This window comes from Goodfellowiella coeruleoviolacea, from assembly GCF_024171785.1.
Lineage (GTDB): Bacteria > Actinomycetota > Actinomycetes > Mycobacteriales > Pseudonocardiaceae > Goodfellowiella > Goodfellowiella coeruleoviolacea.
In genome coordinates, this window is record NZ_JAMTCK010000019.1 from 114,633 (window position 1) to 172,303 (window position 57,671).

A 57,671-nucleotide genomic window follows, 5' to 3' on the forward strand; every position below is an offset into this window, starting at 1 on the left:
GGCCGGCCCGGGTGTCGGCACCGATCAGGGTCACGCCGTGGTCGTGCCCGCTGGCCAGGGCGACCGGGTGGTCGAGCCGCTGCAGTTCCGGCGCGGGCACCAGCCACCCGACGTCCCCGCCGTCGCCCAGCGCGCCGAAGGGCACGAACTCCGGGGTGGCGTACATCGGCGGCACGGGCTGCCGGCTCCGCTCGGTGAACTCCGGGTAGCAGTCGCAGCCCTCGGGTGGGCGGGGAACCGCGGCCAGGTCGAACATGACGTCGTAGTGGCTCTCCACCAGGGTGTGGTCGAAGGACCCGTCCTCCCGGTAGCGGTCGTAGGCGTGCTGCCAGGCGATGTCCACCAGCACGCGCAGCGCGGGCGGGGTGGGAAACGGGAAGAGGTCGTCAACCCACGCGGGCGCCGAGTCGGTCACGCGGCCTCAGTCCCGCACCAGCGCCCGCAGCGCGCCGGCCAGATCGCCGCGCTCGCCCACGGCCACCCCGGCCACGCCCAGCCACTCGGCCATGTGCCGCAGCTCCTCGACCAACTCCACGGCCACCCTCGCCTGGTCGACGCCGGGCTCGGCGAAGGCGCCCTGCACGCGCAGCACCCTGGCCCTGCGGTCGGTCTTCAGGTCCACCCTGGCGACCAGTTCGCCGTCCAGCAGGAACGGGAACACGTAGTAGCCGTGCACCCGCTTGGGCTCCGGAACGTAGATCTCGATGCGGTAGTGGAAGCCGAACAGCCGCTCGGTCCGGTCGCGCTCCCAGATCAGCGGGTCGAACGGGCACAGCAGCGCGCGCCCGGTGACCCGCCGGGGTGTTCGCGCGGACACGTGCCGGTAGGCCTGGTGCCGCCAGCCCCGCACCTGGACCGGTTCGAGCACCCCGGACTCGACCAGCTCGGCGACGGCCTGCCGGCTGAGTTCCGGGCGCAGCCGGTAGTAGTCGCGCAGGTCCGGCTCGGTGGCCACGCCGTGCGCGAGCGCCGCCCTGGCCACCAGCTCCCTGGCCGCGGTCTGCTCGCTGACCTCCATGGCCACCATCTCCGGCGGCAGCACCCGCTCGGTCAGGTCGTAGCGGCGCTCGAAGTTGTGGCGGGTGCCGGTGCTCAGCTGGCCGAGGGCGAACAGCCCCTCGCACACCCGTTTCACGTCCGACCGGTTCCACCACGATCCGCGCGGCCGGGGTGTGCCGCCGCCCAGTTCCCGCTCCAGCGTGCCCGCGCCGACCGGCCCCAGCTCCTTGACCGCCGCCAGCACGTCCTCGACCAGGGCGGGCGAGCTGTCGATCAACTCGCCGTAGTGGTACCACATGCGCTTGCGCTTGACCGCGCGCAGCAGCGGCCAGTCGGCCACCGGCACCAGGCTCGCCTCGTGCGCCCAGCACTCCACCAGCAGCCTGGGCCGCTGCCTGCTGTGGCTCCAGGCCGCGTCGTCGACCAGGTCGGTGGGGTAGGCACCCAGCCGGGCGAACAGCGGGGCGTAGTGCGCGCGCACGGCCACGTTGACCGAGTCCAGTTGCAGCAGCTGCACCCGGGACAGCACCCGTCCCAGGTGCCGCCGGGTCGGCTCACCAGCGGGGCGCGGGTCGGCGAAGCCCTGGGCGGCCAGGGCGGTCCGGCGGGCAACGGCGGGGCTCAGCGTCTGCACGTCGGCCATCGTGCCACCCCCCACCGACACTCCCGCGCCGCTCGCCCGCTGATCGGCTCCCCTGCTGCCCCGGCCGGGCCGCCAGCCACTAGGTTCTGCCCCCATGGCCACCGCCTCGGTCCGCCCCGCGACCCTCGCCGACGTGCCCGACATCGCCCGCATCCAGCGGGAGACCTGGCAGCTCGCCTACGCCGACCTGCTGGCCGACCAGGCGTGGCACGCGGTCGACCAGGACTCGGCCGAGCAGGCCTGGCAGCAGGCCGTGGTCGGGCCGGCGCACGTGCTGGTGGCCCTTGAGGGCGCGTGGACCGTGGGCTTCTGCGTGGCCGGCAGTCCGGCCCCGGACAGCGAGATCGCCTCGGCCGACGGCAGCCTGCCCGCCGACGCCGCCCAGGTCGGCCTGATCGCCTCCCTGCTGGTCGAGCCGCGCTGGGGGCGGCGGGGCCACGGCGGCCGGCTGTTCGCCGCGGCGGCCGAGGCGCTGCGCGCCGACGGCGCCACCCGGGGCGTGGTCTGGGTGCCCGAGGCGGACCAGGCCAGCAGGGCGTTCTTCGGCGTGGTCGACTGGCACCCGGACGGCGTGGTGCGCACCCTGGACGCGGCCGGGCGGCCACTGCGCGAGGTGCGGCTCACCGGCGGACTGATCCCGGAAATGACCGGCTGAGGCACTCCGCCCGCACTGTTAGCCTCGACTGTGGGAGTTCGCGACACATGGGGGTTGTGCCGGTGCTGGTGTGGTTGGGTGTCACCCTCGGCGTTGCCCTGGGCTCGGCACTTCTTCCGCTGGTCAGCATCGAGTTGTTCCTGATCGGCCTGGTGTCCCAGCAGCCGGGCCTGTCCGCGTGGATGCTCGGCGCGGTGGTGGCCGTCGGGCAGGTCGGCGGCAAACTGCTGTACTTCCTCGCCGCCCGCGGCTCGCTGCGGCTGCCGGAATTCCTGCACAGCAGGCCGAGAACAGCGCGTGAACCCAGACCGGAGACCCGGTGGACCAGGATGCTCGCGCGCTGGCGCCGCCTGCTGGAGGCGGTCCGGCGCCGCTGCCACCGGCACCCGCACTGGATGACCAGCACGCACGCGGTCAGCTCGGTGGTCGGCCTGCCGCCGTTCATGGCCACCACGGTGCTGGCCGGTCTGGCGGGCATGTCGATCGCGTTGTTCATCGGCGTCGGCCTGACCGGGCGGTTCCTCCGGTTCACCGCGTTAGCCGCGTCGCCGGCGCTGTTCGCCCAGTGGCTGCACTGAGCTGGCCGCCCTGCGCTGGCCGCCCTGATGAGGCCGCACCGGGCTGGCCGCGCCGAGTCCCGCGGTCACTTCGCGAAAACCACCTGATCGTTCCCGCGAACTGGCTAGCCTGCTGCGCCATGAGCTACCCCGGCGGCCAGCAACCACAGTTCGGACAACCCACGCCGTGGCACCAGGGACCGCCACCCCACCACGGACAGCCCGCACCGCTGGGCGGCCACCCGGCGCCGCCCGCCTACCCGCAGCAGGGTTACCCCCAGCAGGGCTACCCCCAGACCGGATACCCGCAGCATCCGGGTCCGGTGCCGCCCGCCCACGGCGCGACCCCGCCGGGGGTTCCCAGCGGGCCGCTGACCCTGCCCGGCCCGGGCGCGCTGCCCACCCTCCTCGGCATCGCGCTGATGGTGGTCGCGATGTTCGCGCTGCCCTGGGCCGACGACGTCCACTTCCTGGACATCTACCGGGCGACGACGACGGACGCGCTGAAGCAGGCCCCGCTGTCGGTGCAACTGGCCGGCGCGTACGTGACCCTGCTGGGGTTCGTGGCCTACGTGGTGCCACTGCTCAGCACGCTGCCGTGGACGCTGGGCGCGATCAGGACCCAGCGCGCCGCCCGCTGGCTGGCCGGGGTGCGGCGCAAGCCGCTGAGCCACAGCTCGTTCACCTGGTTCCGGCTGGTCTACACGGGCCGCGCGCTGATCCCGGTGGTCATCCACGTCACCGGCGTCGTCCTGCTGTTCCAGGACAGCACGTCGGCCATGGGCCCCGGCCCCTGGGTGATGATCATCGGCGCGCTGCTGGCGCTCGCCGGCGCGTGGACCGGCCCGCGCAAGGGACCCGCCATGCCCTACTGAGCCGGCCGCGCCCCCACCTGTTCGGTGACGAACCGAACCCGATCCTCCACACTGGACAGTGGCAGCGGGACCAGCTCGTAGCCGAACTCGCTGTAGGTCTCGACCATCGACTCATGGGTGCGCACCGCCTCGGCAAAGGACTGCCCGCGCTCGGTGTCCCGCGCGTAGATCTCCGGCCAGGGCGGTGCCACGAACACCCGCCGGTGATAGCGGAACCGTTGCGCGGCAACGCGGATGTGCTCGGGCACCGGCCGGCCCGCCACCCGCAGGTACCCCACGACGTCGGGCAGGCCGCGATCGAAGAACACCGTGCCGGCCCGTGCTTCGGCCAGCCGGTACGAGCGCAGCTCCCAGCACAGCATCAGCTCGGCGAACAGCCCGTGATCACGCCACGGCAGGGCCGGCCCGTCGATGGCGACCTGGTCCCGGATGATCGCCCGCCCCGCCTCCGCCGAACACGCGAAACCGGCTTGGCGCAACCGGTCGATCACCGTACTCTTGCCTGATCCCGGCCCGCCCGTGAGCACCACCAGCCGCGTCGGTTCCGTCGGCATTCGCTCCATCTCCTTGTCCCACAACAGTTCTGAGGAAACCTGATGCACGGATTCACGTCGTACCACTGGGCTGTCGACGACCTGGGCGAGAACGACCAGCGCGCCTGGGCCAAGGTCGACGACCCCGACGACGTGACCGACCTGCTCACGGGATTTCAGGCGCTGCTGCGCAGTGACGACATCGCGGCGTGGGGCATCGCGCTGGACCAGTTCTTCTACGCCCAGGCACAGGGCAGGTGGGGACTGGACAACCCACTGAGCGCCGTCAAGGACGAGATCGCCGCCCGCGCCCGCGAGATGCTCACCACCGTACCCGACGCCGATCACGACTGGTCGGTGGTCCGATCCGCCTGGGCCAGCGCGTCGGCCGTGCTGATGCACCTCGGCGCGCCGACCGACCTGCCCCGGCTCCTCGACCTGCTGGACGCGGCAGCGGCCAGTGACGACCCCGACGAGTTCGTCGACGTCGTCGAGGGCGTCTTCCTGGCCATGCACGGCTGCCTGGACCACGCCGACGACGCCACGCTCCAGCGGACCGGCGCGCGGCTGGCCGAGCTGTTCACCAACGAGAGCCTGCCGGTCGACCTGCGCGAGTCAGCGCTCCGGCCGTTCAGCTACGACAGGCAGACCGCCGAAGCGATGGGTCAGGAACCCGCCCTGGTCGCCATGCTCCACCACCCCGAGTTGGCGCTGGCCGCTCAGGCGGCCGCGGCGCTGGTCAACCGCGATCCCCACGACGCACTGGTTCGCGCGGCCGTCGCCGGGTGGCCGGAGGACACCTCGGGCACCAGTGCCTACCTGGTTCGAGACGCCATCAGGGAAGCTGATAGCCTGGTGCGGGCACGGGAGGTGGTCGCCGCGGCGAACAGCAGCCGCACCGAGTTGATCAGGGCCGCGTACGAACTGCGCGACCAGGGCGACACCACGGACATCGACCCGCTGTTGGCCGCCTGGAACACCGACACCACCGACAGCGGCCTCGCCGAAGCCGTGTCGCAGGCGCTTCGTCGGTGCCTTGAGGACGCCGACACCGACACCCGCCACCGGATCGGCGCCCGGCTGGCCGAGCTGTTCGCTGACGAGAGCCTGCCCACCGACGTGCGCGTGGCCGCGATCGCCCCGTTCCACGCCGGGGAGCTGGGCCAGGCGGACACCCTGGCGAAGCTGTTGCGCCACAACGACCTCAGGCTGGCCACCGAAGCGGCCTGGGTGCTGGTCGACACCGAGCGGCACCGGCCGCTCGTGCGGGAGGTCGCCGCCAGTTGGCCGGCCGACGCGCCAGGCCCGGCCGCGTACGTCCGCGAGGAACTCGAAGCCCACTGAGCACCGGGAAGCGTTGATGCACGGATTCACGTCCTACTACTGGGATGTCGACGACCTGAGCCAGGAAGCCGACCAACGCGCCTGGACCGTCGTGAACAAAGCCGACGACGTGGGCGAACTGCTGACCGCGTACCAGGCGATGCTGCACAGCGATGACGTCGTGGCCCGGGGCATCGCCCTGGACCAGTACCACTACGCCCAGGCCCAGTGGCGGTGGGGCGTGCACAATCCCCTGGCGGCGCTGGAGGACGACATCGCCGCGTGCGCCCGCGAGGTGCTGGCCACCGCACCCGACCCCGGCGCTCCCGACCACGACTGGCCGGTGGTCCTCGCGGCCTGGGCCAGCGCCCTGGGTGCGTTGTGGCACCTGGGCGAGGACACCGACCTGCCCCGGATCCTCGACGTGCTGGACGCCACCGTGGCCCGCGGTGACGAGGACGGCGCCACCGACGTTCTGGCGGGCGCTTTCCAGGCCGTCCGCGGCTGTCTGGAAAGCGCGGACGAGGTCACCGGCCGGCAGGCCGGGCAACGGCTGGCCGCCCTGTTCACCAACGAGAACCTGCCGGTATCCCTGCGCACGTCAGCGCTCGGACCGTTCACCGCCGGCCAGCGGACGGCCGCGAAACTGGGCCAGGAGAACGCTTTGGTGGCTCTGCTCCACCACCCCGATCTCCAGCTGGCCGGCCGCGCGGCAACGGCGCTGGCCGGCCGCGACCCCCACGACGCCCTGGTGCGCGAGGTCGTCCAGACCTGGCCGGCGGACGCCGATGCGGCCAGCACCGTGCGACGCATGATCAGGGCGGCCGACAACCTGGCCCAGGCCCGGAAAACCCTTGCCGCCGTGAACAGCGAACCGCCACCCGGCCCGGCCGAGTTGATCAGCGCCGCCCGCGAGCTGCGGAACCAGGGCGATCCCGCGGACCTCGAACCGCTCATGGCCGCCTGGAACACCGACACCACCGACACCGACCTGGCGAACGCCGTGTCCCAGGCCCTGCGCCGGCACCTCGACGACGCCGACGACCCGACGTGCCACCGCATCGGCGCCCGCCTGGCCGAACTGGCCAGCGACGAGACCCTGCCGATCGAGGTGCGCCTGGCCGCGATCGCCCCGTTCTTCACCGGAAAACTGGGCCACGAGGACGCGCTGGTGGCGCTGCTCCGCCACCCCGACCTCCGCCTGTCCACCCAGGCCGCCTGGGTGCTGGTCGACGTCGAGCAGCACGTGCCCCTCGTCCGCGAGATCGCCGCGACCTGGCCGGCGGACGCCCCGGATCCGGCCGACCGGGTGCGTGCGGAACTGGAGAACGACTGATCGCGGGTGCCTGTCGTGGTTGCACCCGTGTGAATCGGGCCGCTGGCTTACTTCTTTGTGGTGGTTTCCGTCCGAGCTGGTATTTCCGCGCGCTGTCCGGGAATAGCGTCGGGTGGTCTTGTCAGCGGGGACGGGAGGGTGTCGTGGACAAGCAGCGGTCCACCGTGCGGAGCCGGGAACTGGGCAACGAACTGCGCGAGGTGCGGTTGGCGGCGGGAGTTCGGGGCAAGGACATGGCCCAACTGCTGAACTGGTCGCCCGCCAAGCTCGTCGCCGTGGAAAAGGGCACGCGTGGTGCCAGGCCGGAGGACATCGCCACCATGCTGGCCGCCTGCGGCTTCAAGCTGCCGGAAGTCAGGGAACTGCTGCGGCGTGTCCGCAACCAGGACAACGGCTTTCTGGTCCGCCCCAACAACTCCGGCCTGTCCGACAACCTGCGCGCCCTGATCATCCACGAAAACCTGGCAACCAAGCTCTGCGAGTACCGGCCGATGATTGTTCCTGGCCTGTTGCAGACCGAGGACTACGCGCGGGCAATCATCCGCAGCGCGGATGGCGAGGCATCCACCACGATCGAGCAGTGTGTGCGGACTCGGTTGGCCCGGCAGAATGTCCTCATCGGACCGAACGCGCCACGCAGCACGTTCTACATCCATGAGGCCACGTTGCAGGGTCAGGTGGGCAGCGCCCAGATCATGCACGAGCAGCTGCTGCAACTGGTGCTGCGCAGCAACATCCGGTCGGTGACGATCCGGATCGTGCCCTTCTCCGCCGGTGGCGCGACCGAACTGTCCTCGTCCTTCCTGCTGATGGACTTCGACCGGATCAACCCGGTCGTGCACGTGGACATCAGCACGGTGAGCGTGTTCCTGGAACGCCCGCAGGAGATCGAGCAGTACCGGAGCCGGCAGCACCTTCTCGCTCGACTCGCCCTCAGTGCGGAAGAATCGCGTGAAGTACTGACCGATTGGGCAGATCGGTACGACCGAGCGCGGGAGGGCCAGCGGGATGTCCAGCACGGAGGCGCTGACGTGGCGCAAGAGCAGCTACAGCGAAGGCGGCCAGACCAACTGCGTTGAGGTCGCCTGGCGCAAGAGCAGCTACAGCCAGGGCGGCCAAACCGACTGCGTTGAAATCGCCTTCACGCCGGAGTCGGTGGCGGTGCGGGATTCCAAGAACGCCACCGGCCCGGTGCTGGACTTCCCGCCGGCCAGCTGGCGCGCGTTCCTGGCCAAGGCCGGTGGCGGGCGTCAGCCCGCCTGAGGCGGACAGCCTTGTTCGCCAACATCGTCACCTACTACTGGCAGCTGGACGAACTCAGCGCGGCGAGCCAACGCCTGGTCGCCGTGCTCGACTCCGCCAAGGGCCCCGAGGCGTGGCGGGCCGCCTATCGAGCGCTGCTGCACAGCGATGACATCGCGGCCACGGGCGTGGCGCTGGGCGTGTTCCTGTACGAGCAGTCGCAGAGCCGGTGGGGCTTCGGCAACCCGCTGGACGAGCTGGCCGAGGAGATCCTGGCGCAGGCGCGGGTGCTGCTCGCGGTGGAGCACGATCCGGCCGTGCCGGTGCGGCGGCAGCCGGTGGTCCAGGCCGCGTGGTCGAGTGCGGTGGGCGTGGTGGATCACCTGGGCGACGCCACTGATCTGCCCAGGCTGGTCGAGGTGCTGACCGCCGCCGTGGCGGGTGTGGACGACGACCCGGACCTCGGCGAACTCGTCGAGTTCGGGTTCGCGGCGGTCGGCCGGTGCCTGGGGGACGCGGACGAGTCCACGCGGCACCGGGTGGCCGCTTGGCTGGCCGGCCTGTTCACCGACGAGCGCCGACCGGAGCGGTTGCGGGTGCTGGCGATCCGGCCGCTGCACGACAGCGAGTCCGACATTCCGCACGGCCAGGAGGAGGTGCTGGCCGGTCTGCTCCGGCACGACAGCATCCAGTTGGCCGGTGCGGCGGCGTGGGCGCTGGTCGGTCGCACCGGGTATGACGCGCGGGTGCGCGAGGTCGTGGCGGCCTGGCCGGTGCGCGGTGTTCCGGCCGTGGTTGACGAGGTGCGCTGGGCGATCGCGGACGCGGATGAGGTGGCCGAGGCCGGCCGCTAGCCGGGCGGCGCCGTCACACGGAGCTGAGCGCCGTTCCGAGCGACCGCAGCCGCGCGCGGATCTCCTCGCCGGCTTCGAGTTCGAACTCGCCGGCCAGCGCGCCGACAGCGACGACGTACTGGGTGACGACCGCGGCGCTCTCCGCGCTGAGCCGGATGACACAGCTCTCCGGGCCGGTGCTGGTGATCTCGCCGGGCACCGGGGCGAAGAGGGCGGCGCGGACCGATTCCGCTGACAGCGGCACGGTGAGCCGCGCGGTGTAGCGGTATGGCGCGCTCAGCAGCGACCGGGTCAGGTACTCCGCCGGGTCGTCCGCGGGCAGATCGCGTGCGGTGAACCGGTGGCCGGTGGGGTCGAGCTGGGTGATCCGGTCGACGCGGAAGACCCGCCAGTCCTCCCGGTGCACGTCGAAACCGAGCAGGTACCACAGTCCTTCCAGGGCGATCACGCTGTGCGGCTCGACGCGGCGGGTGCTGGGCGCACCGGATCGGCTGTGGTAGGCGAAGGTGACGAGTTCCCGTTCACTGCAGCAGAGCGCGAGCCTGGCGATGACGGCGGGGTCAACGCGGGTCGTCGCGCGGCCGGAGTCGGCGGCGGTCGCGTTGGTGAGGGCGGCCAGCCGTGGCCGCAACCTCGTGGGAAGCAGCCGCTCCAGCTTCACCAGGGCCCGCGTCGAGGCGTCCTCGGCAAGGGAGTCGCCCGCGGCGGTCACCAGTCCGGCGGCCACCGCGATGGCCTCCTCGTCGTCGAGTTGCAGCGGCGGCAGCCTCTGCCCGGCACCCAACCGGTAGCCGCCGTGGCGACCCGTGGTCCCCGCCACGACGTAGTCGAGCCCGCGCAGCCGTTCCACGTCGCGACGCACGGTTCGAGTGGTGACGCCGAGTTTCGCCGCCAGTTCGGCACCGGACCACTCGGGTCTGCTCTGCAGCAGCGACAGCAGCCGCAGCAGTCGGGTTGGCATGTCATGCCCTGTCATGTCCCACCACTCGTCCGGGTCCGCCACCGCATTGTGCGTTGAGGACTGACATTGAGGACCTGCACTGAGGACCTGAGGTGTCCGCAACCAATCCTACGATCCGCGCCATGACCGAGAACAGGGATGATCTGATTTCTGCCGGAGCTACCTGGGACGACGTGGTCGGCGGTGCCGTGCGCCGACCCGACTCAGCCGGCTACGACGACGAGCGCGTCGGGTTCCAGCTGGTGGCGGCGCATCGGCCCGCGGTGGTCGTCGCGGCCAGGAACAGCGACGACATCCGCGCCGCCGTCCGGTTCGCCGCCGCCGAAGGCGTCCCCGTCGCGGTGCAGGCCACCGGCCACGGGCTGGCCACCCCGCTCGACGGCACCGGCGTGCTGATCAGCACGCGGCGGATGACGGCGGTGACGGTCAACGCGGCGGAACGCACCGCGTGGGTCGAGGCCGGCGCGCGCTGGCGGGACGTGATCGACGCGGCCGGCCCGCACGGGCTCGCACCGCTGTCGGGAAGCCTGCCCGGTGTCGGCGCGGTCTCCTACACCCTCGGCGGCGGTGTCGGCCTGATGGCACGGCGGTACGGCTTCGCCGCCGACCACGTCCGGCGTATCGACCTCGTCACGGCCGACGGCCGCCTCCGCCGGGTGACCGCCACCGGTGACCCGGACCTGTTCTGGGCCCTGCGGGGTGGTGGCGGCAACTTCGGCGTGGTGACGGGGATGGAGATCGACCTCGTGCCGGTCGACCGGATCCACGGCGGCGGGCTCTTCTTCGACCTCGCACGCACGCCTGAGCTGGCGGCGGAGTGGTACCGGTGGACGGCCAGCCTGCCGGAGGAGATGACCTCGGCGGTGTCCATGCTGCCGTTCCCGGACCTGCCCGGGATACCTGAACCGCTGCGCGGCCGGCACGTCGGCCAGATCCAGATCGCCTTCCTCGGCTCGGCGAAGGACGGCGACGAGCTGGTGGCGCCGCTGCGCGCACTCGGACCGGTGTTCGACGGGCTCCAGGAGATCCCCTACGCCGAGTCCGCGGTGGTGTTCAACGAACCCGACCAGCCGCACGCCTACCAGGGGGAGAACCTGCTGCTGCGCGATGTCGAGCCGACCGGGCTTCCCGCGCTGACCACGCTGTCCGCTCCCACCAACCCGACGATGTGCGTGGTCGGCCTGCGCCACCTCGGCGGCGCGCTCTCCCGTCCCCCGGCGGTCCCCAACTCGGTCGGCCACCGTGCTGCCGGCTACCTGCTGGGGGTGCTCTCACCGACGACGCCGAACCAGGTGGACGCGGTGCGCGCGATGCACGCCACGGCGCTGGAGCCCTGGTCGGCCCACGCGGTCGGGCGTTCGCTCAACTTCACGTTCGGCGCGGTGGACCAGGACACGGTCCGCGCCGCGTTCGCGCCGCAGGACTACCGCAGGATCACCGAGATCAAGGCCGCTCTCGACCCCCAGCTGCTCTTCCGGCCCAACTTCCTGATTCCGCCGAGCGCGGACAGCTGAAGCCCCGGTCGGCTCGCGCCCGCCCTCGCCCCGGCCGTGCACACCGAGGCCGACGCGACAACCGGCCGCCGTGCTGGTGCGCTTCCCGCCCGTCGCGCTCGCCCGGGCCCCGATTCACCCGAACGGGCCTGCGCGAAATGTCGACTCGCGGGGTTTGCACAGTCAACTCGCGGTGTTCGCGGTCGCTTCCAGGTCGATGGCGCGGCGCATGGCCTCGCGGGCGCGGCGGCGGTCGCCGGCGATGTCGTAGCCGTGGGCCAGCCGGTACCAGTTGCGCCAGTCGTCCGGGGCGGCCTCGGTCTCGGCCTGCCGCTGCGCGAACCAGGCGTCGGCGGCGTCGCGCTCCACCCGGCCGGAGGGCCGGCGGGGCAGGTCGGAGGTGTCCGGCAGGCCGCCCTCCTCGGCGAGCCGGCGGGCCAGCCGCTCGGTGCGGGCACCGAAGCGCAGGTTCACCGCCACGATCCACAGCCCCACCAGCGGCAGGATCAGCACACCCGCGCCGAGGGCGATGCCGACCGGGTCGCCGGACTCGAACAGCGCCCACGCCCGGCCGGCCAGCAGCACCAGGTACACCACCACCACGGCGGTGACCAGGATCGCGGCTGCACGTGTCCTCATCGCGACACCCTCGCTGTCACAGGTCCAGGAACTGGTCCAGGCCGACGGTCAGCCCGGGGTGACCGGCGATCTCCCGGATCCCGAGCAGCACGCCCGGCATGAACGAGGTGCGGGACAGCGAGTCGTGCCGGATGCTCAGCGTCTCGCCCTCGGTGCCGAACAGCACCTCCTGGTGGGCGACCAGCCCGGCCAGCCGCACCGAGTGCACCCGGACGTCCTGCACGCTGGCGCCGCGCGCGCCGGCCAGTTCCGCGGTGGTGGCGTCCGGGCTGGCCGCGGGCAGGCCGGCACGGGCCCGGGCCGCCGCCACCAGCCGGGCGGTGTGCGCGGCCGTGCCCGAGGGCGCGTCCAGCTTGCGCTGGTGGTGCAGCTCGATGACCTCGACCGACTCGTAGTAGCGGGCGGCCAGCTCGGCGAAGCGCATGGACAGCACCGCGCCGATGGCGAAGTTCGGCGCGACCAGCACACCCACCTCCGGCCGGTCGGCCAGCCACTCGGCCACGGTGGTCAGCTTGTTCTCGTCGAACCCGCTGGTGCCGACCACGCAGTGGATGCCCTGGGCGACGCAGAACCAGATGTTGTCCAGCACCACGTCCGGGTTGGTGAAGTCCACCACCACCTCGACGGCCGCGTCGGTGAGCCTGCTCAGCTCGTCGTCCGAGTCGACCGTGGCCGCCACGACCAGGTCCGCGGCGGCGTCCACCGCGCGGCACACCTCGGTGCCCATCCGCCCGCGCGCGCCGAGCACCCCGACCCGGATGGGATTGTCCGGGGACCGGACCGGCTCCTGTGTCATGCGATCACCTCGTGTACCTCGGCCGGCAGGTCGTCCTCGTGATCGTAGGGACCCACCACGGCCGCGGCGACCGGGCGGCGCAGCAGTTCCCGCGCGAGCTTGGCCACATCGTCGGCGGTGACCGCGTCGATGCGGGCCAGGGTCTGCTCCACGGTCAGGTGGTCGCCGTAGTTCAGCTCGCCCTTGCCGACCCGCGACATCCGCGAGGCCGTGTCCTCCAGGCCCAGCACCAGGCCGCCGCGCAGCTGGCCGCGGCCCCTGGCCACCTCGGCGTCGGACAGGCCGCCCCTGGCCACCTCGGCCAGCACGTCGCGGATCACCCCGGCGACCGCGCCCAGCCGGTCGGGCTGGCAGCCGGCGTAGACCGACAGGCTGCCGGTGTCCGCGTAGGAGGTGACCGACGAGTACACCTGGTAGGCCAGGCCCCGGCGTTCCCGGATCTCCTGGAACAGCCGGGAACTCATGCCGCCGCCCAGGGCCGCGTTGAGCACGCCCAGGGCGAACCGCCGGTCGTCGTGCCGGTCCAGGGCGCGCACGCCGAGCATCAGGTGCGCCTGCTCGGTGTCGTCGGTGTGCAGCACGAGCTTGCGCGCCAGGCTGGCCCTGGCCCGGCCGGCCCTGGGTGCCACGGGCCGGGCGGTGGTGCGGTCCAGCCGCTCGCCGAGGCACTTGCGGACCAGGCGCATCACCTGGTTGTGCTCGATGTTGCCGGCCACCGCCAGCACCATCCGGGGCAGGCTGTAGCGGCGCCGGTAGAACCCGTACAGGGCGGTGCGGCTCATCTCGGTGATGGACCGCTCGGTGCCCAGCACGGGCCGGCCCAGCGGGTGGTCGCCCAGCAGGGCGTCGCAGAACAGGTCGTGCAGCAGGTCCTCGGGGTCGTCGTCGCGCATGGCGATCTCTTCCAGCACGACGCTGCGTTCGGTCTCCAGGTCCTGCTCGGTGCACAGCGCGTCGAAGACCACGTCGCACACCAGGTCCATGGCCAGCGGCAGGTCCACGTCGAGCACGTGCGCGTAGTAGCAGGTGTGCTCCTTGGCCGTGAACGCGTTCAGCTCGCCGCCGACGGCGTCGATCTCCTCGGCGATCTGGGTGGCGCCGCGCTTGGCCGTGCCCTTGAACAGCAGGTGCTCCAGGTAGTGCGCGGCACCGGCCACGGCCGGCTGCTCGTCGCGGGAGCCGACCCCGACCCAGATGCCCACCGACGCGGACCGCACCCCGGGCACCTGTTCGGTGACCACGCGCAGGCCGCTGGGCAGCACGCTGCGCCGGACCGCGCACCCGTCGTCGGTGCGCTCCAACACCCGGGTGGTGCCCGGCCGCTGGGCGTGGCCGAGGCTGCTGCGCGAGCGACCGCGGGCGCGCAGGGCACCCGCGGTCGTGTCGTTGTCCATCGTCACTCCGCCGCGGACTCCGCGGCCACCGGCTCGGCAGCGGCCGGCTCGTCCTCGCTGACCAGCACCAGGCTGATCTTGCCGCGCGCGTCGATGTCGGCGATCTCCACGCGGAGCTTGTCACCGACCTTGACCACGTCCTCGACCTTGCCGATGCGCTTGCCGTTGCCCAGCTTGGAGATGTGCACCAGGCCGTCCTTGCCCGGCAGCAGCGAGACGAACGCGCCGAAGGCCGCGGTCTTGACCACGGTGCCCAGGAAGCGCTCGCCGACCTTGGGCAGCTGCGGGTTGGCGATGGCGTTGATCTTGTCGATCGCCGCGTCCGCGGACGGGCCGTCGGCCGCACCCACGTAGATGGTGCCGTCGTCCTCGATGGAGATGTCCGCGCCGGTCTCCTCGGTGATCGAGTTGATCATCTTGCCCTTCGGGCCGATCACCTCGCCGATCTTGTCGGTCGGGATCTTGATCGAGGTCACCCGGGGCGCGAACGGGCTCATCTCGTCCGGCCGGTCGATGGCCTCGGCCATCACCTCCAGCACGGTCAGCCGGGCGTCGCGGGCCTGGCTGAGCGCCTGGCCGAGCACCTCGGAGGGGATGCCGTCCAGCTTGGTGTCCAGCTGCAGGGCGGTGACGAAGTCCTTGGTGCCGGCGACCTTGAAGTCCATGTCGCCGAACGCGTCCTCGGCGCCGAGGATGTCGGTCAGCGCCACATACCGGGTCTCGCCGTCCACGGTGTCCGACACCAGGCCCATGGCGATGCCGGACACCGGGGCCTTGAGCGGCACACCCGCGTTGAGCAGCGACATGGTCGAGGCGCACACCGAGCCCATGGAGGTGGAGCCGTTGGAGCCCAGCGCCTCGGACACCTGCCGGATGGCGTAGGGGAACTCGTCGCGCTTGGGCAGCACCGGGATCAGCGCCCGCTCGGCCAGCGCGCCGTGGCCGATCTCGCGCCGCTTGGGCGAGCCGACCCGGCCGGTCTCACCGGTGGAGTAGGGCGGGAAGTTGTAGTGGTGCAGGTAGCGCTTGGTGGTCTCGGGCGCGAGCGTGTCCAGCGTCTGCTCCATGCGCAGCATGTTCAGCGTGGTCACGCCGAGGATCTGGGTCTCGCCCCGCTCGAACAGCGCCGAGCCGTGCGCCCTGGGCACCACGGCGACCTCGGCGGCCAGCTGGCGGATGTCGGTGATCCCCCGGCCGTCGATGCGCACCTTGTCGCGCAGGATGCGCTGGCGCACCAGCTTCTTGGTCAGCGACCGGAACGCGGCGCCGACCTCCTTCTCCCGGCCCTCGAACGGGTTGTCCTCACCGGACAGCACCCGCTCCAGGCACAGCTCCTTGACCTCGTCGATGCGGGCCTCGCGCTCCTGCTTGCCGGCGATGGTCAGCGCCTCGGCCAGCTCGGTGCTGACCGCCCGCTCGACCGCCTCGTAGGCGTCCGGCTCGTAGGCGGGGAACACCGGGAACTCACCGGTCTCCTTGGCGGCGACCTCGGCCAGCCGCGCCTGCGCCTCGCAGAGCAGCCGGATGAACGGCTTGGCCGCCTCCAGGCCGCCGGCCACGACCTCCTCGGTGGGCGCCTGGGCACCCTGCTCGACCAGGTCGATGGTCTGCTCGGTGGCCTCGGCCTCGACCATCATGATGGCCACGTCGTCACCGACCACCCGGCCGGCCACGACCATGTCGAACACGGCCTTCTCCAGCTGCTCGTGGGTGGGGAAGGCCACCCACTGGCCCTCGATCAGGGCGACCCGCACGCCGCCGATCGGGCCGGAGAAGGGCAGCCCGGCCAGCTGGGTGGAGGCGGACGCGGCGTTGATGGCGACCACGTCGTAGAGGTCCTGCGGGTTCAGGCTCATCACCGTGACCACGACCTGGATCTCGTTGCGCAGTCCGTCCACGAAGGACGGGCGCAGCGGCCGGTCGATCAGCCGGCAGGCCAGGATCGCGTCGGTGGACGGGCGACCCTCGCGGCGGAAGAACGAGCCGGGGATGCGGCCCGCCGCGTACATGCGCTCCTCGACGTCGACGGTCAGCGGGAAGAAGTCGAAGTGCTCCTTCGGGTGCTTGGACGCCGTGGTCGCGGACAGCAACATGGTGTCGTCGTCGAGATAGGCGACGACGCTGCCGGCTGCCTGGCGGGCGAGCCGGCCGGTTTCGAATCGAACGGTGCGCGAGCCGAACCTGCCGTTGTCGATAACGGCGGTCGCCTCATGAACCTCGATGTCGGTCATGCGGTACTCCTCGTCTTGCGGGCCGCGCGCGCCCCCAGCGCGGGGTCACGGTCCGGACGAGGCCGGTCTTCGATCGAAGTCCCCGGGGTCACTACCCGGGCACCACTACCGAGGACCGGCGAACTGTTCCCCGTGCACGGCGCGTTGGCCCTGTTGTTCACTTGTCGACCGGACGTGGTAGCCAGGCCGGGTTACCTACCGGTCCTGGTGTTGTACACCGAAATCCGGTCCGGTGCCGAGGGGAAGCGGCTGAGCAGCCACTCCCCCTCGGCTCGGGCTCACCTGCGCAGGCCGAGCCGCTGGATCAGCGAACGGTAGCGCTCGATGTCGACCTTGGTCAGGTAGTTCAGCAGCCGGCGACGGCGACCGACCATCAGCAGCAGACCACGACGGGAGTGGTGGTCGTGCTTGTGCACCTTCAGGTGCTCGGTGAGGTCGGCGATCCGCTTGCTCAGCAGCGCCACCTGGGCCTCGGGCGAGCCGGTGTCCGACTCGTGGACCCCGTACTCGGCGAGAATGGTCTTCTTCTGCTCGGTGGACAGCGCCACGCGGTTCACTCCTTGTACATACTGTTCCGTGCGGTGGCCCCGCACACGGCGGTGCACGGGGGTAAACGTCGGTACCGGCCGCCACGGACCGCAGCCGGACCCAACCACCGAGGGTAGCAGGTACTGTTCGGTTAGCTCTCTGACCAGCTCCGCTGGTCGATTAGCTCCCTCGCCAGCCCCGCTGGTCGGCCAGCTCCCTCGCCAGCTCCGCCGGTCTAGGGAACCCGCAGCGCCACGCGTTCCTCAACGGTGTAGCGGGGTCCGCGGGGGCTCAGCTGGCTGCTCATGACCACCAGGTCGGTGGCTGTCCACGCCGGGCTGACGTAGTCGGCCAGCTCGCCGGCCACCTCCCGGCAGCGGCGGGCCAGTGGCCTGCCGTCCTTCCACCTGGCCACCGTGAGGTGGCCGCTGAACCGGCCCATATCCGCGCCGGAGGCCTCGGCCAGCCGGTTCAACCCCTGGTCACCAGCGCTGTCGACCCCGGCGACCCCGATCCAGACTACCCCGCCCGAGGGGTTCTGGAACGTGCCGGCGCCGGCCAGGCGCAGGGTGGGCGCGGCCAGCCCCCGGGCGTTCTCCCGCAGCTCGGCGGTGATGTCGGCGACCTCGGCCTGCCCGTGGAAGCACAGTGTGACGTGCCACCGCTCCACCGGCTCCCAGCGCGCCTCCGGCAGGGCGGCCTGGACCGGCCGCAGGGCGGTGGCCAGGTCGCGCAGCACGGCGTCGTCGGGAACCAGCGCGGTGAACAGTCGTGGCACACCGCAGAGCGTAGGCGCGGGCACCGACAGTCGTCAGGTGATCGCGTCCGGCGGCACCCGGTCCGGGCGGCGGGTCGTGGGTCAGCGACCGCGGCCGGCGCGGCGCAGCAGGGCGGCGAGCGCCGGGAAGTCGTCGCCGAGCATGTCCGCGGCCTGCACCAGCTCCTCGCGGCTGGCCACCCGCCGCAGCGTCGGGAACGCCAGTGCGTCGTCGCTGCCGTCGTCCACCGGCAGGGAGTCGCGGCCCACCATGGGCTTGGAGTCGCGCACGTCGTCCAGGGCCCGCTGCAGCGCGGCCGGCTCGCCGGTGGCCACGTCCGGGGTGAGCACCTTGCGCTCCAGCATGATCATCCTGGCCAGCACCGACGGGTTGCCGATCTTGGCCCGCCGGCCGCTCATCACCTGGCTGAGCATGGGCGCGCTGATGCCGAGCACGTCGGCGAGCTGGGCCTGGGACACGTTGAAGGCGACCACGAGTCGACGCACCCGGTCCCCCAGCGGCTCCCCGTACCACTCCCGCTGCAGAGCCAGGTTGCGCTGAACGATCTTGTGGTCCTCCACCTTCGCCTCTCCTGAGTCACCGTCGGCGATCTGTCCACCCGCCTGCTGGCATCCTGCCAGCACGATCGGACCGACAGGGCACAAATCACGAAGCCGTTAACTTCCGCACCCGCTCCAGCTCCACCGGCCGGCCACGCCAGCCCTCAGTCCGCCGGAGCCCCCGCCTCGGGGGTGCGCAGTATCTCCCTCGCCTGTGCCACGTCCCGTTCCATCTGGTCGATCAGGTCCTGCACCGAGTCGAACCGGACCATCTCGCGCAGCCGGGCCACGAAGTCGAGGGTGACCCGCTGGCCGTAGAAGTCCTCGTCCACGTCCAGCACGAACGCCTCGACCCGGCGCTCCCGCCCGGAGAAGGTGGGGTTGGTGCCGACGGACACGGCCGCGCGCAGGGTGCGCTGGACGCCGCCCACCGAGTGCCCGAACCAGCACGCGTACACGCCGTCGGCCGGCACCGCAGCGTGCTTGGCGGTGGACAGGTTCGCGGTGGGAAAGCCCAGCTCCTTGCCGCCACGGCCGTCGCCGCGCACCACGATGCCCTCCAGCCGGTGCGGCCGGCCCAGCGCGGCCGCCGCCGCTGCCACGTCACCCGCGTCGATGCAGGCCCGGATGTAGGTGGAGGAGAAGGTCACCTGGTCTGATCCTCCGTTGCGCTGGTCGGGCAGGGTGACGCTGACGAGGCCGGTGTCGTCGGTGACGAAACCGAACCGGTTGCCGAGGGTGCGCAGCAGCTGCACGGTGCCGGCGGCGCGGTGGCCGAAGGTGAAGTTCTCGCCGACCACGACCGCGGCCGCGTGCAGCCGCTCCACCAGGATCTCGTGCACGAACGCCTCCGGGGACATCCGGGACAGTTCGGGGGTGAACGGCATCACGCAGAACACGTCCACACCGAGTTGCTCGACCAGCTCGGCCCGCCGGCGCAGCGTGGTGAGCTGCGCCGGGTGGCTGCCCGGCCGGACCACTTCGGCGGGGTGCGGGTCGAAGGTCATCACCACGCACGGCAGGTCGCGCTGCCTGGCCAGCCGCACGGCGCGGCCGATCAGCTCCTGGTGGCCCCGGTGCACCCCGTCGAACACGCCGATGGTCACCACGCAGCGGCCCCAGCCGCCGGGAAGATGCTCAAGTCCGCGCCAACGTCGCACGGTGCGAAGCCTACGTTCCAGGTCACCGCCGCCCGCCGGGGGAGTCACCCGTTCGGTCACCCCGCCTCCCCCCTCGCGTCTCGGCTGGCGCAGCCAGGCGAGAGCTGTGACGGCGGGGGCGATCCGGTGCTACGCCGGGGCGAGCACCACCAGGGGCCTGGCCGTGCCGGCCTCGTCCACGGCGAGCGCGACCACGTGGCCGTCCGGGCCGAACACGCCGTAGGTGCCGGTCAGCCCGCCGGCGGGCAGCCGCTGGCCGTGGGCGAGCGCGGTCACCTCGGCCACCGCGACCTGCCGCTGGGGGAAGGCCTTGGCCACGGCCTGGTCCAGGTCCAGGGACAGGCCGGGCTGCTCGGCCAGCGCGTCCAGGGAGCGGGCCACGCGCAGGTCGAACGGGCCGACCCGGGTGCGCCGCAGGTTGGCCAGGTGCCCGCCGACGCCGAGGTCGGCGCCCAGGTCCCGGGCCAGCGCCCGGACGTAGGTGCCCGAGGAGCACTCCACCATCACGTCCAGTTCGGTGGCCTGCTCCTCGCGGCGCAGCGCGAGCAGGTCGAACCGGTGCACCTCCACCGGGCGCGGCGGCAGCTCGACCGCCTCGCCGGCGCGCACCCGGGCGTAGGCGCGCTTGCCGTCGATCTTGACCGCGCTCACCGAGCTGGGCACCTGCTGGATCGGGCCGGTCAGCCGGGCGATGCCGGCCAGCACGTCCGCCTCGGCCACCCCGGAGGCGTCCACAGTGGACAGGATCTCGCCCTCGGCGTCGTCGGTGGTGGTGGCCGTGCCCAGGCGGATGGTGGCCAGGTAGGCCTTGCTGTCCAGGGCGAGGTGGCCCAGCAGCTTGGTGGCCCGCTCCACGCCGAGCACGAGCACCCCGGTGGCCATCGGGTCCAGCGTCCCGGCGTGCCCGACCTTGCGGGTGCCGAGGATGCGCCGGACCCTGGCCACCACGTCGTGGGAGGTCATGCCGGCCGGCTTGTCCACGACGACAAGCCCGGGCGGCACGGTGGGGCGGGACGGACGGTGCGGGGATGACGAACGAACCACGGCGGAACATCCTGCCTCAGCGTCCCGCGCCACCGCGCATCCCCCGGTCACGACCGCGCGCGGGGCGTGGTGTAGCCGACGCGGCCGCCGTGACCGGGATGTCGCGCACCGGGGACCGGAGCCGGGCGGTGGGGATCAGGCCGCGACCGGAACCGGGCGCACCGGCTGCTCGACCGGGGTGTCCCAGCGCCGGGGGCGCAGCTGGACCGGCACGTCCTCGCCCCGGGCCGCCGCGGCGAACACCGCCGCCCTGGCCCGCCGCCACCACACGCAGGTCCGCCACACGCCCACGACCAGGACGGCGACCACGACCAGCAGGGCGATCCGGAACGCGGTGGCCGCGCCGGCCGCGCCCAGCGCGTCCAGCAGCACGCCCACGCCCAGCGCGGACACGGTGGTGGCCACGAAGCCGCCGACGTTGACCACGCCGGTGGCGGTGCCCACGCGCTGCAGCGGGTTGTAGTCGCGGGCCAGGGCGAAGCCGATCGAGGAGGCCGGGCCGCCCAGGGACAGCAGGGTGAAGGCCACCGCCAGCGCCGGTGCGGACAGCCGCCCCGGCCAGCCGAGCAGCACCGCCCAGGTGCCCAGCGCCACCAGCAGGTAGGCGCCCACCAGCGGCATGCGCAGCTCCGGTCGCCGGCCGGTGATCGTGCCCAGCACCGGTCCGCCGATCATGGCGCCCAGCACCAGCACGCTCAGCATGGCGCTGGCCTCCTGCTCGGTCAGGCCCTGGGCCTGCACCAGGTAGGGGAAGCCCCACAGCAGGCCCAGCACGGTGGGCGCGAACATGGTGGAGAAGTGCACCCAGAACCCGAGCCGGGTGCCGGGCACCCGCCACGCCGCGGTGACCCGGCGCAGCACGGTGGGCAGGGACACCGGTTCGACGCGGGCGGCCGGCGCGCCCGCCGGCAGGTCCCGCACCCGCAGGCCGGCCACGACCGCGTAGGCGGCGGTGAGCCCGCCGGCGACCAGGAAGGTCAGCGTCCAGCCGACGCTGCCGAGCAGCAGGGTCAGCGGCACGGTCGCGGCCAGGTTGCCCAGGGCACCCAGGGCCGCGGTCAGCGAGACCACGACGGCGTACTGGCGAGCGGGGAAGTGCGCGGCGACCAGGCGCAGCACGCTGACGAAGGTCATGGCGTCGCCGAGGCCCACCACGGCGCGGGCGGCCAGCCCGAGCGGGTAGGAGTGGGCGAGCGCGAACAGCAGCTGGCCAAGTCCCATGAACACCGTGGCGACGACGAGCACCCGCCTCGGTCCGAACCGGTCTACCAGGATTCCGGTCGGCACCTGCATGGCCGCGTACACGCCGACCTGCAGGACGGTGAACGTGCCCAGCGCCGCGGAGCCGACGCCGAAGCGCTCTCCGGCCTGCAGACTGGCGACGCCGAGCGAACTGCGGTGGAAGACCGCGGCAACGTAGACAACAACAGCAGTGGTCCAGACCAGCCACGCGCGACGGGTGGCGTGCTCGACCGACGACAAAGCGATCCTCCTTGGATGGCAAGGCAGAAGGGGAGAAAGAGAGGGCGGGCCGCGCTGGCCGCCGCTTATACCATCGCGGGATCACAGGAAAAAGTAACCATTGCTAACCGTGTTGTCCGCCACACAACGAAATGGCTACACGGAAAACGCTTACCAGGCTGCGGTCAGGCCGGTCAGACCGGTCAGGCCGACTGGGCCTCGGCTGACCCGTCGCGCACCGCGCCCACCACCGCCCAGCCGCCGGAGCGCACCCGGCTGACCACCGCGACCAACCGCACCAGCATGAACAGCGACAGCCCCGCCCAGATCCCGGCCAGCCCCCAGCCGAACGCCAGCGACGCCCACACCAGCGGCAGGAACCCCACGCCGGCCGACAGCAGGGTCGCGGTGCGCAGGAACGCCGCGTCGCCGGCCCCGAGCAGCACCCCGTCCAGCGCGAACACCACGCCGGCCACCGGCTGCAGCAGCACGAAGTACCACCAGGCGTGCGGGATCTGCGCGAGCACGGCAGGGTCGGTGGCGAACGCCCTGGGCAGCACCCCGGACAGGGCGGCGAACAGCACGCCCAGCCCGATGCCGAACACCAGGCCGTAACGGGACACCTGGCTGGCCAGGCCGCGCGCACCCCGCTGGTCGCCGGCGCCCAGCGCGGCCCCGACCAGCGCCTGCGCCGCGATCGCCAGCGAGTCCAGCACCAGCGCCAGGAACGTCCACAACTGCAGCACCACCTGGTGCGCGCCGACCGCGGCGGTCGAGGTGCGCGCGGCCACCGCCGCGGCCGAGACGAAGCACGCCTGGAAGGCGAGACTGCGCAGCACCAGGTCACGTCCGAGGCCCAGCTGGGCCCACATCAGCGCCGGCACCGGCCGCAGTGGCACCCGTTCGACCACCAGGGCCCGCACGAACAGGCTGGCGGCCACCGCCTGGGCGGCCACGTTGGCCACGGCGGAGCCGGTCAGCCCCAGACCGGCCGGGTAGACCAGGACCGGGCACAGCACCACGGACAGGCCGTTGCCCAGCAGCACGTACCGCAGTGGTCGGGCGGTGTCCTGCACCCCGCGCATCCAGCCGTTGCCGGCCATGGTCACCAGGATCAGCGGCGCGCCGAACAGGGCGATCCGCAACCAGCCCACCGCGACCCCGGCCACCTCCCCGTCGCCGGCGAGCAGCCGCGCCACCGGCGCGGCGAACACCTGGCCGAGGACCAGCACCACCAGCCCGACCAGCAGGGCCAGCCAGGTGGCCTGCACGCCCTCGGCCACGGCCGCGGCCCGGCGCCCGGCGCCGTGCAGCCGCGCCGCCCTGGCCGTGGTGCCGTAGGAGAGGAAGGTGAGCTGGGTGGACACCTGCGACAGCACCACACCGCCCACGGCGAGCCCGGCCAGCGGTAACGCGCCGAGGTGACCGACCACGGCGGTGTCCACCAGCACGTACAGCGGCTCGGCCGCGAGCACCCCCAGGGCGGGAACCGCCAACCCCAGGATGCGCCGAACCGGCACCGCGCCCTCAGTTCGACGCATCACGGCCACGTCCACCCCCAGCTGTGAAATGACCTAACGTGTTTTACCCCTGACATTCCCACTCTAACGCCCTGTCCTCGCCCACCGGCCGACAGCCCGCGAGAGCGGCGCGCACGGCGATGCGTCCGCGCCGCGTCCGGGTCCACACCGGAGGCGGGCGTCAAGGCCACTTCAGTGCCATCGCGCTGGTCGCACGGTCCCGTCCAGCCAGCACGCGTGCGGCACCGGACGCGCCCGGACCCGGGTCGGCACCCGCTCGCCACGACCCGAAACCCCGGGCGGACCGGACAACCCCAGGCGGACGGGCACCCCGGGCGGACCGGACAACCCGGGCGGACCGGGCAACCCCGGGCACCAAACCCGCGGGCTGTCGCACCAGCACGGGCAGGCCACCAGAACCGGCATGCCGCACCCAGGCGGCAGAGGACGTCCAACGGTGCGTGGCGCCCAGCACCGCATGACCCCGAGACAGCGGCACACACCGCCCGAAACCGATCACCCCAGGGGCACAAACCCCCAACGCCAGCCTCCGGACCAGCGCAAACTCCCCCTGCCCAGCCCCCGCCCTCCCAGGGGGGCGACCCCAGGTCCAGCCTACCCACGCCCCCACCGGAAACGGGTCCTGCGGCGACGAGGTGTGGACAAGCAGGTGCCCTGTGGACAAGTCGAGCCCCACACGGGCGGAAACCGGCTCACGCGCCCCGGCACGCGCTACACTCCCGCGCTCGCCGCCCACGTCACCCACGCCGCTCGCCGCCCACGCCGCTCGCCGCCCACGCCGCTCGCCGCCCCGGCACACCACCGCGCGCGGGCTGACAGCGGGGGGACCCGCGGCACCGCGGGACACCTGGTCAGGGGGTGATCGGGGCCTGGCTGAGCGCGGCGCGCAGGGCGGCCAGCACCTCGTCGAGCAGGCCGGTGGTGGTGAAGCCGGCGGCCAGGCGGTGGCCGCCGCCACCGAGGCGGGTGGCGACCGCGCCCACGTCGAGCCGGCCCACGGCGCGCAGCGACACCACCCAGCTCTGCTGGCGCGGCGCGCCCGCCGGACCGGCCTGCTTGATGACGGCGGCGACCTCGGCTTCCTGGGTGGTGCGCAGCACGTCCATCACGCTGTCCACCTCTTCGCTGCGCAGGCCGTCGGCGTCGGCCGCGGTGATCACCGTGTGTACCAGGCCGAGCCCCTGGGCGGCGGCCTGATCGAGGGTGGCTCGGCCGAGCACGGTGGACAGCATGCTGAGCCAGGCGAACGGGTGGCTGTCCATCAGCCGCCGGGTCAGCTGCTCGGCGCGCACCCCGGTCTCCACCAGCCGGGCGGCCACCCGCAGCGCCTCGGCGCCGGCGTGCCGGAACGAGCGGGTGTCGGTGACCAGGCCCGCGTACAGGCAGCGCGCCACCGGCTCGTCCAGTTCCACGCCCAGCTTGTCCAGCACGCGCAGCACGATCAGCGCGGTGGCCTCGGCCTGGTCGTCGACCAGGTTGGTGGTGCCGAACCGGGTGTTGCCCACGTGGTGGTCGATCACCAGCACGGCGCCACCGGCCGAGGTGGTGGCCGCCACCCGGTTGGCCAGCCGGCCCAGCCGGTCGATGCTGCTGGTGTCCAGGGCGACCAGCAGCGGCGGCGCGGCCGGCACCTGGTCGGCCGGCACGATCAGCCCGTGGCTGTCCAGTTCGCGCAGCGTGTGCGGCACCTGGCTGGGCGAGCCGAAGGACACCCGGACGCGGGCGCCCCGGCGGTGCAGGGCCAGGCCCAGGGCCAGTGCGCTGCCCAGCGCGTCCGCGTCGGGGTTGATGTGTGCCAGGAGCACGATGTCCGACGCCTCGTCGAGCAGGGCGACCGCCGCACCCAACTCCTCGGTCTCGGTGGATGCCACGGTGTTGGTCTGCCGCACGATGCCCACGTGCGCAAGCTACGCCGCCCGAGTGGGCCGGGTGAACACCTCGGCGAGTGAGGTGACCAGGCAAACGCCGCCGGCCGGGTGGCTACCGGCACACCCACCGGCCACCGGCCACCAGCCACCGGCCACCGACCGCCGGGCGGTCGCCGGCGCACCCCGGCCGCGCCAGCGGCTATGACCTGCGGTGCTCGGCCACGGGGGTGTCCGCGTCGGCGTTGGCGTCCTCGGCGGTGTCCCCGTCCTCGTCGTCGTCCTCGGCCCGGGGGGCGCGGTAGGGGTCGGCCTCGCCGGCGGGCTCGGCGCCGGAGGCGAGTCGGGCCACCTCGGCGTCGGCCTCCCGGGCGCGGGTGAGCAGCTCGTCCAGGCGGCGGGCGGCGTCGGGCACCTCGTCGGCGACGAACGTCAGGGTCGGGGTGAACCGCACCCCGGTCTGCTGCCCGACCAGCGAGCGCAGCACACCCTTGGCGCTGTTCAGGGCCGCGGCGGCACCAGCGGTGTCCGGTGGCGCCTCCAGGCTGTCGCCGAGCACGGTGTAGTACACGGTGGCGTCCCGCAGGTCGGCGGTGACCCTGGCGTCGGTGATCGTCACCCGGGCCAGCCTCGGGTCCTTGACCTGGTGTTCCAGTGCGGAGGCCACGATCTGTGCGATGCGCTTCGCGAGCCTGCGGGCGCGGGCCACGTCGGCCACGGCGCTCCTCCCTCGTCTTTTCTCAGGCGTTGGTCATGGGCGTGCGCGGCGGAAGATCCACGCGGACCGGTCACGGGTGCCGGCGGGCTTCCGGCCTGTCACACCAGGAACTCTTCGCTCTCGTCTTCCGGCCCGATCAGTCGGTGTCGGGCGGTCAGCAGGTCCAGCTCGGGCCGCCCCGCGACCAGACGTTCACACGCGTTGAGAACGTCCCTCACATGCTCGGCGTCCGCGGCCACCACCGCCACCCCGATCAGGGCACGGCGGTGCAGGTCGAGGTGTCCGGCCTCGGCCACGGACACCTCGAACTTGCGGCGCAGTTCGGCGATCACCGGACGCACCGCTGACCGCTTCTGCTTGAGCGACCGGACGTCGCCGAGCAGCACGTCCAGTTCGAGAGAACCCACGTACACGGGCATCACCAGGTGGCCGCACTCCGGTCAACACCGGCCAGGGCGACCACCGAGCCGATGGGGGCGGAACGAGCAGAACGCAGGCGGGTGGTCCGGGGCCGGCCAGCGTGGGCCGACCCCGGACCGTTCATCCGTCCCGCGGACCGACGATCAGACGCGGGGCTTCTCGCGCATCTCGTAGGTCTCGATCACGTCCTCCACCCGGATGTCGTTGTACGAGCCGAGTGTGAGACCGCACTCGAAGCCCTCGCGGACCTCGGTCACGTCGTCCTTGAACCTGCGCAGCGAGTTGACCGACAGGTTCTCGGCGACCACCACGTTGTCCCGCAGCAGGCGCGCCTTGGCGTTGCGCCGGATCTCGCCGGACAGCACCATGCAACCCGCGATGGAGCCGACCTTGGAGGAGCGGAACACGTCGCGGACCTCGGCCCGACCGAGCTGGACCTCCTCGTACTCGGGCTTGAGCATGCCCTTGAGGGCCTGCTCGATCTCGTCGATCGCCTGGTAGATCACCGAGTAGTAGCGGATGTCGATGCCCTCGCGGTTGGCCTGCTCGGCGACCTTGCCCTCGGCCCGCACGTTGAAGCCGAGGATGATCGCGTCGGAGGCGATCGCCAGGTCGACGTTGGCCTTGGTGATGCCACCAACACCGCGGTCGATGACCTTCAGCTCGACCTCGTCGCCCACCTCGATTTTCATCAGGGCGTCTTCCAGGGCCTCGACGGTACCCGAGTTGTCGCCCTTGATGATCAGGTTGAGCTGGCGGGTCTCCTTGAGGGCCGAGTCCAGGTCCTCCAGGCTGATCCGCTTGCGCTTGGCCGCGAACTGGGCGTTGCGGATGCGGGCCTGGCGGCGCTCGGCGATCTGCCTGGCCACCCGGTCCTCGTCCACCACGAGGAAGGTGTCACCGGCACCTGGCACCGAGGTGAACCCGATGACCTGGACCGGACGCGAGGGCAGTGCCTCGGTGACGTCCTCGTTGTACTCGTCGACCATCCGCCGGACGCGGCCGTAGGCGTCGCCGGCCACGACCGAGTCGCCCACGCGCAGCGTGCCGCGCTGCACCAGCACGGTGGCCACCGGACCACGCCCGCGGTCCAGGTGCGCCTCGATGGCCACGCCCTGGGCCTCCATGTTCGGGTTGGCCCGCAGGTCCAGTGCGGCGTCCGCGGTCAGCAGGATCGCCTCGAGCAGCCCGTCGATGTTGGTGCCCTGCTTCGCCGAGATGTCGACGAACATGGTGTCGCCGCCGTACTCCTCGGCGACCAGGCCGTACTCGGTGAGCTGCTGGCGGATCTTGGCGGGGTTGGCCCCCTCCTTGTCGATCTTGTTCACCGCCACCACGATCGGCGCGTTGGCCGCCTGGGCGTGGTTGATCGCCTCCACCGTCTGCGGCATCACACCGTCGTCGGCGGCGACCACGATCACCGCGATGTCGGTGGAGTTCGCACCGCGGGCACGCATGGCGGTGAACGCCTCGTGACCCGGGGTGTCGATGAAGGTGATCAGCCGGATCTCGCCGTCGAGGTTGGTGGACACCTGGTAGGCACCGATGTGCTGGGTGATGCCACCGGCCTCGCCCTCGTGCACCTTGGCCTTGCGGATGGTGTCCAGCAGCCGCGTCTTACCGTGGTCGACGTGACCCATCACGGTCACCACCGGCGGACGCACCACCAGGTCGTCCTCACCACCGGCGTCCTCGCCATACGTGATGTCGAAGGACTCCAGCAGCTCGCGGTCCTCCTCCTCGGGGCTGACCACCTGGACGGTGTAGTTCATCTCCGAGCCGAGCAGCTCCAGCACCTCGTCGGAGACGGACTGGGTGGCCGTGACCATCTCACCGAGGTGGAACAACACCTGGACCAGCGAGGCCGGGTTGGCGTTGATCTTCTCGGCGAAGTCGGTCAGCGAGGCACCGCGGGGCAGGCGAATGGTCTCGCCGTTGCCCTTGGGCAGGCGGACACCGCCCACCGACGGCGCCTGCATGTTGTCCATGTACTCCTGGCGCTTCTGCCGCTTCGACTTGCGGCCGCGGCGCGAGGGGCCACCGGGACGACCGAACGCACCGGCCGTGCCACCACGACCGGCACCGCCGCCACCGCCGGGGCGACCGCGGAAGCCACCCGCCGCGGGCGCACCGGTGCCGCCGCCTCCGCCGCCACCGGGACGGAAGCCGCCGCCACCGCCGCCACCGCCGCGGAAGCCACCGCCACCGCCGCCGCCACCGCGGAAGCCGCCACCGCCGCCGCCACGGCCACCGCCGCCGCCCGGCCTACCGCCGCCGGCACCGGGACGGCCGCCACCAGCGGCGGGCCGAGCCGGGCGAGGCGGCATCATGCCGGGGTTGGGCCGCGGCGGCATGTTGCCGGGGCTGGGCCGGGGGCCGGCCGGGGTGGGCGCGCCACCGGGACGCGGCGCGTTGCCGCCTGGCCGGTTGTCGGAGGTGCGCTGGCCGCCGCCACCGCCACCGGGCGCGCCACCGGGACGCGGGCCGGACGGGCGGGGCGCCGGCGCGTTGGCGCCGACACCGAACGGGTTGTTGCCCACGCGGGGCGGCCGCTGGCCCGGCTTGGGAGCCTGGGGCTTGGGCGGCACCACCGACGGGCTCGGGCCCTGGTTGCGCGGGCCGGGCCGGGGCGCGCCCGGCCGGGGCTGCTGGCCGGGCCGGGGACCGGGCTGGGGAGCCTGGGCGGCCGGCTGCTCCTTGGGCCGGGTGGGTTGGGGTGCGGGGACAGCCTGCTGCTGGCCAGCCTGGGCGACTGGCTGCGCGGGCGCGGCTGGCTGGGCCGCCGGCTTGGGAGCCGGGGCCTGAGCCGCCGCCGGGGCCTGACCTGGGACCGGGCGGGGGGCCTGGGGCCGGGGACCGGGGACCGGACGCGGGCCGGGCATCGGGCGCGGGCCCGAGTCGGGCCGTCCCTGCTCGCGCGCGGGCGGCGGGGTCGGCACGCCCGAGGGCGCCGGACCGGCCTGCGGGGTGGGTGCCGGAGCTGCCGGCGCCTGCTGCTGGGGAGCGCGGCCACGCTGGCCGGAGCGGCCGGACCGGCCGCCCTTCTCCCCGAGGGCGTCCCGCAGCCTGCGGGCCACCGGTGCCTCCACCGTGGAGGACGCGGACTTCACGTACTCGCCCAGGTCGGCGAGCTTGTTCAGAACTTCCTTGCTCGTAACGCCGAGCTCCTTCGCGAGCTCGTGCACGCGGGCTTTGCCTGCCACTGCTCTCCTCATCTGGTGAGGCCGGCGGGCAAACCCGTCGACCTCGTCCTAACGTCGCGCCTTCATCGCTTCAGCTTCACGGCTGACTCATGACGGGTCGACCTGCTTCCTTGTTCCCTGTTGACCGTGGGGGCCCACGGCCGTACTCCACCGAGCCAACTGTTCGAGATGGGTGCGGAGGCTGTCAACGTCCAGCTGCCCCTGGGCCCGGAGGGCCCGGGGGAAGGCCCGACGCCGTTCAGCCGCGCGCAGGCAGTCCAGGTTGGGATGCAGCCATGCTCCCCGCCCCGGAAGCCGACGCCGCGTGTCGGGGATCACCTTGGCATCCACGACCACCACGCGCAGCAACTCGGTGGACAACGTTCGAGTGCGGCATCCCACACACGTGCGGACCGGGCCGACGTGGTCGAACACCTCTTCGGGACGCTGAACCAATGAACAGTCTATCTCGCCGAACCTCACTCAGCCGAACCGGTTGTTCGCGCGGGGGCTGACGGGGCCGCGTCCAGGGCGGCGTTGGGGTCCGCGTCACTGCGGATGTCGATGCGCCAGCCGGTCAGCCGGGCGGCCAGCCGCGCGTTCTGGCCCTCCTTGCCGATGGCCAGCGACAGCTGGAAGTCCGGCACCACGACCCGGGCCGTCTTGGCCCGCTCGTCGAGCACCCGCACGGAGATGACCTTGGCCGGGGACAGCGCGTTGCCCACGAAGGTCGCCGGGTCCTCGGAGTAGTCGATGATGTCGATCTTCTCGCCGGCCAGTTCGCTCATGACGTTGCGCACCCTGGCGCCCATCGGGCCGATGCAGGCGCCCTTGGCGTTCACCCCGGGCACCTTGGAGTGCACCGCGATCTTGGACCGGTGGCCGGCCTCCCTGGCCACCGCCGGGATCTCCACGGTGCCGTCGGCGATCTCCGGCACCTCCAGCGCGAACAGCTTGCGCACCAGGTTGGGGTGGGTCCGGGAGAGGGTGATCTGCGGACCGCGCATGCTCCGGGTCACCCCGACGACGAAGCACTTCAGCCGGGTGCCGTGGGCGTAGGTCTCGCCGGGCACCTGCTCGGCCGGGGGCAGCACGCCCTCGGTGTCGCCGATCTGCACGACCACCATGCCGCGCGAGTTGGCCCTGGCGTCCCGCTGCACCACCCCGGCGATGATCTCGCCCTCCTTGGTGGCGTACTCGCCGAAGGTGCGCTCGTGCTCGGCGTCGCGCAGCCGCTGCAGGATCACCTGGCGGGCGGTGGTGGCGGCGATCCGGCCGAAGCCCTCGGGGGTGTCGTCCCACTCCTCGACCACGACCCCGTCCTGGCCGACCTCCTGGGCGAGCACCCGCACGTAGCCGGTCTTGCGGTCGATGTCGACCCGGGCGTTGGGCTGGTGGCCCTCGGTGTGCTTGTAGGCGGTCAGCAGCGCGGTCTCGATGGCCTCCAGCACGGTCTCGAAGGGGATGTCCTTGTCCCGCTCGATCGCCCGGAGCGCGGCGATGTCGACGTTCACCTCGACTCCTCCTCGGTTTCCGTGTTGTCGCTGTGGGGTCCGGCGCTGGGGGATCCGGCGCTGGGGGAATCCGCGCTGGTTCCGGCTTGGTCGAGCAGGGCCAGTTCCTCGGCGGGCGGCTGGCGGAACTCCACCTCGACCACGGCCCGCTCCACCTCGGCGTAGTCCACCCGGCGCAGCGCACCGTCCACCAACATGGTCACACCCGTCTCGTCCGCCTCGCCCACCCGGCCGGTGAACTCGGCACCGTCGCGCTGGCGCGCCCGCACCAGCCGGTGTCTGGCCCTGGTCCAGTGTCGCGGCCTGGTCAGCGGTCGGTCGACCCCGGGCGAGGTGACCTCCAGCGTGTAGGGGCCGACGAACAGGTCGTCCTCGGCGTCGAGTGCGGCGGACACGGCCCGACTGGCCTCGGCGACCTCGTCGAGGCCGATGCCCTGGTCGCTGTCGACGACGACCTTGACCAGCCGACGGCGCCCAGCCTGCTGCACGTCGAGCAGTTCGAGGTCGAACCCGATGGCGGTCACCGCTTCCCGCACCACGGGTTCGAGCTGCGCGGCGAATTCTCCGCGCGGCGGGCTGGACACGTGTTCGCTCCTTGGGTGCTCAGGGTGCGGACGGCCGGCCACGGGACACTCGGGTACCGCGGCCGTCGTCGCACACGCCGGTCGTGGTCGCCCAGCGTATCTCGTCACCGCTGTCGGCCGGCACAACGAGCGGACCTCGACTGCCGGGCGCGTCGCCGCCGCCTGGCAGGATGGGTCGACGTGACCCGTGCTCCCCGACCAGTGGGCGGCCATCCGCCCAGCCTGAGCCGACGTGCCGTGCTGCGCGCCGGGGCGCTCGCCGCGCTGGCCGCCCCGCTGCTGGCCAGCTGCTTCGGCGAGACCGAACCGCCGGCCCCGGACCCGCTGGCCGAACTGGCCGCCCAGGCCCGGTCGGACGCGGCCACGGCCACGGCCATCGCCTCGGCCCACGCCGACCTCGCCGCGGCGGCCACCCTGATCGCCCAGGCCAGGCAGGAACACGCCGTGGCGCTGCAGCAGGAGGTGGACCGGGAACGGCCGCCGACCAGTTCCACGGCGCCCAGCCCGACCGGCGCCACCCCGCCGAGCGCGCCGCCCAGCGCCAAGGAGGCCGAGCAGGCCCTGACCCAGGCGCTGACCTCGGCCGAGCAGCAGGCCGCCGGCCTGGTCCCGACCGTGCCCGCCTACCGCGCCGGCCTGCTCGGCTCGGTCGCCGCTGGCTGCGCCAGCCTCCGGGAGGTGTTGTCCTGATGCCGTCCTCGACCTCGCCCACCAGCGGCGCCGCCGAGCCCGGTTCGCTGTCCGCCGACGCGGTCGACGGGCTGCAGCAGGCGTTGGCCGCCGAGCACGCGGCGGTCTGGTCCTACGGGCTGGCCGCCGCGTTCCTCGGCTCGGCCAGCCAGGCCGCGGCGGCGGAGGGGTCCTCGGTGCACCAGGGCCGCGCCGAGGCCAACGAGCGGTGGATCAAGGGCGCGGGCGCGACGCCGCGCGCGGCTGAACCCGCCTACGTTCCACCCGAACAGGTGACGAACGCGACAACGGCGGCGGCCATGCTGGCCACGGTCGAGTCGGACGTGTGCGTGGCCTGGCGGGGGGTGCTGGAGCGCACCGACGACGCGGCGCTGCGCGGCATCGCGCTGGCCGCGCTGACCGACGCGGCGGTGCGGGCCACCCGGTGGCGGGTCACCGCCGGCCAGACCCCGGCCACCCCGGCCTTTCCCGGCAAGCCCTGACCACTGGGCGGTCTGGGCGGGGAGGATCATGCGGCCAGCCGGCACCGGCTGGCCGCGGTGGGCCGGGGGCCTATTCGGCGATCTGGTCGCCCAGGCGCAGCGCGTCGGTGCTGACCCGGCTGAGCGTGTCGCTGTCCCGGGCGTCGTCCCGGGCGGCGCCGTAGAAGTCGGACTCGACGATCACCACCAGGTCCTTGTTCACCTTGGACTTGTACTCACCGTAGGCGACCCACTGCGGGCCGCCCTCCACCTTGACCTTGTCGTCCCTGGTGAGGTCCTTGACGTTGCCGGTGTCCTCGCCGTCGACCAGGGCGCGCAGCTCGTTGGCGGCGGTCGCGTCGGGCATGCGCACCGCGATGACCGAGACCAGGATCTTCTTGCCGTCCTTGTCCGAGGTGGTGCTGAACAGCGCCCGGTAGACCTGCTTGCAGGGGTGGTCCTGGAAGTGCTGCCTGACCTTGCCGGTGGCGTTGGCGGCGCAGTCGCTGTCGATCACCCGCTCGGCCACGGTGCTGTACTCGAACTGGCCGGGCTTCTTGCTGGTGCTGGTCTTCGGGCTGTCACCGCCGCCCGACCCGGACTGCAGCGACCACCAGATCATCCCGGACACCGCCGCGACGAGCACCAGGCCCAGGCCGCGCAGCACCCAGGTCATCGCGCTGGTCTTGGGCGGCGGCCCGGGGTAGACCGGCGGCGTGGGTTGCAGGTCGGGGGGTGGCGCGCCGAGCGCCTGATACGGCATCTGGGCGGTGTCGGTGGGTCTGGGGGGAAACCGCACCTGCTCGGTTCTCGGATCGGGTGAGTGATGAGGGTCCGACACAGCCGCTCACGGTAACCGCTCGCACACCTCGCCCCGTATCCACTTCCCCCATCCAGATGACTCGCTGCCGCGGTACCACCATCCGGTGCAATCGCAGTGTGACCAAGATCGTCATGGCCGCCGCGATGATCAGGCTCCGCGCGCCGCGAGGGGCGGCAGCGCGGCGAGCACCAGGTCCACGTCCTCCTCGGTGTTGTAGAGGTGGAAGGCCAGCCGGGTGCGGCCGGCCCGGACCGAGCTGCGCACGCCGGCCGCGGCCAGCCGGTCGGCGGCGTCGGCGGGCAGGTCCAGGGACACGATGGCCGAGCCGGCCGGCGGCCGGTCGAGGCCGGCCAGCAGCGCGTCGGCCAGCCCCACGCAGTGCGCCCGCACGGCGGCGAGGTCCAGCGCGGCCAGCCACGGCACGGCCACGGCCGCGCCGACGTGGGAGAACCAGGCCGGGGACAGGTCGAAGCCGCGCGCCTGCCCGGCCAGCCGCAACGGCAGCCCGTACACCGAGTCCCACCGGTCGGCGCCCGCGTACCAGTTGGCCGAGTGCGGCACCAGGCCGGCCATCGCGTCCGGCCGACCGGCCAACCAGGCCGCGCCCTTGGGCGAGAGCAGCCACTTGTAGCTGGCGCCCACCACCCAGTCGGCCCAGTCCACCGCCCACTGGCCGGTCAGCGGCAACCAGCCGGCGGCCTGGGTGACGTCCAGCAGCACCCTGGCGCCGGCCGCCCGGGCCGCGACGCGCAGGCCGACCAGGTCGACCAGGCGGCCGTCCAGGGACTGCACCACGCTGACCGCCACCACGTCGCAGCCGGCGACCCGGTCGAGCAGTTCACCGGGCTCGGCCTCCACCACCCGCACCCCCCGGTGCGCCTGCGCGGCGAACGGGAAGACCACGCTGGTGAACTCGTCGCGCACGACGAGCACGGTCGCGTTGTCCGGCACGCCGGCCGCGACCAGGCCGACCAGTTGCGAGGCACTGGCCCCGCAGGCCACCTGGTCCGCGTCGAAGCCGACCAGGTCGGCCCAGGCCCGCCGGGCCGCGGCCACGGGCACGTCGAACGCGGGCGCGTTGTCGGCGCCGGCGCGCCAGCGGTCGACCGCACCGGCCACCGCGTCGGCCGCGGCGGCCGGCGGCACCCCGATGCTCGCGGTGTTCAGGTAGCCGGGTGCCAGGGCGAAGGACTGACCGAAGGCGTGGCGCACACCGCCGACTCTAGGTGCACTGCCGGGAGCGGGTGGGGTGCGCCGGTCAGTCCACCTGGACGCCGCGCCGGCCGGCCTCCACCACGAACCGGGCGGCCTCGGTCACCGCACCGTCGCGGTCGGTCACCACCGGCGCGACGCGGAGGCGGGCCAGCAGCCGCTCCCGGTCCACGTCGCACAGCACGTAGCCGCGGCGGCCGTCGCCGTACTTCCAGTGCGGCGACTCGGCGATGATCTGGTCCCACTGCTGGTGCCAGGCGTTCTGGTCGCCGTCGCCGCCCGAGGTGACCGAGGTGCCGGTGATCTCGGCGGCCACCGTGGTCGAGTCGGGGTCGTCGAAGTCGGTGCGCAGGTCGCAGGCCATGGTGAAGTGCCGGTCGCCGGTGCACACCACGGGGTTGCGCACCCGGTCGGAGCCCATCACGTCGAACAGGCGGCGGCGCTGCACCCGGTAGCCGTCCCACGGGTCGGTCCACAGCGTCTGGCCCGGCCCGGCCTGCTGGTCGGTCTGCGCCATGGGCACGTTGTTGGCCAGCAGGTTCCACTGCTGGCTGCCCGTGGTCATGCCGTTGACCAGCCACTTCTCCTGTTCGGCGCCGAGCATGGTGCGGCTGGGGTCGTCGGCGTCGGCGGGTGTGGCCGGCTGGTCGCTGCGGTACTGCCGGCTGTCCAGCACGTGCACCCTGGCCAGGTCGCCGAACTCGAAGCGGCGGAAGATCCGCATGTCGGGGCCGTGCGGGAACTGGGTGCGGCGCACCGGCATGTGCTCGTACCAGGCCTGGAACGCGGCGACGCGGCGGGCCAGGAACGCCTCGGGGGTCTGCTTGTCCGGGTCCTGGGGCACCAGGCCGGCCCAGTCGTTGTCGATCTCGTGGTCGTCGATGGTGATGATCCAGGGGAACGCCTGGTGGGCGGCCTGCAGGTCGCTGTCGGTGCGGTACTGGGCGTACCGGTTGCGGTAGTCGGTCAGCGAGTAGGGCTCGTCGGTGCCCTCGTGCACGCGGACCTTCTTCGCGTCCGGCTTGCTCTCGTAGATGTAGTCGCCGAGGAAGGCCACGAAGTCGACGTCCTGCTCGGCCAGGTCGCGGTGGGCCACGTAGTAGCCGTCCTGGTAGTTCTGGCAGGAGGCGAAGGCGAACCGCAGCCGCTGCGGGTGGGCGCCTCGGGCGGGCGCGGTGCGGGTCCGGCCGACCGGGGAGATCTCGTCGCCGGCCCGGAACCGGTAGAAGTAGTCCGCGCCGGGCCGCAGGCCGCGCAGGTCCACGTGCACGCTGTGGCCGAGTTCCGGCCTGGCCAGTTCCTCGCCGCGGCGCAGCGGCCGGCGGAACGACTCGTCCTCGGCGATCTCCCAGCGCACCGGCACGTGCCGGTCGGGCATGCCGCCGCCGTCGGTGGGCCGCGGCGCGAGCCTGGTCCACAGCACCACCGAGTCGGGCAGCGGGTCACCGGAGGCCACGCCGAGGCGGAACAGGTCGCTGGGCAGCCGGCGGGCCGGCGCGCTGGCGCTCGTCCCGGTGTCGGCGAGGGCCGGCGCGGCGGGCAGCACGGCGAGGCCGGCGGTGGCCGCACCCAGGGTCAGCAGTCGCCGTCGGGTGAACTCGGGCATGGTCTGGCCTCCTCGTCCTCGGGTTTCCGGCCAGATGCCTACCAGCCGGAAGGGCCGCCGGCATGGCCGCTTCGTGACAGGTGGCCGAACACCAGCCGTCGTGATCGCCACGTCACCTGGACTCGCCGGCTGGTTCGCGCTGGTGACGGCGTTCACCACGTTTTACCCATTGACCAAGTTTCTTCTAAGTCAGTTAATTACTCACATCCTCGAACCGGGAGCACAAGGTCAGGTGAACGCGTGAGAACAGTCGTCCGAATCGCCTCGGCGGTGGCCTCGGCCCTCGCCCTGCTGGTCATCCCGGTGCCGTCCGCCGGAGCCAGCGAACCCAGCACGACCGCGGCCAGCGCCGAGGCCGTGTTCACCAACCCCAAGGGCACGGTGGACGAGCAGAAGGCCATCGTGAACCGGCTGCTGCGGCTGATCGACGGCGCGCCCGCCGGGTCCCGCATCCGCATGGCCATGTTCTACGCGGACGACCCGACCATCCCGAACGCACTGGTCGCGGCCAAGCAGCGCGGGGTCAACGTGCAGATCATGTTCGACTCGATCCAGGCGAGCCGGGCCCTCTACCCCGGCCTGGTCTCGGCCCTGGGCACGGACAAGTCAGCGCCGTCCTGGGTGAGCACCTGCCCCGCCGACCGCGGCTGCGTTGGCACCCGCTCGCTGCCCGGGATCAACGCGATCAACCACAACAAGTTCTACCTGTTCTCCAGCACCGGCGGCGCGTCGAACGTGGTGGTGCAGACCTCCGCCAACCTGAACATCGGCCGGGACGGCAACCGGGGCTGGAACGACGCGCTCGTCCTCACCGGCAACGACGGCATCTACCAGCAGTACTCCGGCTACTTCGACGACATGGCCGCGCTGCGCGGCAACGACAACTACTACGACACCGGCCGGCCGCCGTACGCCTCGGGCAACGCCAAGATCCACTTCTACCCGCGCAAGGAGACCCCGGGCGTGAACCCGTACCGGGACCCGTCCGAGGACACCATGGCCACCGTGCTGGACCACGTGGAGTGCTTCGGCAACACCAACGTCGGCACCTCGGACAACCACCGCACGATCATCCGGGTCAACCAGCACATCTTCAGCCGCCCCTACCTGGCCGACAAGCTGGTGGCGCTGGACAAGGCCGGCTGCTACGTGGAGGTGGTGGCGAACCTCGATCCGGACAACGCGATCGCCGTGGAGTCGCTCAAGATCCTGCTCGCCAGGACCACCAGCGGCTACAACGGCGTGCTGGTGCGCTTCTACTGCGAGGCCGACTCGCTGTGGACGCACTCCAAGTACCTGATGATCGAGGGCAAGTACTACGGCGTGGCCGACCGCAAGTACCTCTTCACCGGCAGCCACAACTGGAGCACCAACTCGCTGCGGCAGAGCGACGAGACCGTGCTGCAACTGGCCGATGACGACGCGGTGTTCGCGGCCTACCTGGCCAACTTCCGGGCGGCCCGGGACAGCGCCACGCACCAGCCGGCCAACGGCGGCTCGGCCAGCTGCTGACGGCGCCCCGGCTCGGGGGTCGCGCCGGTGGCTGGCGGTTCACGCGTTTCGCCGATTGACCAACAACGCGTTGAATTCGTTAATTGCTCACAGACCCGCCCCCGAGCACAGGATCAGGTGAGCGCAACGTGAGAAGAGTCGTCCGGGTCGCCTCGGCGGCGGTCATGGCCGCCGCCCTGGCGGTCATCCCAGCGCCCTCGGCCGGCGCCAGCGAAGCGGCCGCGGCCGCGGTGAGCACCCAGGCGGTGTTCAACAACCCGAAGGGCACCGAGGCGGAGCAGAAGGCGATCGTGAACCGGCTCGTCGACCTGATCAACGGGTCGCCGGCCGGGTCGCGCGTGCGCATGGCCATGTTCTACGCGGACGACCCGACCATCCCGAACGCGCTGGTCGCGGCCAAGCAGCGCGGGGTCAACGTCCAGGTCCTGTTCGACTCCAGGGAGGCGACCGAGCCGGTGTACGCCAGCCTGGTCGCGGCCCTGGGCACGAACAAGGCGGCGGCGTCCTGGGTGGGCACCTGCCCGACCGGCAGGGGCTGCGTCGGCACCCGCACGCTCGGTTCGGTCACCGCCATCAACCACAACAAGTTCTTCCTGTTCTCCAGCACCGGCGGCACCGCGAACGTGGTGGTGCAGTCCTCGGCCAACCTGCACAACGGCCGGGACGGCACCAGGGGCTGGAACAACGCGCTCGTCCTCACCGGCAACGACGGCATCTACCAGCAGTACTCCGGCTACTTCGACGACATGGCCGCGCTGCGGGCCAACGACAACTACTACGACACCGGCCGGCCGCCCTACGCCTCGGGCAACGCCAAGATCCACTTCTACCCGCGCAAGGAGACCAGCGGCGCCAGCGCCTACCGCGACCCGGCCGAGGACACCATGGCGACCGTGCTGGACCACGTGGAGTGCTTCGGCAACACCAGCGTGGGCACCTCGGACAACCACCGCACGATCATCCGCGTCAACCAGCACATCTTCAGCCGCCCCTACCTGGCCGACCGGCTGGTGGCGCTGGACAAGGCCGGCTGCTACGTGGAGGTGGTGGCGAACCACGACCCGGACAACGCACTGGGGGTGGAATCGCTGACCACCCTGCTCGCCAGGACCAGCAGCGCCTACAACGGCGTGCTGGTGCGCTTCTACTGCCCGGCCGACGCGGTGTGGACGCACTCCAAGTACCTGATGGTCGAGGGCAAGTACTACGGCGTGCCGGACCGGAAGGTGCTGTGGACCGGCAGCCACAACTGGAGCACCAACTCGCTGCGGCAGAGCGACGAGACCGTGCTGCAACTGGAGGACGGCGCGGTGTTCGCCAGCTACCTGGCCAACTTCCGGGCGGTCCGGGACAGCGCCACGCACCAGCCGGCCAACGGCGGTTCGGCCTCCTGCTGATCCCGGCCTACCGTTGACCCGTGCACAGTGAAGAGATCGAGGTCAGGACCGGCTCGGTGGAGGTGGTCTACGACCTGACCGCCGAGTGTGAACGCTTTCTCAGTGACGTGGGCGGCAGCGACGGCCTGCTCAACGTGTGGGTCCCGCACGCCACCGCGGGGCTGGCCGTGCTGGAGACCGGCGCGGGCAGCGACGACGACCTGCTGACCGCGCTGCGCGCGCTGCTGCCCAAGGACGGCCGGTGGCGGCACCGGCACGGCTCGCCCGGTCACGGCCGGGACCACGTGCTGCCCGCACTGGTCGCGCCGTCGGTCACGGTGCCGGTGCTCGGCGGGCAGATGGCGCTGGGCACCTGGCAGTCGGTGTGCCTGGTGGACACCAACGTGGACAACCCGGTCCGCCGGATCCGGCTGAGCTTCCTGGCCGGCTGAGCCGTCCCGGTTCCCGGCCGGCGCCAGCCACTGGCCGGCTGGCCCCGGTGGCCATGTCGCCCCACCCGTTCGCCTGGCCGGACCTTGTCCGGTCCTGCCCCTGGTTGTCGGGTCGCCAGGGTACGGTCATGCCGTGACTTACCCAGGTGACGGACAGAGCGGCTGGGGCGGCCAGTCCGGCCAGGGCGGCTGGGGGCAGCAGGCAGACGAACCCACCGGCAGCTACACCGGCCCGTACGCCACGCCCAGCGGCGAGTACACCAGCTCCTACGGCGGTCTCGGCGCGTTCTCCGGCAATCCCGCCCCACCCGAGCAGAAACCACCGGGCAACCGGCGCAACACCGTGGTGGCGCTGTCCGCGCTCGTGCTGGTGCTGATCCTGGGTGGCACCACCGCCCTCATCCTGATCAACCGCAACTCCGAGACCAGCGCCGCCGGTGAGTCCAGCAGCACGGCCTCGGCGCCGAGCACCACCAGCAGCTCCCGCAGGACGTCCGCCACGACCACACCGGGTTCCGCCGAGTCCAGCGCGCCGGAGCTGGTGGACGTGCGGCCGGTCGTGCCCGGCTGGCAGGCGGTGCCCGTTCCCGAGTTACAGATCGCCGCGGACCTGCCGCCGAACTGGAAGACCGACACCCCCTACACCTTCACGGCGCCCGGCTACTCGGACGCCGAGTTCAAGCCGATCAACGTCTTCGCCGAGTACAGCTGCGGTGACAAGACCTGGAACCGGGGCAGCAGCGGCGCCACCAAGATCGAGAAGAGCGGTGACGTGAAGACCGTGGCCAGCACCATGGTCAAGGCCATCGCCGAGGACTTCTACGAGGACGCCAAGACCACCGATGTCAAGGTGGGCGAGGCCAAGGCGGTGACCAGGACGCTGACCGACGCGGACGGCACCATCACGGTCAACGGCATCGAGGTGACCGCCGTCGCGACCACCACGGGCAACCAGTGCCTGGCCAGCAAGGGGCAGGTCTCCCTGCTGCTGCTGGAGGGCAAGGAGTTCTACGTGGCCTACCTGGTCAACGGCGACCTGGAGGGCGGTCCCGCCGACCAGCCCGTGATGACCCAGGCCGACCTGCAGAAGATCGTGGACAACGTGCGGCCGGTCGCGATCAGGGAGTAGGTCTCACGGGCCCCGCCGCACCGCTTCCGACCAGGAGTTCTCGTGACCTATCCGCATGACGGCGACCAGACCGCGCCGTACCGGGGGCAGCCCGCGCCCCAGGGCTTCCACAGCCAGTACACCGGGCTGGGCACCTTCGGGGCCGGCGGCCACGGCCAGGGCGCGCCCCCGCCCAACCCGGGTGGCCGGCGCAACCTCGTGGTGGCGCTGTCCGCGCTCGCACTGGTGCTGGTGCTCGGCGGCATCACCGCGCTCATCCTGGTCAACCGGGGCTCCGACGACCAGCCGACGGCCGAGGGCACCCGGTCCACCGGCAGCAGCGCGACCAGCCAGGCCAGGAAGGACTGGCAGCAGATCACCAGCCGCGCCAACGGGGTCAGCTTCCAGGTGCCCCACACGTGGGAGATCCAGGAGTACGCGGTGGGGTCGGCCGGCGCGGTGAGCCTGTCCGACATCGCGGTGGCCGAGCCGTTCGAGTGCCAGGGCCGCCCCATGATCCAGGGACAGGTGGGGGCCGGCACCTCCAGCGAGTCCAACGCCACGGTGGTGGCCACGTCAGCGGCGCAGGCCGTGGCCACCGGCAGCTACGCCATCGACGGCAAGGCACCCACCCTGTCCGACCCGACCGTGAGCCCGATCCAGCGCGGCGGGGTGAGCGGGGTGGTGGTCACCGTGACGGCGACCACCACCGAGGTCAGCGCCTGCTACGCGCCCAAGGGCCAGGTCACGGCCGTGGCCCTGCAGCACGGCGGCGGCACCGCGCTGGTGGTGGTCAACGTGGCGCTGGGCGGCCCGCACGCGGACACCGGCCCCACCCCGGAGGACCTGCAGCAGATCGTGGCCAGCGTCCAGCCGCTCGACTAGTGCGCGTCTAGTGCTTGTCCGGGAAGCCGTGCGGCCGGTGACCGGTGCCCCGGTGGTGGCGGCCCAGCTCGCCGCCCCCTACCGGGTGCTGCTCGGCCAGATCGTGGAACTCACCCTGGCAGGGCTGGACAACGCGCGGATCGCCGAGATCGCGACCCAGTCCGCGGGTGGCGTTCGGTCCCCTGGAGCCGTCACCCGGGAACTACGCGGTGCGCTGGAACCAGCCACCGGAGGCGCCGTCCGGCCGCCCGAGCCCGCCCGGCCGCGCACGCGGCTGGCCGGTGCCCGTCGGCGTGCCAGGATGGGGCGGTGACCGCACCGCCCCCGCCACCCAGCGTGCTCGTGCTGTGGGACATCGACCTGACCCTGGTCAACCTGACCGGCCTGGGCCAGCGCTGGTACGCGCAGGCGCTGACCACGGTTTCCGGTCTCGCCCTGCGCCACCTCCCGGCGTTTCCCGGCCGGACCGAACGGGCCATCACCAGGGAGCTGTTGACCGCCCACGGCGAGCAGACCGACGACGAGACGATCAAGCGGGTGTACGCCGCGCTGATCTCCATCGCGACCGAGGACCGCCACCGGCTGAGCCAGTTGGGCCACGCGCTGCCCGGGGCCAGCGAGGCGCTCACCGCGCTGGCCGCCCGCCCGACCGTGGTGCAGTCGCTGGTGACCGGCAACCTGCCGGAGATCGCCAGGTACAAGCTGGCCGCGTTCGGGTTGGACGCCAACGTGGAGTTCGACATCGGCGGCTACGGTTCCCTGTCCGAGCACCGTCCCGACCTGGTGTCGGCCGCCGTGCGCAACGCCGCCGACAAGTACGGCGTCCGGTTCGGGGCCGGCGCGGTGGTGGTCATCGGGGACTCGCCGCACGACGTGACCGCGGCGCTGCACCACGGCGCGGTCGCGGTGGGCGTGGCCACCGGGCACAGCAGCGAGCAGGAACTGCGCGACGCCGGCGCCCACGTGACCCTGCCCGACCTGGCCGACACGGACGCGGTGGTCAGGGCCGTGCTGGGCGGTCCCGGCGGGGTCGAGCGGTCGAGCCGGCGCCCCGCGGACGCCGAGGCGTAGCGGCACGGCCACCCCGCGGGTAGCCACCTGACCGGAAACGCCTACCCCTGGCCGCAACCGCGCACCGCTGCCGAGCCCGGGTGCCGGCAAGCGCGCTTCGGCGGTGCACCACCCCGACGCGGCCGTGGGTGGGGACAGCGGTACGCCGGGGAACCCTCTCCCCGCGGCGTCACCCGTTCGGCCGCACACCAGGCGGAGTTGTCCACAGGTGACGGCGCGTGCCGGTAGTTGTCCACAGCCTCACATCGCCTGCTGTCTCCCCGTGACCAGCATCGATAGGCTGGAGCAGGGCTCGCCCCCCAGGGCGGGTGGGGGCTGGGCGCCGCAGCGTTGACTCGGACACCACCTGCTCGGGGCTGGTTCCGACGCCGGTCGGCGGCCGGTCCCTCCGCAGGGGCTGGCCGTGGCCCTGGTCCGGCCGCACGCCTGCCCCGGGGTCACGGGATCGGCAGCCTGCCTCGGGGCCACGGGATCGGCACCAGCGCTGGCCGTCCGCCGCAGGCGCCACGAGTCCGACCGGCCGCGGGCCCACGCCCGGCGCACCGCCCGGTGCCGGGTGTGCCGCTGACGCGCGCCGGCCGACACCGCGCGCGGGTGGCGCTTCCGGCCACCCGGCGCGGCGGTTGGCGTCGTCCTATCCGCGGTCGCCGCGCACCAGTTCGGTCAGGTGCGCCACGGCCTGCTCCACCGGCACCTCGGTGCGCTCGCCGCTGAGCCGGTCCTTCACCTCGACCAGGCCCTTGGCCAGGCCCCGGCCCACCACCACGATGGTGGGCACCCCGATCAGCTCGGCGTCGGCGAACTTCACCCCCGGGCTGGCCGTGCGGTCGTCCAGCAGCACGGTCAGGCCGGCGGCGTCCAGGTCGGCGGCCAGCTGCTCCGCGCCGGAGCGCAGCGCCTCGTCCTTGCCCGCGATGACGACGTGCACGTCCGCCGGGGCGATGCTCCTCGGCCACACCAGGCCGAGGTCGTCGTGGTGCTGCTCGGCCACGGCCGCGACCACCCGCGACACGCCGATCCCGTAGGAGCCCATGGTGATCCGGATCGGCTTGCCGTCCGGCCCCAGCGCGTCCAGGCCGAACACGTCGGCGAACTTGCGGCCGAGCTGGAAGATGTGGCCGACCTCGATGCCCCGCGCGGCCACCAGGGTGCCCGTCCCGTCCGGCGACGGGTCGCCCTCGCGCACCTCGGCCGCCTCGATGGTGCCGTCCGGGGTGAAGTCCCGCCCGCACACCAGGTCCACCACGTGGTGGTCGAGCTTGTTGGCGCCGGTCACCCAGGCCGTTCCCGGCACCACCCTGGGGTCCACCAGGTAGCGCACGCCGTTGGCGCCCAGCGCCTCCGGCCCGATGTAGCCCTTGACCAGGAACGGGTTGGCGGTGAAGTCGGCTTCGTCCAGCAGCGCGACCTCGGCCGGGTACAGCGAGGCCTCCAACCGCTTCATGTCGACCTCGCGGTCGCCGGGCAGGCCGACGCCGAGGAGTTCCCAGTCGGTCGCGCCCGGCTGGCGGACCTTCACCATGACGTTCTTCAGCGTGTCACCCGCACTGAAGGTGCGGCCGAGGTTGGCTGCGTTGAGGAAGTCGACCAGGGTCTGGATGGTCGGCGTGTTCGGCGTGTGGTGCACCTGGGCCGCGGGCTTGTCCTCGACGGACTGCGCGGCCGGGGCGGGCGTGGTGACCGCCTCCACGTTGGCCGCGTACGCCGAGCCCGTGCTGCGCACGAAGGTGTCCTCGCCGGTGTCGCTCTCGGCCAGGAACTCCTCGGAGGCCGAGCCGCCCATGGCGCCGGAGGTCGCCGACACGATCACGTACTTCAGGCCGAGCCGCTCGAAGATCCTGATGTAGGCGGCCCGGTGCGCCTGGTAGGACCGCTCAAGGCCGGCGTCGTCCAGGTCGAACGAGTACGAGTCCTTCATCAGGAACTCGCGGCCGCGCAGGATGCCCGCCCGGGGCCGCTCCTCGTCCCGGTACTTGGTCTGGATCTGGTAGAGGATGACCGGGTAGTCCTTGTAGGAGCTGTACTCGCCCTTGACGGTGAGGGCGAACAGCTCCTCGTGGGTGGGGCCGAGCAGGTAGTCGGCGCCCTTGCGGTCCTTGAGCCGGAACAGGCTGGGGCCGTACTCGGTCCACCGGCCGGTCGCCTCGTAGGGCTCCCTGGGCAGCAGCGCGGGAAACTGGATCTCCTGGGCGCCGATGGCGTCCATCTCCTCGCGCACCACGCGCTCCACGTTGCGCAGCACCCGCATGCCCAGCGGCAACCAGGAGTAACCGCCCGGGGCGACCCGACGGACGTAGCCGGCGCGAACCAGCAGCCGGTGGCTGGGCACCTCGGCGTCCGCCGGATCCTCGCGCAGGGTGCGCAGGAACAGCGACGACATCCTGGTAATCACGGTCAGTGCTCCTCGTGGACAGAACTCGGCGCGACTGGTTGGGCAGCGTATCGGCACGCCGCAGGCCCACCGTCCGCGGCAGGCCCGCTCCGAGCCCCTGCAGAGTAGTCAACCCGCTCGGGCCGCGTACAACGCGATAGCACCCCGTCCGGGTGGCGGGCCGGCCGGGCGGTCCTGTCCGGCGGGGTCGGGCCGGGCGCGCGAGCCGCGGCGACCGGGCGGGACCGGCGCCGGGAAGCGGCACCGCACCGGTCGCGGGCGGACCGCGTGACGTGCGCCGGACCGGCCGGAATCGAAGGAGAATCGAACAACGAGCTTTTTCCCCGTCGTGTTGACGCTCCTGTCGCGACTGCCCTAACCTCGATTTCGGAAAGCGCTTTCCTTTCATTGTGGAAAGGACGGACGACTCACGGCAAGGAGGGACGGATGTCCCCCATCCCGGTTCATCTCAGCGCGCCCAGGAAATCTCTGTACGCGGTGGTGCTGTTCGCACTGACCGCGTTCACCATGGCGGTCACCGCGCCCAGCGGAAACGCCGCCATCAGCTTCCCCAGCCCGTCGGGCCAGCAGGGCGTCGGCGCCACCATCACCGTCTCGGGCACGCTCGACGGTGGCCTCAAGCGCTACTACGGCACGGGTGATCTCGGCGACGGCGGCCAGGACGAGGGCCAGGACCCGATCTTCAAGCTGGCCAACGGCGCCACGCTGAAGAACGTGATCCTGGGCGCCCCGGCCGCGGACGGCGTCCACTGCACGGGTAGCTGCACCCTGATCAACGTGTGGTGGGAGGACGTGGGCGAGGACGCGGCCACGTTCAAGGGCAGCTCGTCCAGCCAGACCATGACCATTGACGGCGGTGGCGCCCGCAAGGCCTCGGACAAGGTCTTCCAGCACAACGGCCCCGGCACGATGGTCATCAAGAACTTCCAGGTGGAGGACTTCGGCAAGCTGTACCGGTCGTGCGGCAACTGCAGCACCCAGTACCAGCGCAACGTGGTCATCCAGAACGTCACCGCCACCGCGCCCGGCAGCACCCTGGCCGGCATCAACACCAACTACGGCGACACCGCGAAGTTCTCCAAGATCACCGTCGTCGGCAAGAAGAACATGAGCATCTGCGACTGGTACAAGGGCGTCACCAGCGGGGAGCCGTCGAAGATCGGCAGCGGCCCGAGCAGCAACTGCCAGTACTCGACGTCCGACATCACCTACAAGTAGGCCCGTCCAGGGCTGACCGCCCGGCCCGGCAGGGCCGGACCAGCTAGCGCACAGTTCGCCCGCGATCGCGGTGCGACCCGGCCGACCGGAACCACGTGGCGGGCGCTCGCCAGCGCCGCCAGTCTCGGCACCAGGGCGCACGAGAGACGACCGGCCAGTGCGGGCCGCCCACCCCAGCCCGGTGGGCGGCCCGCCGCCGTTCATCCGTCACCGCCTGTCCTCCTGCGCCTGCCCGCCTGCACCCGCCCGCCTCGTCCACCCGCCCTCACCCGCCCGCCGCCGTGCGCCCGCCGCCGTCTGTCCACCAGGCGGGGCGGAGCGGAGCCGGCTGGCGCAGCGCCGGGCCGGGCTGCCTACCCTGCCCACCGTGCTCGTGTTGCTCCCCCCTTCGGAAACCAAGGCGCCGGGCGGCGAAGCGCCCCCGCTCGACCTCGCCGCACTGTCCTTTCCGGACCTGACTCCGGTGCGCACCCGCCTGGTGACCGCGCTCACCGAACTGGCCGAGGACGTGCCGGCCAGCCTGGCCGCGCTGGGGCTGTCCGAGCGGCAGGCCGGCGAGGTGGAGCGCAACGCACGGCTGCTGACCGCGCCGACCGCGCCCGCGCTGGCGCGCTACACCGGGGTGCTCTACGACGCGCTGGACGTGGCCACGCTCAGCACGGCCGCCCTGGCCAGGGCCAAGCACCGGCTGGCCGTGGCCTCGGCGCTGTTCGGACTGGTGCGCGGGGCCGACCTGATTCCCGCCTACCGGCTGTCCGCGGGCAGCGCACTGCCCGGGATCGGCCCGCTGCGGTCGCTGTGGCGGCCGGCCCTGGAACCCATTGTGTCCACTGTGGACGAGTTGGTCATCGATCTGCGGTCCGGCGCCTACGCCGGTCTCGCCCGGGTGCCCTCGGCCGTGCTGGTGCGGGTGGTCAGTGTGGACGGTGCCGGGCGCCGCAAGGCGGTGAGCCACCACAACAAGGCCCACAAGGGCAGGCTGGCCCGAGCACTGGCGACGAGCGCGCGGGAACCGGCCACCGTGTCCGGCGTGCTGCGGGTGGCGACCGCGGCCGGCCTGCGCCTGGACCACGTCGACGCGAACACCCTCGAACTGGTGGTGCCGGCCTGAGCGGTCTCCGCCGACCGCGCCCGGCTCCGCCGACCGGGTCCTCACCCGATCGGTCGACCACTGTCCGACCGACGTGGCCAACATCACCCCGCCCCTCGCGGTGGTGGTCGGTGGGCTACGGCGTCGCGATCGGGGTGGAACACGGCCAATTCGACACGTCGGAAAGCGCGGGAACGGGGTGGCCCCGGCGGGTGTGCTTCATCATCGGGTAGAGTGAGTTGCGCACCGATCGGCGTACGACGTTGCGTACTTGTCGAGGCCACCCCGATTGGCCCGGTGCTTCCATCCACCAACGGCGTAACCATGCGCCGGGCTCGTCCTTGCGATCGCCCACCGCGACCGACCGTGTCTTTGACTCGGCAACGCTGGGCCTCCCCGAGACGTGCCACGTCCGGAGGTCAGATTTGCCATCCACATCCCCACACCGCCCCGACCACTCGTTCCGCAAGCCCCGTCGCCACCGCGACGGACAGCGCGGCCGCGGCCCCCGGCGCGGTGGTTTCGAGGCAGACCTCACCGCTGGCACCGACTTCACGTCCAGTGTGCTGGCCGAACACACCATCGCCGAGGCACCGACCGGGCCGCTGCCCTCGTTCGCTGAACTGGGCCTGCCCGAGCCGCTGCTCGACGCGCTGACCGCCGCCGGCATCAAGGAGCCGTTCCCGATCCAGGCGGCCACCCTGCCCGACGCGCTCGCCGGCCGGGACGTGCTCGGTCGCGGCCAGACCGGTTCGGGCAAGACGCTGGCCTTCGGCCTGGCGCTGCTGTGCCGGCTGGTGGGCGAGCGGTCCCGTCCGCTGCACCCGCGCGGCCTGGTCCTGGTGCCGACCAGGGAGCTGGCCATGCAGGTCAGCGACGCGCTGACCCCGTTCGCCAGGGCGCTGCGGCTGTCCTGCCGCACCGTGGTCGGCGGCACCTCGTTCCCCCGTCAGGTTGACGCGCTGCGCCGGGGTGTCGACCTGCTCATCGCCACCCCGGGCCGGTTGTCCGACCACGTCCGCCAGGGCACCTGCGTGCTCTCCGACGTGCGGTTCACCGCGCTCGACGAGGCCGACCAGATGGCCGACATGGGGTTCATGCCGCAGGTCAGGGCCATCATGGACCTGACCGACCCGAACGGCCAGCGGCTGCTGTTCTCCGCGACCCTGGACCGGGACGTGGACGCACTGGTCCGGCAGTACCTCACCGACCCGATCGTGCACTCGGTCGCCCCGCCCTCGGCCAGCGTCACCACCATGGAGCACCACCTGCTGCTGGTCTCGGCCGAGGACAAGCAGGCCGTGGTCACCGAGGTGGCGGCCAGGGACGGCCGCACCATCATGTTCGTGCGCACCAAGCAGCACGTCGACCGGCTGACCAAGCGGCTGCGCTCGGTCGGCGTCCGGGCCGGCGCGCTGCACGGCGGCAAGGCCCAGAGCGCGCGCACCAGGGTGCTCGGCGACTTCCGGTCCGGGGTGACGCCGGTGCTGGTGGCGACCGACGTCGCCGCCAGGGGCATCCACGTCGACGACGTGAGCCTGGTGGTGCACGTGGATCCGCCCACCGACCCGAAGGACTACCTGCACCGCGCCGGTCGGACCGCGCGGGCCGGCCAGTCGGGCACCGTGGTCACCCTGGTCACGCAGGACCAGCGGCGGGCCGTCCGCGGGCTGACCGCCCGGGCCGGTGTGCGACCGGAGAGCACCCGGGTGAGCCCGGGCGCCGAGGAGCTGGTGCGCATCACCGGTGCTCGGCTGCCCAGTGGTGAGCCGGTGGTGGACCCGGAGCCGCGGCCGCGCACCCCGAGGCGGGGTGGTGCGCCACGGCGTGGTCGCACGGCTGGTGGGCGTGGCGAGTTCCGCAGCGAGTTCCGCGGCCGGTCCGAGCGTCGCGAATCCGGTGGCGGCCGGCGGGAGTCGGGTCGGCGGGAGTTCTCGGCCGGTCGTCCCTCGCACACCCACACCCAGCAGTCCTGACGCGACAGTTCTCGACCTGACGGCCCTGGGCTGACGGCCCGGTGCTGACGGGCGCTGGGCTGACGGTCCTGGCCGAACGGCCTGGTGCCGGTCGGTCGCGGCTGGTTTCCACCTGTTGTCCCGTGGCCGGGGTTGCTGATCGCACTCGTGATCAGCAACCCCGGCCACTGGCGTTATCCACCCGGGACGCGGCGGGTCAGTCGGTCGTCTCGCGGAGCAGTCCGGCGACCGGGCCGATCACGATGATGGCGGGTGGCCGGATCTGGTGTGCGGCCACGTCCTCGGCGACCCGGTCCAGGCTGGACCGAACCACCCGCTGGCTCCGCGTGCTGCCCTCCTGCACCACCACGACCGGCGTGTCGGGCTGGCGGCCGTGGTCGAGCAGCACCTGGGCGAACACCGCGATGCGCTCGACGGCCATCAGCAGCACCAGGGTGCCGCGCAGCCGGGCCAGCGCCGGCCAGTCCACCAGGGAGCGCTCGTCATCGGGTGCGACGTGCCCGGAGACGACCACCACCTCGTGCGCCACCCCCCGGTGGGTGACCGGCACGCCAGCCAGGGCGGGAACGGAGAAGGCGCTGGTCACGCCGGGTACCACGGTGACCGGCACGCCGGCTTCGGCGCAGGCGAGCAGTTCCTCGAACCCCCGGCCGAACACGAACGGGTCGCCGCCCTTGAGCCGCACCACGAACCGCCCGGCCCTGGCGTGTTCGATCATCGCGCTGTTGATGGCGTCCTGGCTGGCCGCCCGGCCGTAGGGGATCTTCGCCGCGTCCACGACCAGCACCTGGGGCGGCAGCTCGTCGAGCAGCTGGTGGGGGGCGAGGCGGTCCACGACCACCACGTCGGCCCTGGCCAGCAGGCGCCGGCCGCGCACGGTGATCAGCTCGGGGTCGCCGGGCCCACCGCCGACCAGGGCCACCCCCGGCAGGGCGCCGGTCGTGGTTTCCGGCTCGGGTTCCCGGTCGGTGACGCGTGCCTCGCGCAGCGCGTCGAGCAGGCTGTCCCGCACCGCGGCCGAACGCCGGGGCCGGCCACCGGCGAGGACCCCCACCAGCAGCCCGTCGTGCTCGCCGACCGCGGGCGTCACCGCGCTGCCGTCCTGGCCGGCGTCCGCGCGCACGCAGAACACCCTGGCCCGCTCGGCCTCGGCCGCGACGGCCGCGTTCACCGCCGGGTCGGCGGTGCAGGCAAGGGCGTACCAGGCATCGGCGAGGTCCCCGTCGGTGTACGCGCGGGCGTGCCACACCAGCTCGCCCGCCTCAGCCATGGCCTGGACCGCCGCGGTGACCTGCGGGGCGATGACCTCCACGCGGGCACCCGCGGCGACCAGCCTGGGCAGCCTGCGCTGGGCGACCGTGCCACCGCCGACCACGACCACCCGACGGCCGGACAGGTCGAGACCGACAAGATAGTGCTGCTCACCGTGCATGGGTAGAAGCATCCACGGGCTTGCGGCCATGTCCATGCTCGTGGCGGCGACCGTGACTTATCGCACCCGGGTGGTCGCCGCGCGGTGAGAGCACCCGCTCCCGACCGGACATCCACCAGCCCGCACGGCGTGTTCGCGGCGCGCTCCGCGGCTCACCGCCGGCGGTCACCCTTCTCCTGCCCGGTCGCCCGCGGACCGTGAGACCACCCCGACGCCCCGCCGCACGGGCCGCGGCGACTGGCTAGCACACCCAGCGTGTCTCCGGCCACGATCCACCCGATCGGGGTCGGAGTTGTGCACAGCCCCCGGTGTTGTCCACAGGCGCCGTCCAGTCGGGCCCACCGACGGGGTGGGGTGGATAGGCTGGTCCAGGGGACGCCCCCCGGGAAGGGCGGGGGCTGCGCTGATGTCGGAAAGCGATCCCGGACGGGTGGCGTTGGACGGCGATACCGGGCAGCGGTGTCGGACGATGTCGAGCGCTGCCGATCAGCCGGGTGCCGTTTAGTCGGATGTCGGTCAGGCGGGTGCCGGCCAGCCGGGTGCCGGTCGGTCTGTTCCGGCAAGCCAGGGCGCTGATCAGCCAGAGTGCCGGCCAGCCAGGGCGCTGGTCAGCCAGAGTGCTGGTCAGTCGGTGTCGGTCTTGCCGCGTTTGGCGCGCGTGCTGGTTGCCGGCTTGGCGCGGCCCCGGGTCGCTGCCTTCGCCCGCGCCGCGGTGCTCCTGCCGCCGGACCGGGTCGCTGCCGGCTTCGCCGGTTCCGCCGGCGCGGTCGGTGGCTCGGCTGGGCTGGCCTGTGGCTCGGCTGGGCTGGCCTGTGGCTCGGGCGGGCTGGTCGGTGAAGCGGCCGGGCCGGCCGGTCCGGCAGTGTCGGTGGCCTCGGCGGGTGCGGCCGCGGGCGGCGCGGGGTGTGCCTCGGCGCGGGGACGAGGCGCGACGGACCGGGCTGGCGCCTGGGTCACGGGCAGGCGCTCGGCGCGGTCGGTGACGGCCCGGTCGGTGGCGATCCGGTCGGTGACGGTCCGGTCTGGGCTCGTCCCGCTGGCTGGCCGCGGCGAGCCGATCGCGTCCGCGGCGGCGTGCTGGGTGGGGACGACGGGACCAGCGGCATCGGCGGTGACGTCGGCACCGTCCGGGGTGGTGCCCGCGCCGACCCGCCGATCTGGACTGTCCTGAATGGACCGTTGGGCCGGTGTACTGGCCGGCCGCGCTGGCTGCTCGCCCGCCGGCGCGGTGGCGGCGCCGGCGCTGACCGCCACCGAGGTGCGCCGGGTGGCCGCCGCCACCACCTTGTTCCGCCGGCTGGTCGGCCTGGTCGCCTCGTCGGCCGGTGCCGGGTCGGCCGGGCGGGACGGCAGGGCCAGCACCTGCTGCTCGCCCGCGCCGCCGGCCTTCGCCCGGCTGCCGGCGCTGGTCCGGCCGCGTCCCTTGGCCCGGCCGTTGGCCCGCGCCGTCTCCTGCCAGCCGCGCACCGCCGACCACGCCGCGGCCGACGCCGGGTTGCCCTCGCCCGCGGCGCCGGTCGTGTCCGGGGTGCTGTCCCCGCCCTGCGCGGGGGCGCCGCCGGACCGGGTGGCCCAGTAGACGGCGTCCGGGCCGGCCGCGCCGGTGCGGCCAAGGCGGGTCCGGTCCACACGGGACGGTTCACCCGCGGAGCCGACCGAGCCGGCCGACTGGACCGCGCCGCCGGTCTGGGGCGGGTTGGCCCGGCGGGCGGCGCGGCGCCCGGCCCGCAGCGACCACTGGGTGGGTTGGGCCCGGCGCGTGCCCGATGTCGGCTCGGTGGCGCCGGGCACGTCGGTGGCGCCCGCCGCCCCGCCCGGATAGCTCCGGCGGACCGGCCGGTCCTCGCCGGGCCGCGCCTTGCGGAACGCCGGGGTCTGGCCGGAGCCGTAGCGCCGGGACCGGGTCGCCCCGCCCCGCAGCACCGCGCCCACCAGCACCAGCGTGTGCCGCCACAGCTTGTGCTGCTTCACCGTGGCTTCCAGCTCGGCCAGGGTGGTGTGCAGGACCACCTCGTCCGGCCGGGTCGTCTTGGAGGCCACCACGACCGGTGTGTCCTCGGGGTAGCCGCCGGCGCGCAGCTCCTCGGCGAGCTGCCCGATCCGTGCGGCGGACAGGACCACGGCCATGGTGCTGCCGTGGCTGGCCAGCTCCCGGATGCGCTCCCGCTCCCCGACCGGGCTCGGCCCGCCGGAGAGCCGGGTGAGAACAACCGATTGCGTGACCTCCGGAAGGGTCAGTTCCCGGCCGACCGCGGCCGCCGCGGCGGAGAAACCGGACACCCCGGGCACGATCTCGGTGGCCAGGCCCAGCTTGGCGCACGCGTCGAACTGCTCCCGCACCCCGCTCCACAGGGCTGGATCACCGGCCAGCAACCGGACCACGTTGAGGCCGCGCACGGCCGCGCGGCGGTAGACCTCGACCACCTCCGCCTGGCTGGCCAGCGAGGCGTCCACGAGTTGGGCGGTCGGGCTGGCGTGCTGGCGGACGCACTCCTGGTCCACCAGGTTGGCCGGCCACACCACGACGTCGGCCTCGGCGATCCGCCGGGCGCCGCGCAACGTGATCAGGTCCGCGGCGCCGGGACCAGCGCCGACGAAGGAGATTCGACCGCCCATCTGAAGCTGTTCTCCTCCCCCACCTGGCGGTGGAAGTACGACGACCGTTGGCAGGTGGAGCGGCCACCCCCGCCGTGTGTCCACTGAGGACAGTTGGGGGGATCGCGGTCGGAGTGCCCGCGTGCCCGGCACTCGAAGTCGGCCGGGCTGTTCACGACCCGCTCGCGCACCCGTGGGCCCCCGGCCCGCCCGACCAACCCTGTGGCTGACGACGGTACCGCCCGATCATGGTTCTACCGAACTCCGGTCGTCGGCGTGAAATCCGCCCGCTGTCCCGGCCGGCGGCCGCCCGCTCACTCCGCCGGTGCCGGCGCGGGCGCCGGTTCGCCGGTGAGGACGGCCCGGGTGGGGGTGAGCACGCCCTGGCGGGCCCGCGCCACGCCGAGTCCACTGTGCTCGGTCGGGTGGTCGAGCAGGTCGATGCGCACGCCGGCCAGCAGCGCGTGCGCCAGCAACTGCGCGTCGCAGCCGGGTCTGCTCTCGGCGAGCAGTTCGGTGAGCCGCGGGCGCCACTCGTCGTGGCTGCCGGTGCAGTACCGGGTGGGGGCGCCGAGCCGGTTCAGCGCGCGCAGCAGCGGCCTGCCCTGGTTGGCCAGGTCGAAGACGTCGGCCCTCAGCTGGAGCAGGCGGTCGGCGGCGGCCGCGTGCCCGAGACCGGCCCGGCCGACCTGTTCCGCCGCGCGCTCGCCGTGATCGGCTACAGCGACCAGCCCGACCGCGGGGCCGCCCTGCTGCGCGACACCGTCGTCGAGGTGCTGGAGCTGGCCGCGGCCGCGCACCAGCGGCTGATCGACCGCGCGGCGATCGGCCAGACGCTGCTGGTGCCCTGAACGCACCCGCCGGGTCCGCCCACCGCCCGGTCCACCTGGGTCGGCGCGCACCCGGCGGTGGGACACTGCCCGGGTGACAGCCACCCCGGAACAGGCCAGCACCACGCCGACCGGTGAGTCGGTGTTCGACTGGATCGACGCCCGCGCCCAGGCCCGCGCCGAGGCCGGTCTCACCCACCGCCTGTCGCCTCGGCCGGCCGGGGCCGTCACCCTGGACCTGGCCAGCACCGACTACCTCGGCCTCGCCCGGGACAAGCGGGTGGTCGGGGCGGCCGCGGCGGCGGCGCTGCGCTGGGGTGCGGGCGCGACCGGTGCCCGCCCGGCCAGCGGCTCCACCGAGGTGCACACCGAGCTGGAGTACGAGCTGGCCAAGTTCTGCGGCGCGCCGGCCGCCCTGGTGTTCTCCTCGGGTTTCCTGGCCAACCTCGGCGCGGTCACCGCGCTCAGCGGCCAGGGCAGCGCCATCGTGGCCGACCAGCACATCCACGCCTCGCTGATCGACGGCTGCCGGCTGGCCAAGGCCGACGTGGCCGTGGCCGGGCACCGCGAACCGGCCCGGGTGGCTCACGCGCTGAGCACCCGGGGTGATCGGCGGGCGCTGGTGGTCACCGACTCGGTGTTCGCGGTGGACGGTGACCTGGCTCCGCTGCCGGAGCTGGCCGAGGTGTGCCGGACGCACGGCGCCGGCCTGCTCGTGGCCGACGTGCACGGGTTCGGCGTGCTCGGGCCGGGTGGCCGGGGCGCGGTGGCCGAGGCCGGCCTGGTCGGGGACGCGAACGTGGTCACCACGCTGTCGCTGGCGGCGGCACTGGGCGGGCAGGGCGGCGCGGTGCTCGGCCCGAGGCGGGTGATCCGCCACCTGGTGGACACCGCGCGGGCGCTGCACTTCGACACCGGCCTCGCGCCGGCCTCGGCGGCCGCGGCCCTGGCCGCGCTGCAGGTGCTGCGGGCCGAGCCGGAGCGGGCGGAGCGGGCCCGGGCCGTCGCGGTGGAGCTGGCCACCCGGCTGCGGGCGGCCGGGTTGGCGGCGAGCGAACCGGCCGCGGCGCTGGTGTCGGTGCGCGCCCCCTCGGCCCAGGCCGCGCTGGACTGGGCGCGGGCCTGTCAGGCGGCGGGGGTGGCGGTGGGCTGCGCGCGTCCTCCGGCCGGGCCCGACCAGGTGTCCCGGCTGCGGTTGACCGCCAGGGCCGAGCTGACCGAGGCCGACCTGGACCGGGTGTGCGAGGTGCTGGTCAGCACCGCGCCCGCGCCGGCCAAGCCCTGACCCGCCCGGCACTGACCCGTCCGGCACTGGCCCGCCCGGCCCTGACCCGTCCCGCACTGGGCTGCCCGGGGCTGGCCCGCGCGGAGCGGTTCGGCCGCGGGTGGTTCGGCCCGGGGGGGGTGTCGCGCGGGCGGGTCGGGTGGCGGGGTCAGCCCCGGCCCGGGCGGCGCATCCGCACGTGCGGGATGCCGTCCTCGACGAACTCGCCGCCCTCGACCTGGAAGCCCAGTGACGCGTAGAAGTCGGCCACGTAGGTCTGCGCGTCCAGCACGCAGGCGGCGTCGCCCACCTCGGCCAGCGCGGCCTCGGCGAGCCGCCGGCTGAACCCGCGGCCCCTGGCGATCCGGGCGGTGCAGACCCGGCCGATCCGGAAGGTGCCGTCGGCCTCCACCATCAGCCGCAGGTACGCGACGGGCCCGTCGGTGTCCTCGGCCTCCAGCCAGAAGTGCCGGGTGCCCGGTTCGAGGTCCCTGCCGTCCAGTTCCTGGTACGGGCAGGACTGCTCGACCACGAACACGGCGACCCGCAGCCGCAGCATGGCGTAGAGCTGTTCCGGGGTGAGGTCTGCTGCCCAAACCCGCCGGAGGACCGCGGGGAATGACTGTGCGCGCACCTCACCTTGAATACCACAGCCCCGGGTCGGTCACAGACGGTCACTGGATGGTCACCAGCGCCACCCTGCGTGACAAGGTCCGGAATATTTACTGTTAAAGTGGCGTTCCACAGGATAAATCACGAGCCGTGGGCCACATCACAGGTGATTCGTCGCCCACGGTGGCTCGTTCGCCACGCTTGTCCAGTTCGGAGTCCCGCATGCGTCTCGACCTCGCCCAGCTGCCCGCGTTCCTGCTCGCCTGCGTCGTGGTGGTGCTCACCCCGGGCGTGGACGCGTTCCTGCTGCTGCGCACCTCGCTGCGCGCCGGGACCAGGGCTGGCCTGCGCACCCTCGCCGGCATCTACGCGGCCAGCGCCATCCAGGTCGGCCTGGTGGTCTCCGGACTGGGCGTGCTGCTGGCCCGGCAGCCGGTGCTGCTCACCGCCCTGCGCTGGGTGGGCGCCGGCTACCTGGCCTACCTGGCCGTCGACATCGTGCGCGGCCTGGCGCGCTCACGCGCCGGGCACGGACAGCCCGACGACCGGCCGGTGCGCGCGGACCGGCCGTTGCGCCGGGGGTTCCTGACCAACATCACCAACCCCAAGATGCTGCTGTTCTCGCTGGCGTTCCTGCCGCAGTTCATCGGCACCGGCACCCCGGTCGCGCAGCTGACCCTGCTCGGCCTGACGTTCCTGGTGCTGGCCGCGTGCTGGGAGCTGCTGATCGTGCTCGCGGCCGGGCGGATGGCCGGCCGGCTGGGCCGCCCCGCCGTGCGCACCACCCTGGACGCGGTGTGCGCCGCCGCGTTCGCCACCATGTCGGTCGTGCTGGTGGTGTGACCCCGGGGGTGTGCGCGGCGCGGCCGGCGCGCACCGCACACGGGCAGGACACCGCGGGTGGGTGCCCTGCCCGTGCTGGTCCGCGGCTGGCGCTGGCGGCGGGGTCAGCCGTCGACCGCGTAGGCCGCGACCCGGGTGTAGACGCCGGGCATGCCCGGGCGGGCGCAGCCCTCGCCCCAGGACACGATGCCGACGAGCTTGCCCGCCACCACGAACGGGCCGCCCGAGTCGCCCTGACACGCGTCCACGCCGCCGTTGGCGTACCCGGCGCAGAACATCGCCGCCGCGTCGTACTCGCCCGGGTAGGCCTGGGCGCACTCGGTGTCGGTCATGATCGGCACGTCCGCCTTGCGCAGC

General features: G+C 72.9%; 54 protein-coding genes (2 of these 54 cut by a window edge). 23 read left to right on the plus strand and 31 right to left on the minus strand.

Annotated elements, in window-relative coordinates; translation table 11 throughout:
- Positions 1-415 carry the 5' portion of a hypothetical protein gene (locus LX83_RS32840; RefSeq protein WP_253778534.1) on the minus strand. It extends 590 nt beyond the left edge of the window, so the window shows 415 of its 1,005 coding nt (coding positions 1-415); the start codon lies at positions 413-415; its stop codon lies beyond the left edge, outside the window.
- A gap of 6 nt (positions 416-421) precedes the next feature.
- Positions 422-1,642: a winged helix-turn-helix domain-containing protein gene (locus tag LX83_RS32845; protein WP_253778536.1), complete on the minus strand. Its 1,221-nt coding sequence runs from the start codon at positions 1,640-1,642 to the stop codon at positions 422-424.
- 94 nt (positions 1,643-1,736) lie between these two features.
- Here LX83_RS32845 and LX83_RS32850 point away from each other — a divergent pair, with 94 nt between their 5' ends.
- The 3 genes from LX83_RS32850 to LX83_RS32860 all read left to right on the plus strand — a co-directional run bounded on the left by LX83_RS32850 (position 1,737) and on the right by LX83_RS32860 (position 3,729).
- Positions 1,737-2,297, plus strand: coding sequence for a GNAT family N-acetyltransferase (locus LX83_RS32850; RefSeq protein WP_253778538.1), 561 nt, complete (start codon positions 1,737-1,739; stop codon positions 2,295-2,297).
- A 47-nt stretch (positions 2,298-2,344) separates the two neighbouring features.
- Positions 2,345-2,875: a hypothetical protein gene (locus LX83_RS32855; protein ID WP_253778540.1), complete on the plus strand. Its 531-nt coding sequence runs from the start codon at positions 2,345-2,347 to the stop codon at positions 2,873-2,875.
- A 119-nt stretch (positions 2,876-2,994) separates the two neighbouring features.
- Positions 2,995-3,729: a hypothetical protein gene (locus LX83_RS32860; protein ID WP_253778542.1), complete on the plus strand. Its 735-nt coding sequence runs from the start codon at positions 2,995-2,997 to the stop codon at positions 3,727-3,729.
- Here the strand turns inward: LX83_RS32860 and LX83_RS32865 are convergent.
- Positions 3,723-4,283 carry an AAA family ATPase gene (locus LX83_RS32865; RefSeq protein WP_253778544.1) on the minus strand — a complete coding sequence of 187 codons (561 nt, stop codon included), beginning with the start codon at positions 4,281-4,283 and terminating at the stop codon, positions 3,723-3,725. The two genes, LX83_RS32860 and LX83_RS32865, sit on opposite strands and share 7 nt — an antisense overlap.
- A gap of 42 nt (positions 4,284-4,325) precedes the next feature.
- Here LX83_RS32865 and LX83_RS32870 point away from each other — a divergent pair, with 42 nt between their 5' ends.
- The 5 genes from LX83_RS32870 to LX83_RS32890 all read left to right on the plus strand — a co-directional run bounded on the left by LX83_RS32870 (position 4,326) and on the right by LX83_RS32890 (position 9,017).
- Positions 4,326-5,606 (plus strand): hypothetical protein, encoded by a 1,281-nt coding sequence (locus LX83_RS32870; protein ID WP_253778546.1) that lies wholly within the window; start codon positions 4,326-4,328, stop codon positions 5,604-5,606.
- Between the two features lie 16 nt (positions 5,607-5,622).
- On the plus strand, positions 5,623-6,921 hold the full coding sequence (locus tag LX83_RS32875) for a hypothetical protein (protein WP_253778557.1): 1,299 nt from the start codon (positions 5,623-5,625) through the stop codon (positions 6,919-6,921).
- 143 nt (positions 6,922-7,064) lie between these two features.
- A complete protein-coding gene (locus LX83_RS32880) occupies positions 7,065-8,000 on the plus strand; it encodes a helix-turn-helix domain-containing protein (protein WP_253778559.1) in 936 nt (311 codons plus the stop codon).
- A complete protein-coding gene (locus tag LX83_RS32885) occupies positions 7,930-8,184 on the plus strand; it encodes a DUF397 domain-containing protein (protein ID WP_253778561.1) in 255 nt (84 codons plus the stop codon). Before LX83_RS32880 ends, LX83_RS32885 begins: the two co-directional genes overlap by 71 nt.
- A gap of 11 nt (positions 8,185-8,195) precedes the next feature.
- Complete coding sequence (locus LX83_RS32890) at positions 8,196-9,017, plus strand: hypothetical protein (RefSeq protein WP_253778562.1); 822 nt, start codon at positions 8,196-8,198, stop codon at positions 9,015-9,017.
- Positions 9,018-9,030: 13 nt separating this feature from the next.
- On the opposite strand, the gene LX83_RS32895 is transcribed toward LX83_RS32890, so the two are convergent.
- A complete protein-coding gene (locus LX83_RS32895; protein WP_253778564.1) occupies positions 9,031-9,993 on the minus strand; it encodes a helix-turn-helix transcriptional regulator in 963 nt (320 codons plus the stop codon).
- Between the two features lie 107 nt (positions 9,994-10,100).
- On the opposite strand from LX83_RS32895, the gene LX83_RS32900 reads away from it, so the two are divergent.
- On the plus strand, positions 10,101-11,492 hold the full coding sequence (locus LX83_RS32900) for an FAD-binding oxidoreductase (RefSeq protein ID WP_253778566.1): 1,392 nt from the start codon (positions 10,101-10,103) through the stop codon (positions 11,490-11,492).
- Between the two features lie 162 nt (positions 11,493-11,654).
- Here the strand turns inward: LX83_RS32900 and LX83_RS32905 are convergent, their stop codons facing one another.
- The 18 genes from LX83_RS32905 to rimP all read right to left on the minus strand — a co-directional run bounded on the left by LX83_RS32905 (position 11,655) and on the right by rimP (position 31,866).
- Positions 11,655-12,110 carry a hypothetical protein gene (locus LX83_RS32905; RefSeq protein WP_253778568.1) on the minus strand — a complete coding sequence of 152 codons (456 nt, stop codon included), beginning with the start codon at positions 12,108-12,110 and terminating at the stop codon, positions 11,655-11,657.
- 16 nt (positions 12,111-12,126) lie between these two features.
- On the minus strand, positions 12,127-12,906 hold the full coding sequence (gene dapB, locus LX83_RS32910; RefSeq protein ID WP_253778570.1) for a 4-hydroxy-tetrahydrodipicolinate reductase: 780 nt from the start codon (positions 12,904-12,906) through the stop codon (positions 12,127-12,129).
- Positions 12,903-14,300 (minus strand): M16 family metallopeptidase, encoded by a 1,398-nt coding sequence (locus LX83_RS32915; protein ID WP_253778572.1) that lies wholly within the window; start codon positions 14,298-14,300, stop codon positions 12,903-12,905. The genes dapB and LX83_RS32915 overlap by 4 nt, the downstream gene beginning before the upstream one ends.
- Positions 14,301-14,302: 2 nt before the next feature.
- Entirely contained in the window at positions 14,303-16,531 is a 2,229-nt protein-coding gene (locus tag LX83_RS32920) for a polyribonucleotide nucleotidyltransferase (RefSeq protein WP_253778574.1), read from the minus strand.
- A 278-nt stretch (positions 16,532-16,809) separates the two neighbouring features.
- Positions 16,810-17,079, minus strand: coding sequence for a 30S ribosomal protein S15 (rpsO, locus tag LX83_RS32925; RefSeq protein WP_253778587.1), 270 nt, complete (start codon positions 17,077-17,079; stop codon positions 16,810-16,812).
- Positions 17,080-17,294: 215 nt separating this feature from the next.
- The gene (gene thpR, locus LX83_RS32930; protein ID WP_253778588.1) at positions 17,295-17,837 is read right to left on the minus strand and encodes an RNA 2',3'-cyclic phosphodiesterase; all 543 of its coding nucleotides are present in this window, start codon (positions 17,835-17,837) and stop codon (positions 17,295-17,297) included.
- An 81-nt stretch (positions 17,838-17,918) separates the two neighbouring features.
- Positions 17,919-18,398 (minus strand): helix-turn-helix domain-containing protein, encoded by a 480-nt coding sequence (locus LX83_RS32935; protein ID WP_253778590.1) that lies wholly within the window; start codon positions 18,396-18,398, stop codon positions 17,919-17,921.
- Between the two features lie 143 nt (positions 18,399-18,541).
- Positions 18,542-19,537 carry a bifunctional riboflavin kinase/FAD synthetase gene (locus LX83_RS32940; RefSeq protein ID WP_253778593.1) on the minus strand — a complete coding sequence of 332 codons (996 nt, stop codon included), beginning with the start codon at positions 19,535-19,537 and terminating at the stop codon, positions 18,542-18,544.
- 129 nt (positions 19,538-19,666) lie between these two features.
- Positions 19,667-20,581, minus strand: a complete 915-nt coding sequence (gene truB, locus LX83_RS32945) for a tRNA pseudouridine(55) synthase TruB (protein ID WP_308204101.1) — start codon at positions 20,579-20,581, stop codon at positions 19,667-19,669.
- Between the two features lie 135 nt (positions 20,582-20,716).
- Positions 20,717-22,063, minus strand: coding sequence for an MFS transporter (locus LX83_RS32950; protein ID WP_253778596.1), 1,347 nt, complete (start codon positions 22,061-22,063; stop codon positions 20,717-20,719).
- Positions 22,064-22,245: 182 nt separating this feature from the next.
- Complete coding sequence (locus LX83_RS32955) at positions 22,246-23,583, minus strand: MATE family efflux transporter (protein ID WP_253778598.1); 1,338 nt, start codon at positions 23,581-23,583, stop codon at positions 22,246-22,248.
- Positions 23,584-24,434: 851 nt separating this feature from the next.
- The gene (locus tag LX83_RS32960; protein WP_407649720.1) at positions 24,435-25,481 is read right to left on the minus strand and encodes a DHH family phosphoesterase; all 1,047 of its coding nucleotides are present in this window, start codon (positions 25,479-25,481) and stop codon (positions 24,435-24,437) included.
- A gap of 169 nt (positions 25,482-25,650) precedes the next feature.
- Complete coding sequence (gene rbfA, locus LX83_RS32965) at positions 25,651-26,166, minus strand: 30S ribosome-binding factor RbfA (RefSeq protein ID WP_253778599.1); 516 nt, start codon at positions 26,164-26,166, stop codon at positions 25,651-25,653.
- Between the two features lie 98 nt (positions 26,167-26,264).
- Positions 26,265-26,579, minus strand: coding sequence for a DUF503 domain-containing protein (locus LX83_RS32970; protein WP_253778601.1), 315 nt, complete (start codon positions 26,577-26,579; stop codon positions 26,265-26,267).
- A gap of 150 nt (positions 26,580-26,729) precedes the next feature.
- Entirely contained in the window at positions 26,730-29,789 is a 3,060-nt protein-coding gene (gene infB, locus LX83_RS32975) for a translation initiation factor IF-2 (protein WP_253778603.1), read from the minus strand.
- Between the two features lie 87 nt (positions 29,790-29,876).
- The gene (locus LX83_RS32980; protein WP_308204102.1) at positions 29,877-30,251 is read right to left on the minus strand and encodes a YlxR family protein; all 375 of its coding nucleotides are present in this window, start codon (positions 30,249-30,251) and stop codon (positions 29,877-29,879) included.
- A complete protein-coding gene (gene nusA / locus LX83_RS32985) occupies positions 30,248-31,282 on the minus strand; it encodes a transcription termination factor NusA (protein WP_253778606.1) in 1,035 nt (344 codons plus the stop codon). The genes LX83_RS32980 and nusA overlap by 4 nt, the downstream gene beginning before the upstream one ends.
- Complete coding sequence (gene rimP, locus LX83_RS32990; RefSeq protein WP_253778608.1) at positions 31,279-31,866, minus strand: ribosome maturation factor RimP; 588 nt, start codon at positions 31,864-31,866, stop codon at positions 31,279-31,281. The genes nusA and rimP overlap by 4 nt, the downstream gene beginning before the upstream one ends.
- Before the next feature lie 180 nt (positions 31,867-32,046).
- Here rimP and LX83_RS32995 point away from each other — a divergent pair, with 180 nt between their 5' ends.
- Both LX83_RS32995 and LX83_RS33000 read left to right on the plus strand, forming a co-directional pair.
- Positions 32,047-32,556, plus strand: a complete 510-nt coding sequence (locus LX83_RS32995; protein ID WP_253778611.1) for a hypothetical protein — start codon at positions 32,047-32,049, stop codon at positions 32,554-32,556.
- Positions 32,556-33,038 (plus strand): ferritin-like domain-containing protein, encoded by a 483-nt coding sequence (locus tag LX83_RS33000; protein ID WP_253778614.1) that lies wholly within the window; start codon positions 32,556-32,558, stop codon positions 33,036-33,038. The genes LX83_RS32995 and LX83_RS33000 overlap by 1 nt, the downstream gene beginning before the upstream one ends.
- 70 nt (positions 33,039-33,108) lie before the next feature.
- Here LX83_RS33000 and LX83_RS33005 read toward each other — a convergent pair whose 3' ends face one another.
- The 3 genes from LX83_RS33005 to LX83_RS33015 all read right to left on the minus strand — a co-directional run bounded on the left by LX83_RS33005 (position 33,109) and on the right by LX83_RS33015 (position 36,658).
- Positions 33,109-33,780, minus strand: coding sequence for a hypothetical protein (locus LX83_RS33005; RefSeq protein WP_253778617.1), 672 nt, complete (start codon positions 33,778-33,780; stop codon positions 33,109-33,111).
- A gap of 207 nt (positions 33,781-33,987) precedes the next feature.
- On the minus strand, positions 33,988-35,052 hold the full coding sequence (locus tag LX83_RS33010) for an aminotransferase class V-fold PLP-dependent enzyme (RefSeq protein ID WP_253778620.1): 1,065 nt from the start codon (positions 35,050-35,052) through the stop codon (positions 33,988-33,990).
- A 46-nt stretch (positions 35,053-35,098) separates the two neighbouring features.
- Positions 35,099-36,658 (minus strand): alkaline phosphatase D family protein, encoded by a 1,560-nt coding sequence (locus tag LX83_RS33015; protein WP_253778623.1) that lies wholly within the window; start codon positions 36,656-36,658, stop codon positions 35,099-35,101.
- A gap of 240 nt (positions 36,659-36,898) precedes the next feature.
- Between LX83_RS33015 and LX83_RS33020 the strand changes: the two genes are divergently transcribed.
- The 7 genes from LX83_RS33020 to LX83_RS33050 all read left to right on the plus strand — a co-directional run bounded on the left by LX83_RS33020 (position 36,899) and on the right by LX83_RS33050 (position 43,062).
- On the plus strand, positions 36,899-38,170 hold the full coding sequence (locus tag LX83_RS33020; RefSeq protein WP_253778626.1) for a phospholipase D-like domain-containing protein: 1,272 nt from the start codon (positions 36,899-36,901) through the stop codon (positions 38,168-38,170).
- Between the two features lie 128 nt (positions 38,171-38,298).
- Positions 38,299-39,567: a phospholipase D-like domain-containing protein gene (locus LX83_RS33025; protein ID WP_253778629.1), complete on the plus strand. Its 1,269-nt coding sequence runs from the start codon at positions 38,299-38,301 to the stop codon at positions 39,565-39,567.
- A 20-nt stretch (positions 39,568-39,587) separates the two neighbouring features.
- Positions 39,588-39,998, plus strand: coding sequence for a secondary thiamine-phosphate synthase enzyme YjbQ (locus LX83_RS33030; protein ID WP_253778632.1), 411 nt, complete (start codon positions 39,588-39,590; stop codon positions 39,996-39,998).
- 133 nt (positions 39,999-40,131) lie between these two features.
- On the plus strand, positions 40,132-41,127 hold the full coding sequence (locus LX83_RS33035; RefSeq protein WP_253778634.1) for a hypothetical protein: 996 nt from the start codon (positions 40,132-40,134) through the stop codon (positions 41,125-41,127).
- Positions 41,128-41,169: 42 nt separating this feature from the next.
- Positions 41,170-41,991, plus strand: a complete 822-nt coding sequence (locus LX83_RS33040; RefSeq protein WP_253778637.1) for a hypothetical protein — start codon at positions 41,170-41,172, stop codon at positions 41,989-41,991.
- A gap of 10 nt (positions 41,992-42,001) precedes the next feature.
- Positions 42,002-42,304 carry a hypothetical protein gene (locus tag LX83_RS33045; RefSeq protein WP_253778640.1) on the plus strand — a complete coding sequence of 101 codons (303 nt, stop codon included), beginning with the start codon at positions 42,002-42,004 and terminating at the stop codon, positions 42,302-42,304.
- Positions 42,301-43,062, plus strand: a complete 762-nt coding sequence (locus LX83_RS33050) for an HAD family hydrolase (RefSeq protein ID WP_253778643.1) — start codon at positions 42,301-42,303, stop codon at positions 43,060-43,062. The genes LX83_RS33045 and LX83_RS33050 overlap by 4 nt, the downstream gene beginning before the upstream one ends.
- Positions 43,063-43,696: 634 nt before the next feature.
- On the opposite strand, the gene LX83_RS33055 is transcribed toward LX83_RS33050, so the two are convergent.
- Complete coding sequence (locus LX83_RS33055; protein ID WP_253778645.1) at positions 43,697-45,454, minus strand: proline--tRNA ligase; 1,758 nt, start codon at positions 45,452-45,454, stop codon at positions 43,697-43,699.
- 426 nt (positions 45,455-45,880) lie between these two features.
- Here LX83_RS33055 and LX83_RS33060 point away from each other — a divergent pair, with 426 nt between their 5' ends.
- The 3 genes from LX83_RS33060 (at position 45,881) to LX83_RS33070 (ending at position 49,738) form a co-directional block, all read left to right on the plus strand.
- On the plus strand, positions 45,881-46,672 hold the full coding sequence (locus tag LX83_RS33060) for a pectate lyase (RefSeq protein WP_253778648.1): 792 nt from the start codon (positions 45,881-45,883) through the stop codon (positions 46,670-46,672).
- Between the two features lie 367 nt (positions 46,673-47,039).
- The gene (yaaA, locus tag LX83_RS33065; protein ID WP_253778650.1) at positions 47,040-47,783 is read left to right on the plus strand and encodes a peroxide stress protein YaaA; all 744 of its coding nucleotides are present in this window, start codon (positions 47,040-47,042) and stop codon (positions 47,781-47,783) included.
- Between the two features lie 542 nt (positions 47,784-48,325).
- On the plus strand, positions 48,326-49,738 hold the full coding sequence (locus tag LX83_RS33070) for a DEAD/DEAH box helicase (RefSeq protein WP_253778808.1): 1,413 nt from the start codon (positions 48,326-48,328) through the stop codon (positions 49,736-49,738).
- 196 nt (positions 49,739-49,934) lie between these two features.
- Here LX83_RS33070 and cobA read toward each other — a convergent pair whose 3' ends face one another.
- The 3 genes from cobA to LX83_RS33085 all read right to left on the minus strand — a co-directional run bounded on the left by cobA (position 49,935) and on the right by LX83_RS33085 (position 54,622).
- Positions 49,935-51,170, minus strand: a complete 1,236-nt coding sequence (gene cobA, locus LX83_RS33075) for a uroporphyrinogen-III C-methyltransferase (protein WP_253778653.1) — start codon at positions 51,168-51,170, stop codon at positions 49,935-49,937.
- Positions 51,171-51,794: 624 nt separating this feature from the next.
- Positions 51,795-53,786 (minus strand): SAM-dependent methyltransferase, encoded by a 1,992-nt coding sequence (locus LX83_RS33080; protein WP_253778656.1) that lies wholly within the window; start codon positions 53,784-53,786, stop codon positions 51,795-51,797.
- Between the two features lie 293 nt (positions 53,787-54,079).
- Positions 54,080-54,622, minus strand: a complete 543-nt coding sequence (locus tag LX83_RS33085) for a hypothetical protein (RefSeq protein ID WP_253778659.1) — start codon at positions 54,620-54,622, stop codon at positions 54,080-54,082.
- A gap of 67 nt (positions 54,623-54,689) precedes the next feature.
- On the opposite strand from LX83_RS33085, the gene LX83_RS33090 reads away from it, so the two are divergent.
- A complete protein-coding gene (locus LX83_RS33090; RefSeq protein ID WP_253778662.1) occupies positions 54,690-55,880 on the plus strand; it encodes an aminotransferase class I/II-fold pyridoxal phosphate-dependent enzyme in 1,191 nt (396 codons plus the stop codon).
- Between the two features lie 148 nt (positions 55,881-56,028).
- Here the strand turns inward: LX83_RS33090 and LX83_RS33095 are convergent, their stop codons facing one another.
- Positions 56,029-56,418 (minus strand): GNAT family N-acetyltransferase, encoded by a 390-nt coding sequence (locus tag LX83_RS33095; RefSeq protein WP_253778811.1) that lies wholly within the window; start codon positions 56,416-56,418, stop codon positions 56,029-56,031.
- Positions 56,419-56,693: 275 nt separating this feature from the next.
- On the opposite strand from LX83_RS33095, the gene LX83_RS33100 reads away from it, so the two are divergent.
- On the plus strand, positions 56,694-57,314 hold the full coding sequence (locus LX83_RS33100; RefSeq protein ID WP_253778665.1) for a LysE family translocator: 621 nt from the start codon (positions 56,694-56,696) through the stop codon (positions 57,312-57,314).
- Positions 57,315-57,418: 104 nt separating this feature from the next.
- On the opposite strand, the gene LX83_RS33105 is transcribed toward LX83_RS33100, so the two are convergent.
- On the minus strand, positions 57,419-57,671 hold the 3' end of the coding sequence (locus LX83_RS33105) for a S1 family serine peptidase (protein ID WP_253778668.1). The gene runs 521 nt beyond the window's last position; 253 of the gene's 774 nt are visible here — the last part of the coding sequence; its start codon lies off the right edge, out of view; the stop codon is at positions 57,419-57,421.

Coding starts and splice junctions, on each gene's coding strand:
- LX83_RS32845 (WP_253778536.1), bottom strand. CDS start 1,642: ATGGCCGACGTGCAGACGCTGAGCCCCGCCGTTGCCCGCCGGACCGCC.
- LX83_RS32850 (WP_253778538.1), top strand. CDS start 1,737: ATGGCCACCGCCTCGGTCCGCCCCGCGACCCTCGCCGACGTGCCCGAC.
- LX83_RS32855 (WP_253778540.1), top strand. CDS start 2,345: ATGGGGGTTGTGCCGGTGCTGGTGTGGTTGGGTGTCACCCTCGGCGTT.
- LX83_RS32860 (WP_253778542.1), top strand. CDS start 2,995: ATGAGCTACCCCGGCGGCCAGCAACCACAGTTCGGACAACCCACGCCG.
- LX83_RS32865 (WP_253778544.1), bottom strand. CDS start 4,283: ATGCCGACGGAACCGACGCGGCTGGTGGTGCTCACGGGCGGGCCGGGA.
- LX83_RS32870 (WP_253778546.1), top strand. CDS start 4,326: ATGCACGGATTCACGTCGTACCACTGGGCTGTCGACGACCTGGGCGAG.
- LX83_RS32875 (WP_253778557.1), top strand. CDS start 5,623: ATGCACGGATTCACGTCCTACTACTGGGATGTCGACGACCTGAGCCAG.
- LX83_RS32885 (WP_253778561.1), top strand. CDS start 7,930: ATGTCCAGCACGGAGGCGCTGACGTGGCGCAAGAGCAGCTACAGCGAA.
- LX83_RS32895 (WP_253778564.1), bottom strand. CDS start 9,993: ATGACAGGGCATGACATGCCAACCCGACTGCTGCGGCTGCTGTCGCTG.
- LX83_RS32900 (WP_253778566.1), top strand. CDS start 10,101: ATGACCGAGAACAGGGATGATCTGATTTCTGCCGGAGCTACCTGGGAC.
- LX83_RS32905 (WP_253778568.1), bottom strand. CDS start 12,110: ATGAGGACACGTGCAGCCGCGATCCTGGTCACCGCCGTGGTGGTGGTG.
- dapB (WP_253778570.1), bottom strand. CDS start 12,906: ATGACACAGGAGCCGGTCCGGTCCCCGGACAATCCCATCCGGGTCGGG.
- LX83_RS32915 (WP_253778572.1), bottom strand. CDS start 14,300: ATGGACAACGACACGACCGCGGGTGCCCTGCGCGCCCGCGGTCGCTCG.
- LX83_RS32920 (WP_253778574.1), bottom strand. CDS start 16,531: ATGACCGACATCGAGGTTCATGAGGCGACCGCCGTTATCGACAACGGC.
- LX83_RS32955 (WP_253778598.1), bottom strand. CDS start 23,583: ATGCGTCGAACTGAGGGCGCGGTGCCGGTTCGGCGCATCCTGGGGTTG.
- LX83_RS33000 (WP_253778614.1), top strand. CDS start 32,556: ATGCCGTCCTCGACCTCGCCCACCAGCGGCGCCGCCGAGCCCGGTTCG.
- LX83_RS33005 (WP_253778617.1), bottom strand. CDS start 33,780: ATGCCGTATCAGGCGCTCGGCGCGCCACCCCCCGACCTGCAACCCACG.
- LX83_RS33015 (WP_253778623.1), bottom strand. CDS start 36,658: ATGCCCGAGTTCACCCGACGGCGACTGCTGACCCTGGGTGCGGCCACC.
- LX83_RS33060 (WP_253778648.1), top strand. CDS start 45,881: ATGTCCCCCATCCCGGTTCATCTCAGCGCGCCCAGGAAATCTCTGTAC.
- cobA (WP_253778653.1), bottom strand. CDS start 51,170: ATGCACGGTGAGCAGCACTATCTTGTCGGTCTCGACCTGTCCGGCCGT.
- LX83_RS33080 (WP_253778656.1), bottom strand. CDS start 53,786: ATGGGCGGTCGAATCTCCTTCGTCGGCGCTGGTCCCGGCGCCGCGGAC.
- LX83_RS33095 (WP_253778811.1), bottom strand. CDS start 56,418: ATGCTGCGGCTGCGGGTCGCCGTGTTCGTGGTCGAGCAGTCCTGCCCG.
- LX83_RS33100 (WP_253778665.1), top strand. CDS start 56,694: ATGCGTCTCGACCTCGCCCAGCTGCCCGCGTTCCTGCTCGCCTGCGTC.